This is a genomic window from Actinomadura sp. BRA 177, from assembly GCF_013372625.1.
GTDB lineage: Bacteria > Actinomycetota > Actinomycetes > Streptosporangiales > Streptosporangiaceae > Spirillospora.
Genome location: NZ_JABXFD010000306.1, coordinates 1 through 50,817 on the forward strand (window position 1 = coordinate 1; position 50,817 = coordinate 50,817).

The following is a 50,817-nucleotide window of genomic DNA, read 5'->3' on the forward strand; positions in this document are numbered from 1 at the left end:
CCTCCCACCCGCCTGGCCCGGCCCAGCCCTGCGCACCCTCTACAAGTCGTTCGAAAAGGACTTCGAACAACTCCTGACAACCCAGGTACTGACCTGAGCACCCGAACACCGCCTTAGCCCGACCGGTCCCCAACCTCTAGCCTGACAATCCGTCGGACGGGCGGTGCGATGGACCGAGCAGAACAAGCGGCTTCCCTGTTACCGCGCGTCAAATGATTAGCCGAAGAACACGGCCCTGCCCTCAAACGCGCCCTCGCACTGCTCGTCGATGGAGCCCTGGTCGGCCCCGCCGCCGGCCGCCTCCAGAAGACCCTCGCAAACCAGCACGATGACGTCCGCGCGGCCTTCTACGCCGCGTTCGACGCCGTCCGGCACTCGGCCGCCGGCACCGGCCCCCGGGTCCACGATCCCTACATCCCGAGCGCACCCCGAGGCGGCCGCCCACCTCGGCCGTCCGCAGCGGCTCACCGGAGAAACTCGACCAACTCAGCGCGGAACTGACCCGGGCCTCGAATACCTGGCAGGACGCCGCCCAAGCCCTCTCCGAAATCCTCGCCAACCTCGGCCTCACCACAGCCCCCGCACGGACGATCTCCCAGGCCGCCCGTACGGTCTCCCAGCAGAAAGCGGAAGTACGCCGAAGCCGCGACGAACTCCTCAAGACCGACCGCCAACCGGTCGTCCAGCCCGCCAAGGCCGGCAATGTGTTCCACGACGGCTGGAATGCCTACGCCCACCACTACCTTCCCGGCCGGCAATCCGATGACCGCCCCCTTCTACATAGCGGTCAAACCGAAGAGCTGGCTGGAGCGGGGCCCGCAGGCCAGATCCAGGGCCTCGCCCAGGGCGTCCAACACCCGGTCGCCTTCGCCAAGGCCGCCATCAACTGGGAGGAATGGAAGCGCGACCCCATCCGTGCCTTCGGCGGTCCATATCCGCCGGAGTTGTCCATCAGCGACCCTCTGTCAAAGCTTTCTACTGACGAATTCGCAGACCTGAACCAGGACGAGGACACTTTCTTCACGCGGCTCGACCGTCTCTGGGCACAAGGCGAACTGCCTCAGCAGGTGACACGGAAATAAGAGAGGCCGCCCAGCCCGTTCACGCCCCACTCCTTCGGCTGCCCGTGGGGCGGCGGAGCGGGGTGTGCGTCCGCCGCCCGAGGTGGCGTCAGGCGGGGGTTTCGGCGGTTGTGGTCAGGACGGCGCGGGCGGGGATGTCGGCGAGCGCCCAGTGTGCCGGACGAGGGGGAGTATTACAGCGGCGCGTGGGCCGGGCCGAGGTCCAGCGCACCCTGCTGGAGGGCTGCGGCAATCCCGTCCTGCTGGAGACCTTCGACCGGCTGTGGACGGCGAGCGAACTGGTTCGCCGCTGGGCGGCGCATCGCAACCCCGGCCGTGACCCCATCGCGGAGCACCGTCAGCTAGAGGAGGCGGCGCAGGGGACCTGACGGCACCCCGCCTGGTCACGTGTAGGAGCCGGTGCGGATGTCGTCCAGGAGGGACGGCCCCGCCGGGCGCCAGTTGTACTGGGTTTCCGCGCGGGACGGGTCCAGCGGGGACGAGCGGGTCAGGACGTCGGCGAAGGGGCCCAGGAGTTCGCGGGCCTCGGCGCGGGTGAGGGAGATCGCCTGGGCGCCGGCCGTCTCGGCGACGGCGGTCGCGATGTCGCGCATCGGGGTGCGGGTCCGGGTCGCCGCGTTGACGACCGTCCGGCCGGACGGGTCGGCCACCGCGGCGGTGTAGAGGGCCGCCAGGTCATCGACGTGGACGGACGACCACTCGTTGGCGCCGTCCTCGACGTAGGCGGTCACGCCGTTCTGCCGGGCGGACGCGAACATGCCCTCCAGGAGGCCGGAGCCGCCCCGGCCGTACACCAGTGCGGCGCGGATCACGGTCGCGTCCTCCGCCTGCAGGGCTTGGCGTTCGCCCAGCACCTTCCACGGCTGCGGGGACGACTCCGGGTCGATCGGGGTGCCCTTGGTGACCGGTTCCCCGGTGGTGTCCGGGTAGACCAGGCCGGTGCTCGTGTAGACGAGCGGCCTGCCGGCGGAAAGGAACGCGTCCAGGGCCGCCTCTTCGATCTCGCGCATGCGCGGGTCGGCGTAGTCCACAGCGATGTGGACGACCGTGTCGGACGAGGCGGCCGCCTCCCGCAGGACGTCCGCGGAAGACAGATCGCCGCCGACCGCCTTCGCTCCCAGGGCGGTCACGCGCGCCTCCAAGGCGGCCGAGCGGGCCAGCGCGGAGACCTCGTGCCCCGCTTTGATCAAGTGTTCGGCGACCACGCCGCCCAGATAGCCGCTGGCGCCCGTCATGAAGATGTGCATCGCTCTTCCTCTCAGTGCTCGACGTCCACGCTGCCTTCGCGGGCGGGAAGCGGCCAGGGACTGAGAGTGCCAGGCTCGGCGGGAAGAACCGCCGTACCGTGGACGGCATGGACAAGCGCGCGTTGGCGGAGTTCCTGCGGGCCAGGCGGGAGCGGATCCGGCCCGAGGACGCCGGGCTGCCGCACGGGCCGCGGCGCCGGACGCCCGGGCTGCGCCGCGAGGAGGTGGCGCAGCTCGCGCACATCTCCGTCGACCACTACAGCCGGCTGGAGCAGGGGCGGGGGCGCAACCCGTCCCGGCAGGTGCTGTACGGGATCGCGCGGGCGCTGCGGCTGTCCGCGCAGGAGCGGACCCACCTGTTCGAGCTCGCCGGGGAGCGCGAGCGGGACCGGGTGGACGGGCCGTCCCGCGAGGTGGCGCCGGGCACGCTGAGCCTGCTCGACCGGCTCACCGACGCGGCCGCCATCATCGTGGACGACACGTGCCGCGTGCTCGCCTGGAATCCGCTCGCCGCCGCCCTGTTCGGGGACTTCGCCGAGAAGTCCGGGCCGGACCGGAACCTGCTGCGCCGCCACTTCCTCGAACCCGGCGGCCTCGGGGCCGAGCACCTGGAGTTCGTGGTCACGTCCGTCGGCTACCTGCGGGTGGCGATGGCCCGGTATCCCCGGAACGCGGAGATCCGGGCGCTGGTGGACGAGCTGACGGCGGCGAGCCCGGAGTTCGCGCGGCTCTGGGAGTCGCAGGAGCTGCGGATCGAGCACCACGCGCGGGAGCGGTTCGCGCATCCGCGGGTGGGCGAGGTCGAGCTCGACTTCGACATCCTCACCGTCCCCGGCCAGGACCAGCAGCTGATCGTCTTCACCGCCGAGCCGGGGTCGCGGGCGTACGAGACGCTGCGGCTGCTGCGGGTCGTCGGGACGCAGCGGATGGACGTCCCCACCTGATCAGAAGGTGATCACCTGGCGGACGGCCTTGGCGGTGTGCAGGTCGTCGAAGCCCGCGTTGATGTCGTCCAGGGGGAGGCGGCCGGAGAGCAGGGCGTCTACCGGGAGCGTGCCGTTGCGGTACATGGCGATGAAGCGGGGGACGTCGCGGCGGGGGACGCAGGAGCCCAGGTAGCTGCCCCGGAGGGTCTTCTCCTCGGCGACGAGGCTCAACGCGGGGAGGCTGAGCGGGGTGCCTGGGGCCGGGAGGCCGACGGTGACCGTTGTGCCGCCGGCGCGGGTGGCGGCGTAAGCCTGCTCCAGGACGGGGGCCACGCCCGTTGTGTCGATGACCTTTTCCGCGCCGCCTGAGGTGAGGTCGCGGAGAGCCTCGGTGGCGTCCGGGCCGCCTTCGATGGGGTGCGCGCCCAGTTTCTCCGCGAGGACCCGTTTGTCCGGGACGAGGTCGATCGCGTAGACCGTCGCGGCGCCGGCGGCCTTCGCGGCGAGGACGGCGGAGAGGCCGACGCCGCCCAGGCCGAAGACGGCGACGGTGTCGCCGGGGGTCACGGCTGCGCTGTAGAGGGCGGCGCCGGCGCCGGTCAGCACGGCGCAGCCGAACAGCGCGGCGATGTCGAGGGGCAGGTCGGGGTCGATCTTCACGGCGGAGCGGGACGAGACGACGGTGTACTCGGAGAACGCCGAAACGCCCAGGTGGTGGTTGGGGCGGGTGCCGTCCGGGGCGAGGAAGCGCTTGCCGCCGGAGAGGAGGGTGCCCGCGCCGTTGGCCTGGGCGCCGGGCCCGCAGAGGGCGGGACGTCCGGCCACGCAGCGTTCGCAATGGCCGCAGGCCGGGACGAACGCGAGCACGACGTGGTCGCCTGGGTTGAACTCGGTTCCAGGCCCGGTTTCCACCACTTCGCCGCCGCCTCGTGGCCGAGGGCCATCGGGAGCGGACGAGGGCGGGAGCCGTTGATGACGGAGAGGTCGGAGTGGCAGAGCCCGGCCGCGCCGATCTTGACCAGCAGTTCGCCGGGGCCGGGACCGTCCAAGCTCAGGTCGGTGATCTCCAGCGGGCGGGACGAGGCGTAGGGGGTGGAACGTCCCGATTCGACCAGGACGGCGGCGCGGGTCTCGATCATGGGGTGAGCAGCTTCTCCATCTCGGCGCGGACGGGGCCCGTGATCTCGACCGGGCGGCGGGTGTGCCGGTCGACGAAGACGTGCACGAAGTGGCCCTCGGCGATGAGCGCCCCGTCGGACGCGCGGAACATGCCGATCTCCCAGCGGACGCTGGAGCGGCCCAGCCTGCCGATGCGCAGGCCGACTCTGATCGCGTCCGGGAACGACACCTCGGCCTTGTACTCGCAGTGCGACTCGACGCAGAGGCCGATGGGGGCGGACGTCGCGGGGTCGAAACCGGCCGTCCGGATCATCCACTCGTTGATGACGGTGTCCATGAGCGAGTAGTGGACGACGTTGTTGACGTGCCCGTAGACGTCGTTGTCCTTCCACCGCGTCGGGACGTTCTCCCAGTGCTGATACTCGCCGGTCATGAAGGGCAGCCTATGGTCGTCCCGGCGGCGTCGCGGCATCGGCCCGGCAGGACGGTGACCACGCCAAACGGCGTCCGGCCGCGGCGGTGCGCACGCCCAATGAGGAAGCGGCGTTCACCAGGCCGCGAGGAAAGGTTCTGAGCACGATCCCGGCCAGGTGAACGCCGCCCCCCTGAGCGGCGCTCCGCGTGCGCCGCCCGTCTATGCGGACGCGCGGGCCGCGTCGAAGCGCGCCTGCACGTCCGTCCAGTTCACCAACGTCCAGAGCCGCTCCACGTAATCCGGGCGGACGTTGCGGTACTGCAGGTAGTACGCGTGCTCCCAGGCGTCGAAGACCAGCAGCGGCGTGGTGTTCATGCCGACGTTGCCGTGGTGGTCGTAGATCTGCTCGACGACGAGCCGCCGGCCGAGCGGCTCCCACGCGAGGACGCCCCAGCCAGAGCCCTGCACGGTGGACGTCGCCGTGGTGAGCTGCTTCTGGAATGCCTCGAACGTCCCGAAGTGCTCGTCGATCGCCGAGGCGAACTCGCCGTCGGGACGGTCGCCGCCGTCCGGCGACAGGTTGTCCCAGAAGATCGAGTGCAGGACATGCCCGGAGAGGTTGAACGCGAAGGTCTTCTCCAGGCCGACCAGTCCGCCGTACTGCTCCTTGTCGCGCGCCTCGGCGAGCCTCTCCAGCGTGTCGTTGGCGCCCTTGACGTAGGCGGCGTGGTGCTTGGCGTGGTGCAACTCCAGGATCTCACCGGTGATCGCCGGCTCCAGGGCGGCGTAGTCGTAGGGCAGGTCGGGCAGCGTGTAGTCGGCCATACGGCCACTATTGCAAATGAGTTGCAGTTACGTCCAGCACGCAAAAAGCCCGCCCCGGGTGGGACGGGCCTTGTGCGCGGACGTCAGTGGCGGCGGCCACCGCCTCTGAGGCGGGCGAGCAGGCCGCGCACCTTGGCCTGCGTGCGGGGGTCGCGGGCGTAGCGCTCGGCTTTCGCCCGCATCTTGCGGCCCTGCGGGCCCTTGGCGTATCTCATGATCCGGTCGACGACAGAAGGCATGTTCGTCCTCCTCGGCCTAGGTCTCCGTACAACGAGTGCCCGGTCGCAGAAGTTCAGAACGCCTCGTCCAGGGTGACGCTCCCCTCGACGCCGATCTGGTAGGCCGAAACGCGCCGCTCGAAGAAGTTGGACAGCTCCTGGACGTCCTGCAGCTCCATGAACGCGAACGGGTTCGCGGTGCCGTAGCGGGCCGGGAGGCCGAGCCGGACGAGCCGCTGGTCCGCCACGTATTCGAGGTAGTCGCGCATGTCGTCGGCGCTCATGCCGGGCAGGCCGTCGCCGCACAGGTCGCGGGCGAACTCCAGTTCCGCTTCGACGGCCTCGTCCAGCATGGTCGTGACCTGGGCCGTCAGGTCCGCGTCGAACAGCTCCGGTTCTTCGGCCCGAACGGTGTCCACCACGGAGAACGCGAACTCCATGTGCATCGACTCGTCCCGGAACACCCAGTTCGTGCCGGAGGCCAGTCCGTTCAGCAGGCCGCGCGAGCGCAGCCAGTACACGTACGCGAAGGCGCCGTAGAAGAACAGCCCCTCGATGCAGGCCGCGAAGCAGATGAGGTTGAGCAGGAACGCCCGGCGGTCGGCGGCGGTGCGGAGCTCGTCCAGGGAGCCGAGCGAGTCGATCCAGCGGAAGCAGAACTCCGCCTTCGCCCGGATGGACGGGATGTGCTCGATCGCCGCGAACGCCCGCGCGCGCTCGTCCTGATCGGGCAGATAGGTGTCCAGGAGGGTCAGGTAAAACTGTACGTGGACGGCCTCCTCATATAGCTGCCGCGACAGGTAGAGCCGGGCCTCCGGGGCGTTCACGTGCTTGTAGAGGTTCAGCACCAGGTTGTTCGCCACGATCGAGTCGCCGGTGGCGAAGAACGCGACGAGCCGGTTGACGAGGTGCAGTTCGGCGGGCGTGAGCCGGGCCAGATCGGCTAGGTCGGACGCGAGGTCCACCTCCTCGACCGTCCACGTGTTGCGGATCGCGGCCCGGTACCGCTCGTAGAAGTCGGGGTAGCGCATGGGACGCAGGGTCAGGTCCATGCCGGCGTCGAGCAGCATTATTGGCAGGCCTCGCAGGTCTCGGGGTTCTCCAGGGAGCAGACGGCCGCGGCGACCGTCGTCTGCGCGATCCGCGTCGCCGGACGCGACCGCAGGTAGTACGTCGTCTTGAGGCCGGCGCGCCACGCGTAGGCGTACATCGAGGAGAGCTTGCCGATCGTCGGCGTCTCCATGAACAGGTTCAGCGAGTGGGCCTGGTCGATGTACGGGGTGCGGGCGGCGGCGAGGTCGATGAGCGCCTTCTGCGGCAGTTCCCAGGCCGTCCGGTAGAGGGTGCGCATCTCGTCCGGCAGGTCGACGAGGCCCTGGATCGAGCCGTTCGCCTTCTTAATCGCCTCGCGGACGGCGGGCGTCCACAGGCCGAGCGATTTGAGGTCGTCCACCAGGTAGCCGTTGATTTGCAGGAACTCGCCGGAGAGCGTCTCGCGCTTGAACAGGTTGGACACCTGCGGCTCGATGCACTCGTAGCAGCCCGCGATGGACGCGATCGTCGCGGTCGGCGCGATCGCGATGAGCAGCGAGTTGCGCAGACCGACCTCGGCTACGCGTGCGCGAAGCGCGTCCCAGGCGTCTGGACGGGTCGGCGTCGCGTCCGGGAAGTGGTCCAGGTGGAGTTGGCCGCGTGCGGTGCGCGTCATGTCGTAGGCGGGCAGCGGGCCGTGTGCGGCGGCCAGATCGGCGGACGCGTCGTAGGCGGCTAGGGCGATCTCCTCGGCGATGCGTGTGGAGAGGGCACGGGCCTCGTCCGAGTCGAACGGTAGGCGGAGCGTGAAGAAGACGTCCGCGAGGCCCATCACGCCTAGGCCGACCGGTCGCCACTTGCGGTTCGCCTTCTCCGCTTCTGGCGTGGGGTAGAAGCCCCTGTCGATCGTGCGGTCCAAGAACCGTACGGCGGTGCGGACCGTTGAACGAAGCCGCTCCCAGTCGACCCCTGCGGACGTGACGTGCGCGGCCAGAGTCACCGATCCGAGGTTGCAGACGGCCGCTTCACTATCGCCCGTCACTTCCAGGATCTCGGTGCAGAGGTTCGACAGGTGGACGGTGTGGCCTGGCTCGGCGGTCTGGTTGCAGGCGCGGTTGGCGGCGTCCTTGAACGTCATCCAGCCGTTGCCCGTTTCGGCGAGCGTCCGCATCATGCGCCCGTACAGCTTGCGGGCCGGTACCTGCCGGACGAACCGTCCCTCCTTCTCCGCCGCCCGGTACGCCTCGTCGAACGCGTCGCCCCACAGGTCGGCCAGCTCGGGAACTTCCTTCGGGTCGAACAGCGACCACGTCGCGTCGTCCTCGACGCGGCGCATGAACTCGTCCGGGATCCAGTTGGCGAGGTTGAGGTTGTGGGTGCGGCGCGCGTCCTCGCCGGTGTTGTCGCGCAGTTCGAGGAACTCCTCGACGTCGGCGTGCCACGGCTCCAGGTACACGCAGGCCGCGCCCTTGCGGCGCCCGCCCTGGTTGACGGCGGCGACGGACGCGTCCAGGGTGCGCAGCCACGGGACGATGCCGTTCGAGTGGCCGTTGGTGCCGCGGATCAGCGAGCCCCGCGACCGGACCTTCGTCCACGAGATCCCGATGCCGCCCGCGTACTTGCTGAGCCGCGCGACCTGACCGTACCGCTCGTAGATCGACTCCAGCTCGTCGCGCGGCGAGTCGAGCAGGAAGCAGGACGACAGCTGCGGGCGGCGCGCGGCCGAGTTGAACAGCGTCGGCGAGCTGGGCAGGTACGACAGCGTGCTGAGCAGCCCGTACAGCTCGGCCGCCTCGGCCACGCTCTCCGCCAGCCCGCACGCCACGCGGAGCAGGAAGTGCTGCGGACGCTCCAGGACGAGCCGCGACTGCGGATGCCTCAGCAGATACCGGTCATACAACGTCCGAAGCCCGAAGTACTCGAAGCGGTCGTCGGCTTCGTCGTCGATGAGGGCGTTCAGGGCGGTTGCGCTGGCGGCGACGAACGCGGCCGGGGCGTCCGCCAGCAGGCCCTCGCGATGCGCGGCGGCGACCGACTCGGCGAACGTCGCGCCGCCGGCGGACGCCGCCTCGTCCCGGATCCGGGCACCCAGCAGCCGCGCGGCGACCTTGGCGTATCCGGGCTCGGCGGGCACCAGGGCGGCGGCCTCGCCGATCACGAGATCCCGCAGCGCCGCCGCGTCGGCGCCCGGCCGGAGGGCGGCGAGCAGCCGGCCCGGCTCGGCGTCCGGTATGCCGGCGCAGGCGGCCTCGACCTCCGCGCCGATCCCCCGCAAAGACGATGCGGTTTCCGGTGGCGCGGCCAGAGCCTGTGTCACGTGCGTCTCCCCTCGCAAGCCGCCTCGCGGAGGCATGCGAACGGGACGCGACGGCACGCCGCGGCTCCGCCCGTCGGCCCACCCGCGAGGCCTGGACGTGTCGTGTTGGCAGGTCTTCGGACTCGCGGGCGTCGCCTCTACGAGGAGGCGTCCTACTGGCCGTCGCTTCCCAGGCCGCGTGGCCCAGTGCTCGTTGACGGCGGTCGTTCCCGCTCACCGCTGCGGGGCAGTCCCGGATTCGCACCGGGTTCCCTCTTACGACGCCCCCGCCGCGAACGGCGGGGGCGTACCAGCACGGGATTGAACCCTACATGTAGTCGGCGATCTTTGTGCAACCCCAAGATGTTGGGCGTGTCGGCGGGGTTGCCGGGGTCGGCTGCAGGACTGCCGGCGGTGGTGGCACGATGGGTGCCGTCATGTCCGAGCGTCCCCCGCAGCCCCTGTTCCGGACCGCACGCGCGGTGGTCTTCGCCACCGCGTGCGTCGCGCTGGCCGTCCTCGGGCACGTCCTCGCAGGCGGGGACCGGGTTCCGCTGTGGGCGGCGACGGTGGGATTCGGCGCGGTCCTCGGCGTGACGCTGATGCTGGCGGGTCACGAGCGTTCCCTCGCCACGATCCTGGGCGGCCTGCTCGGCGGGCAGTTCGCGCTGCACGCGCTGTTCACCAACGCGTCCGCACACCACGCGCCCGCGATGGCGCACCACACGCCCGCCATGCACGCGGCCATGCCGAGCACCGCGGACACCGTGGCGGCGTCGGCCGCGCAAGGCGGCAACGGGCTGGTCATGACGCTCGCGCACTGCGTGGCCGCGCTGGTCGCCGCGTGGTGGCTGCGGCGCGGCGAGCGCGCGGCGTGGGCAATGGTCCGCTGGGTCGCCGCCGCGGCCGACCGTCCCGTCCGGCTGCTGCCGGCCCTGCTGACCATCGAGGCGGCGGTTCCGCCGCGGCCGGTCCCGGTGGTCCCGGCGGCGGACGCCGGCACGGCCATCGGCCGGGTGCTGCGGCACCAGGTCGTCCGGCGGGGTCCCCCGCCGCGTTCGAGGGCGCTCGCGCACTTCTGAGGCGAGCGCCGTACGTCACCGGACGCCGATCGGCGTCCGGGTTCTTCCCGTACGACTCGAACGGAGTTCCCTCATGTCCTTCCTCTCGCACGCGCGCCGGGTCGGCGCCGTCGCGTCCCTCGGCGCGATGTCCGTGGCGGCCCTGGCGACCGCCGCGTCCGCGCACGTCACCGCCAACCCGAAGACCGCCGAGCAGGGCTCGTACGCCAAGGTGTCGTTCCGCGTGCCGAACGAGCGCGACGACGCCGCCACCACGAAGCTGGTGGTGCACCTGCCGGTCGACCACCCGCTGGCGTCGGTGTCGGTCCGTCCCACCCCCGGCTGGACGGTGAAGGCGGAGAAGTCCAAGCTGCCGAAGCCGATCAAGTCCCACGGCGGCGAGCTGACCGAGGCCGTCACCACGATCACCTGGTCGGGCGGCAAGATCGAGCCGGGCCAGTTCCAGGAGTTCGACGTGTCGATGGGCCCGCTCCCGGACGACACCGACCAGCTGATGTTCAAGGCCGACCAGACCTACTCGGGCGGCGAGGTCGTCAAGTGGGAGGAGGCGCCGGCCGAGGGCGCGGCGGAGCCGGAGCACCCGGCGCCGACGCTCAAGCTCACCCCCAAGGGTGGCGACGCGGCCACGGCCGGCCTGACCGCCGAGAAGAAGCCCGCCGACACGGCTTCGGCGTCGACCGATGACGGGACGGCGCGGCTGCTCGGCGGCATCGGCATCGCGGTCGGCGTGATCGGCCTCGGCCTCGGCGGCTACGGCCTGAGCCGCGCGCGGAGCCGGGCATGATCCGGCGGCTCGCGGCGGGCGCCCTGGCCGTCGGGACGGTCATCGCGCTGACGGCGGCCCCGGCCTCCGCCCACACGTCGCTGACGGCGGCGAACCCCGCGAAGGACGCGACGGTCTCATCGCCGTCCCAGATCGTGCTGACCTACGCGGACCCGGTCCGGCTGCCGCGCGTGATCCTGATGGACGCGTCCAAGAAGCAGTACCAGTCGGGGTCCGCTCAGGCGGTCGACAACAAGGTCACCCAGGCGGTCAACGGCGCGCTGCCGAACGGGAAGTACACGGTCGGCTGGCGCGTCGTGGCCTCGGACGGGCATCCGGTCGAGGGCACCTACACCTTCACGGTGAGCGGTTCCTCCGCCGCCGAGCCCGCGGCCGCGGCACCGTCCACGCCCGCCGCGACGACCGCCGAGGATTCGGGCGGCTCGTCCGGCTGGCTGTGGATCGGTCTGATCGTGCTGGTCATCGCGCTGGCCGCCGGAGCGGTCGGCTGGTCCCGCCGCTCCTCGTCCGCCCAGGATTGATCATCAGGCTTCCGGTCGGGTGATTACAGCATTACAGTAATTACCCGACCGGTCGCACCTGGGGGCTTCATGATCGTCGAGTACATCCGCTACCGCATCGATCCGCAACGGGCCGAGGAGTTCGAAGCCGCCTACGCGCGCGCGTCCGTCCCGCTCGCCGCCGCGCCGCAGTGCGTGGACTACGAGCTGTCCCGGTGCGTCGAGGAGCCGTCGTCCTACATCCTGCGCATCGGCTGGACGTCCGCCGACGATCACATGAAGGGGTTCCGGGGCGGCGAGCACTTCCCCGCCTTCTTCGCCGAGATCAAGCCGTACGTGCAGCAGATCGAGGAGATGCGGCACTACGAGCGGACGCCCGTGCGCGGCGCCGGCTCGTCCGTCCCGACGATGTACGACTGGGCGGGCGGCGGCGAGGCGTTCGAACGGCTCACCGAGGTCTTCTACGCGAACGTCCTCAAGGACGACCTGCTCTTCCCGCTGTTCGAGCACATGGCGCCGGACCACCCGAAGTGGGTCGCGATCTGGCTGAGCGAGGTCTTCCGCGGCCCCGAGCGCTACAGCGGGGAACGCGGCGGCTACCACCACATGGTCCGGCAGCACCTGCGCCGCGGCATCAGCGAGGCGCAGCGCCGCCGCTGGGTCGCCCTCCTGATGGACGCGGCGGACGAGGTCGGCCTCCCCGACGATCCCGAGTTCCGCGCCGCGTTCGCGTCCTACATCGAGTGGGGCACGCGCATAGCCCTCTCCAACTCCCAGCCCGGCGCGAAGCCGCCCCTAGAGGCACCCATGCCGCACTGGGGCTGGGGCGTGGCCCCGCCTTACATCCCGTCCAAGTAGCGACCACCCGAACGTGGTTCAGGGGGCGAAGGCGCGGAGGGTGATCTCCACGAGTGCGTCGGCGTACTGGGGGGTCAGCGGGCCGGATCGGTGGAGCCAGCGCTGGTAGAGCGGGGCGTAGAGCACCTCTAGCACCAGGTCGAGGTCCGCGTCGGCGGCGAGCTGGCCGGCCTGCTGGGCGCTGCGCAACCGTTCCTTCTTGGCCTCGTCGACGGGGCCGGCCAGCTTTTCGCGGTACGCGTCCGCGAGCGCGGGATCGGCGATGATCTCCAGGTTGAGCGCTCTGATGGGCGCTTCGAAGGCCGGGTCGGCGAACTCGGCGACGGTGGCCCGCATGACGGTCCTGAGGTCGGCCCCGAGGTCGCCGGTGTCGGGCAGCCGCACCCCCTCGGCGCCCTCGCTGAGCTCCAGGAACGCGTCGAAGATCACCGCGCCCTTGGACGGCCACCAGCGGTAGATCGTCTGCTTGCCCACGCCCGCGCGTGACGCGATGGCCTCGATCGACACCTTGGCGTATCCGACCTCGGAGACCAACTCGCGTGCGGCGCCGAGGACGGCCCGCCGCGACCGCTCACTGCGCCGGGCTGGGTCGGGCTTTCTGGGTGGGGACACGTCGGGCAGCGTACCACTTAGACGAGACGAGACGGTCCGTCTTGACTTGGCCGCCACTCCATCCCATACTCGAGTCAACGAGACGGACCGTCTCGTCTTTCCGAAATCCCGGCAACGCACAGAGAAGGAGGCAGAGCCTTTGCGCACTGTGGCCCAACTGGCGCTCATCGGCGTCACCAAGCGCTACGGCGAACGTGTTGTGCTGGATCGCGTGTCGCTCACCGTGAAACCCGGCGAGCGGATCGGGGTGATCGGCGACAACGGCTCGGGCAAGTCCACGCTGCTCAAGTTGATGGCGGGCGCCGAGCAGCCGGACAACGGCGAACTCGTCACGGCCGCTCCCGGCGGCGTCGGACACCTCCCGCAGTCGCTCGCGCTCCCGCCGCACGCGACGGTGTCCGACGCCATCGACCTGGCGCTCGCAGACCTGCGCGACCTGGAAGCCCGCATCCGAACGGCCGAACACCGCCTCGACGACGCGGGCCTGGACGCCTACGCGCGCCTGGTCGCGGAGTTCGAGGCACGGGGCGGCTACGAGGCCGACGCCCGGGTGGACGCCGCGCTGCACGGGCTCGGGCTGCCCGGACTCGACCGGCGCCGGCCGCTGGGCACGCTCTCCGGCGGCGAACGCTCGCGGCTCGCCCTGGCCGCCGTGCTGGCGTCCGCCCCCGAACTGCTGCTGCTCGACGAACCGACGAACGACCTGGACGACCGGGCCGTGACCTGGCTCGAACAGCGCCTCCGCACCCACCGGGGCACGGTCGTCGCGATCACCCATGACCGGACGTTCCTGGACCGGGTGACCACCGCCGTCCTGGAGGTCGGCGATGGGCAGGTGCGCCGCTATGGCAACGGATACAGCGGATACCTCGCCGCGAAGGCCGCCGAACGAGCCGCCCAGGCGCGGGCCCACGAGGAGTGGAAGGCCGAGCGCCACCGGCACGCCGCACTGGTCGCGGCCAACGCGGGACGACTCGCGGACATCCCACGCAAGACGGCCAAGGCGGGCATGGGTACCGGGGCGTGGCGCGCACGCTCCCGCACCCACGGCGCGGCCGGACGCATCCGGCAGTCGCAGCAGCGGCTGCGGTGGCTCACCGACCACCCGGCGCCGCCACCACCCGAGCCGCTGCGCTTCACGCCCGCCCTCACCACGGCCGACGCCGCCGAAGCCGAGGTCGCCGCGCTCGCCGGAGTGGTGGTCACGGGAAGGCTCCGGCTCGACTCCCTGACCGTCCGCGCCGGCGAACGGCTGCTGATCACCGGCCCGAACGGGTCAGGAAAAACGACACTAATGCGGGTGCTCGCCGGCGAACTCCGTCCAGAGGCGGGCGAAGTACATCGGACCGGCCGTGTCGGCTACTTCCGCCAGGACGAACCGGACATCGCCGGGGCGCCGCACCAGACCGTCCTCCAGGCTTACGCGCACAAGCGACCGGGAAGCCCGGACGACCACGCCGACGCACTGCTCGCCTTGGGCCTGTTCCGGCCGTCCGACCTGGGCCTGCGCGTGGGGCAACTCTCCTACGGGCAGCGGCGCCGCATCGAACTGGCCCGGCTGGTGGCCGAGCCCGTCGACCTGCTGCTGCTGGACGAGCCGACCAACCACCTGTCCCCGATGCTCGTAGAACAGCTGGAGGAGGCACTGACCTCGTACCAGGGCGCCCTGGTGATCGTCACCCACGACCGCCGCCCTCGCGCCACCTTCACCGGCACCCACCTGGAACTGAACAGAGACGACATACCGTCCCGGGCGGGTCGGGCACGTTCTGGGGCTGGACGCGCCTCTCACCCGGGCTGATGCGGCCGGCAGAAAAATCTTGAAGAAAAATCGGGGGGAATGTCGATCCAGAGCGGGGTCGTGCGACGCGTCAGTGAAAGGCCGATGAGACGCACCGCACGAGAGGACCACCACCATGACCGCCCAGACCGCTCACACCGCCCCGTCCACCACCACCGACCACGGCACCCGGCGCAAGGTGCTGTGGGGCGCGCAGATCCTGCTGGCCGCGTTCCTGCTGATCGCCTCGGGACTCCCCAAGCTGGTCGGCCAGGCCGATGCCGTCGAGACCTTCACCCAGATCGGCTGGGGCCAGTGGTTCCGCTACGTGACCGGCATCGTCGAAGTCGCCGGCGCGATCGGGCTGCTGATCCCCCGCCTGGCCGGGCTCGCCGCGACCGGGCTGATCGGCCTGATGGCCGGCGCGATCCTCACCCAGATCCTGGTGCTGGAGCCGGCGTGGAGCGCGATGCCCGCCGCCTTCGCGGTCGTGTTCGCCACCATCGCCTGGGACCGACGCAACGAAACCCGCGAACTGCTGCACTCGCTCAAGCACTGACCGCGCACACTCCCCAAGCGGACGACCCGAGGCCCCGGCCTTGGGTCGTCCGCCGTTTCAGCGTGCGGAGCGAAGGCGCAGTACGAGCAGGGTCGTCAGGGCGGTGGCCGCGGACAAGGCGAAGGCAGCGCGTAGGCCCGCGAGAGTGTAGTCCGAGAAGGCCCATGTGGTCGTCGCCAAGGCGGGTCCCGGGGAGAGGCTTGGACACGCCAAGAGTCCGGTGCCCGCGCCGACGACGGTCAGGCGCCAGCTCAGGTCGGACGGGTGCCAGTCGGCGTCGGCCGTGACCGCCGCTCCGAAGACGGCTGCCTGGCACGTCCCCCGGCGATCGCCCAGGACGCCGCCGGCCGGTCCCGCAGCGACCATCGCTACGGGAAGGGCCAGGATCGCCGCCGCGGTGCCGACCGGGGAGAGGCCCAGCGTCCGCTGGAGCTAGAAGGGCGCGAGGGACTCGACGAGGGAGATGACCAGGGCGTTCAGCATGATGGCCGCGACAGGCGCTGTTGCTGTGGGCACACGTGGGAGGGCGCGGACCGGGGCGCTCGGGCTCGTCCGTCCCCACAGGTACAGGGGCGGGACGGCGGCGACAGCCAGCGCCGACCATCTGAGTCCGTGGCCGACGGAGAGGGAGAGTGCGAGGAGCAGGGCCGCCGCGGCGGCACCCAGCAGGACCGTCTCGGTCGGGAACGTCCGGTCGGGGAGGCGCAGGGTGTCGGGGCGCAGGGTGGCCAGCGCGATCGCGGTGACCAGGACGCCGACCGGGATGTTGATGTAGATGCGGCGGGGCGGTCACGGGCTGCCGTGACCGCCCCGCCGGACACGATCACATCGGCAACGCGGGATCAGTCATCAAGTCAGCAGCTCCTTGACAACTGCAATCACAGCCACCCCAGCGTCTCCGGCCACTGCCGCCACCCCTGCGATCCTCTTCAGGAGCGAGTTGAAGCGCTCCTCAGAAGGGCTCGAGTCGATCTCATGGACAGCGGCATCGATTTCCGCTCGATCGCTATCACCCAGGTACTGCTTCAGCTCTGCGAGCTCCACCCGGAGGTCATCGATTGTGAGCTGTTTCGACTCCGAGCCTGCGCCGCGCGTTCCTCCCGCCGTGATATCTCCGGTGCGGGTTACCGCCTTGCCGACGTTGCCGTCACCGCGTTGCTCGATGCGGTCGCCCATCACCGCCCCCGAACGTTGCCGGTGCGCGTTTCCGCCTTGCCGATGTTGCCGTCACCGTACTGCTGAATGAGGTCACCTTGTACCGCGTGCTGGACGTTGAAGGTCATCTGCGCCAAGTCAGGCTGGCTGATCGCTTCGGTGACTTTGAGGACAAGCGCCTTGATTTCACTCGCCTTCGTGCTCCACACCGCATCTCGTTGCGTGCCTGCGGTGTTGAGGACCAAGCCGTATACCGGCGGTATGCCGATGGTCGACGTAAGGCGCCAGATGGACACTGCCAGCACGACGAGCACGATTAGCACCCCGACCGCTTTGGATCCGAGCGCCACGATTACGCCGAAGACCAGGCCGAGCAGGACGCGCTTGATGAATCTTCTCCAAGCGGCACCTTTGTCGACTTCCAGCGCGCGTTGCCCGACATGGCTGATGTTGCGCAGCGGATATGCCTCGTCGTCAATCCACAGCACCCCCTGCCCGACTCGTACCTGAACCGCGGCGTGTTCGATCCCCACGGTGCGCCCCCTGACTCGTAGCCACTTTCGACGATGCCCAGCATAGGCAGCCAGCAAATCAATCAGTCGAGATTTCCCACAATTTTCCATGATCTCAAAATCTGAACCTTTTCGGTCTCCTCGTTCGAAGGTTTCGACATGACCTTGATTGCGGCACCGACGTCGCTATACGGCATAGATATCCCATTTTTGATTAATTTGTCCGTTGCAAGCGAGAGCTGCCGGCACATGGCGCGATTACCGCGTCGCCGTTCGCTGCGGCGGGTAGAACGACCCGACTACCCCCGTTCGGGGGTGGCGCAGGTCACGTGGATGGCGAACGATCCTGGTGACCGGGTGTCCGTGCGGCTACGAGGAGAGACCATGCCCGCAGTCGAGTTCCGCGCGGCGCGCGACTTCCTGCTCGCGCATCGCGACGACTACGCGACCGCGTACGAGAAGTTCCGCTGGCCGGTGCTGACCGGTTTCAACTGGGCGCTGGACTGGTTCGACAAGATCGCCGAGGGCAACGACTCGCCCGCGCTGTGGATCGTCGAGGAGGACGGCTCGGAGGCGAAGTACTCGTTCCTGCAGCTGTCGCGGCGGTCCAACCAGGTCGCGAATCTGCTGCGCCGGGCGGGCGTGCGGCGCGGCGACCGGGTGATCCTGATGCTCGGCAACCAGGTCGAGCTGTGGGAGACCGTGCTGGCGACGATGAAGATCGGCGCCATCATGATCCCGTGCACGCCGCTGCTCGGTACCGCGGATCTGCAGGACCGGGTGAACCGGGGCAAGGCGCGCCATGTGGTCGTCACGTCGGCCGATACCGGGAAGTTCGACGGGGTCGAGGGCGACTACACGAAGATCGCCGTGGGCGAGCCCGTGGAGGGGTGGGTCCACTACGGGGACGCCTATGAGGAGGGTGAGGCGTTCACCCCGTACGGGCTGACCATGTCGCGGGACACGCTGCTGCTCTACTTCACGTCCGGGACGACGGCGCAGCCGAAGCTGGTCGAGCACACGCACGCGTCCTACCCGGCCGGGCATCTGTCCACGATGTACTGGATCGGGCTGCGGCCCGGGGACGTCCATCTGAACATCTCGTCGCCGGGATGGGCGAAGCACGCGTGGAGCAACATCTTCGCGCCGTGGGACGCCGAGGCGTGCGTGTTCATCTTCAACTACACGCGCTTCGACCCCGACCGGCTCCTCGACACGCTGGAGCGGTGCGGCGTGAGCAGCTTCTGCGCGCCGCCGACCGTGTGGCGGATGCTGATCCAGGCCGATCTCGGCCGGCTCGCCACCCCGCCGCGCGAGGTCGTCGCGGCCGGTGAGCCGCTGAACCCCGAGGTCATCGAGCGGGTCAAGGACGCCTGGGGCCGGACGATCCGGGACGGCTTCGGGCAGACCGAGACGACCGCCCAGATCGCCAACACGCCCGGCCAGCCGGTCAAACCGGGGTCGATGGGACGTCCGCTGCCCGGCTACGAGGTCGCGCTGATCGACCCGCTGACCGGGGAGGCGGGGACCGAGGGCGAGATCTGCCTCGAACTGGAGGACCGCCCGCTCGGGCTGATGACCGGGTACCACGGCGACGAGGCGCGCACGGACGAGGCGATGGCCGGCGGCTTCTACCACACCGGCGACATCGGCTCCCGCGACGAAGACGGATACATCACCTATGTCGGACGCGCCGACGACGTGTTCAAGGCATCCGACTACAAGATCTCGCCGTTCGAGCTGGAGAGCGTGCTGATCGAGCACGAGGCGGTCGCCGAGGCCGCCGTCGTGCCGTCGCCGGACCCGGTCCGGGCGGCCGTCCCGAAGGCGTACGTGACGCTGGCGAACGGCTGGGAGCCGACCGCCGAGACCGCGAAGGCGATCTTCGCGCACAGCCGGGAGCAGCTGTCCCCGTACAAGCGGATCCGGCTGCTGGAGTTCGCCGAGCTGCCGAAGACGATCTCCGGCAAGATCCGCCGGGTCGAGCTGCGGACCAGCGAGATCGACAAGCACCCCGGCGCGGGCGACCGCCCGGACGGCGAGTTCCGCGAGGAGGACCTGCGATGACGCTCTCCTACGCATCCGGCATATCGAGCACTCCGCTGCTCGGTGACACCATCGGGGCGAACCTCGACAAGACGGTCGCCGCCTACTCCGAACGCGATGCGCTCGTCGACAGGACGTCCGGCCAGCGCTGGACGTACGAGCAGTTCGCCGACGACGTGGAAGCGGTCGCGCTTGGCCTGCGCGACCTCGGCGTCGTGAAAGGCGACCGCGTCGGGATCTGGGCGCCGAACTGTGCTGAGTGGATGCTCGTCCAGTACGCGACGGCGAAACTGGGCGCGATCCTGGTCAACATCAACCCCGCCTACCGGGTGCATGAGCTTGAGTTCGTCCTCAACCAGGCGGGCATCCGGACGCTGGTGTCGGCGTCCACGTTCAAGACGTCCGACTACGCGGCGATGGTGTACGAGGTCAGGCCGAAGTGCGCCGCCCTACGCGACGTCATCCTCATCGGCACGCCCGACTGGGACGCCCTCATGGAGGCGGGGCGAACCGCCGATCCGGCCGTCCTGAACGACATCGCCCGGACGCTCACCGCCGATGACCCCATCAACATCCAGTACACGTCCGGAACGACGGGCTTCCCCAAGGGCGCGACGCTCTCGCACCACAACATCCTGAACAACGGCTACTTCGTCGGCGAGCTGTGCGGCTACGACGAAGAAGACCGCGTGTGCGTGCCCGTGCCCTTCTATCACTGCTTCGGCATGGTCATGGGCAATCTCGCGGCGACCAGCCACGGCGCGTGCGTCGTCATCCCGGCGCCGGCGTTCGACCCGAAGGCGACCCTCGAAGCGGTCGCGGCCGAGCGCTGCACGTCGCTGTACGGCGTGCCGACGATGTTCATCGCCGTCCTGAACGAGCCCTCGGTGGACGGCCTCGACCTCTCCACGCTCCGCACCGGGATCATGGCGGGGTCGCCGTGCCCGGTCGAGGTGATGAAGCAGGTCATCGACCGGCTCGGGATGAGCGAGGTCGCGATCTGCTACGGCATGACGGAAACGTCCCCCGTGTCGACGCAGACCCGGGCGGGCGACTCGCTCGACCGGCGCGTGTCCACGGTCGGCACCGTCCTGCCGCACCTGGAGATCAAGATCCGCGACCCGGAGACCGGGGTGACCGTCCCGCGCGGCACGCCCGGCGAGTTCTGCACGCGCGGCTACTCGGTGATGCTCGGCTACTGGGAGGAACCGGACAAGACGGCCGAGGCCATCGACGCGGCCCGCTGGATGCACACCGGCGACCTCGCCGTGATGGACGGCGACGGCTACGTCAACATCACCGGCCGCATCAAGGACATGGTGATCCGCGGCGGCGAGAACATCTATCCGCGCGAGATCGAGGAGTTCCTCTACACCCACCCCGACATCGTGGACGCGCAGGTCGTCGGCGTCCCCGACGAGAAGTACGGCGAGGAGCTGATGGCGTGGGTGCGGCTCCGCGAGGGCGTGCCGGGCCTGACCGCCGGGGAGCTGCGCGCGTTCTGCGAGGGCAAGCTCGCCCACTACAAGATCCCGCGCTACGTGCACGTCGTGGACGAGTTCCCCATGACGGTCACCGGGAAGATCCGCAAGGTGCAGATGCGCGCGGAGGCCATCGACATCCTGGGCCTGGACGACGCCGCCACCACCAGGCACGCGTGAGTTTCTGAGCGTGTGACCTTTCGTGGGCGGGCCGGCGCAAGGCATGCTCGGAGCATGGGCGATGACTCGGGAGCCGTCCGGGCCGGGGTGCTGACGCTGCAGCGCACGACCGGGCTGCCCATGGTGTTCGGCGGCGCGCTCAGCGGCCACGACAGGCTGCTCATCACCGAGCTCGTCGGGAACACGACCGACTCGCTGAGCGGCCTGGTCGTGCGGCAGGGCAACGGGCTCGGCGGCAAGGCGATGGCCATGGGACGCCCCGCCTGGGTCAGCAACTACCCGTGCGCGGCGACGATCAGCCACGACTACGACAAGCCGGTCGGACGCGAGGGGCTGCTGTCGATCGTCGCCGTCCCGATCGTCGTGCGCCGCCGCGTCCGGGGCGTCATCTACGGCGCGCTTCGGGAGCCGCTGGGTCTCGCCGACCGGGTCGTGGGCGCGGCCGTCCAGGTGGCCCGCGACGTCGAACAGGACCTCGCCGTCCGGGACCGCGCGGACGACGCCCTCGCGCAACTGCCGCCCGACACGTCGCCCGACACGTCGGCCGCGCGCTGGGAGGAGGTGCGGGCCGTCCACGCCGAGTTGCGGGCGCTGGCCGAGGAGGTGCACGACCTGCCGACCCGCGACCGGCTCCGCCGGGCGTCGCTGCGCCTCGCCGCCGCCGGGCTGGACGAGTCGGGCGCCTCGCCGCGCCCGGTGCTGTCGCCGCGCGAGCTGGACGTCCTGTCGTATGTGGCGATCGGCTGCACGAACGCGGAGGCCGCCGGACACCTCGGCCTGCTGCCGGAGACGGTGAAGAGCTACCTGCGCTCCGCGATGCGCAAGCTCGACAGCCACACCCGCCTGGAGGCCGTGACCGCCGCCCGCCGCGCCGGTCTCCTGCCCTGACGCGCGCGCCGCGCGCAAGGCCGGGTGGAGACCGCGGGGCCGCGCGGTGTTCCTGCGGCCGGGGTGCGTCGATCGGGCCCGGCGACGGGGTCAGCGCCGTGCCGTGGACGTCGTCCAGTGCAGATCGGCCCCCGTGGCGCACTGCCTGGAACGGAACGCTCACCACACGCCGGCTGCGCCGGGCCGTGATCGCTCGGCCGTCCCGCCTGTCCCGGCGGGGACGTCCGGCCCCCGGTTGCACAGAGAACCGTAACACCTCGGCGAACACGTTTGTTCGCAGTAAACGGATTTCCTCGGGAAACCCGAACTCGTTGGTAGCTTGTGCGGGTGGAGTCCGACGGCCATCCCCCGCTGCCGCGCGGCCGCCATCACCTGACCCGCGCGCAGGTGTCGGCGTCCCAGCGCGCACGGCTGCTGCGGGGCATGACGCAGGCGGTCGGCGAGAAGGGGTACGCCCGGACGTCCGTCGCGGACGTGCTGAAGCGGGCGCACGTGTCGCGGGAGACGTTCTACGAGCATTTCGCCGACAAGCAGGCGTGCTTCCTCGCGGCGTACGAGGAGGCGGCGACCCGGATCATGGGCGTCGTCAACGACGCGCTGGCGGTGCGCGGCGAGCCGGTGATGCAGCGGCTGGAGCGGGCGCTGCACGCGTACCTGCGGGAGCTGGCGGCGGACACCGGGGCCGCCCGCACGTTCCTGCTGGAGATCTACGCGGCGGGTCCGGCCGCGGCGGCGCTGCGGTACCGGATGCAGCGTGGCTTCATGGAGATCATCGACGCGCTGCTGACGGAGGACGAGCGGTTCCGCGCGCTCCCCGACCCCGATTTCGCGTGCCGGATGCTGGTCGGCGGCGTCGCGTCGCTCGTCACCGGCAAGGTCGCGCTGGGCGAGATCGCCACGCTGCCGAAGCTGTGCGCGCCGATCCTGGCGCATGTGAGTGCGCTGCTCGAACGTTAGAAGAACGTCCGGACGTAGTCGACGACCCGGGGGCGGCGGGCGTCGGCATCGTCCACGACCGGGATCATCGTCCACTTGTCGAGCGCGGTGCAGGGATGGGAGAGGCCGAGCCTGACCACGTCGCCTTCCTCGGCGGACGAGTCGCGGAGGTAGGCGTGCTGGTCGTTGAGCGCGGTGATGCGGGCGCCGTCCAGTGGGCCCTTGCCTCGGACCAATTGCGGCTCCGGTAGGCCCTCGTCGAACGGAACATCGCGTTTGCCTACGTCCAGGAGCGCGAGCGCGGGTTCTGGACGGGAAACGACGCGTCCCCAGGCGTGCATGGCCGAACGCAGCGGAGAGCCGACGCCGCGCGAGAACGGTGAGATGTCCCTGTAGAAGCCGTCGTCGTGGATGATGTACGCGCCCGAACGGAGCACGACCTTCCCGCCGAGGCCGCCGAGCACGTGCGCGACCTGGTCGAAGAACGCGCTGCCGCCGGCGGTCACCATGGGTTCGTCCACTTCGTACTTCAGCCCCCGGTACAGGTTCGCGAGCCTGCGCAGGTAGGCGTCCACGGAGACGCGGCCAGGCTCGGACGCGTCGTGCGCGAGGGCGCCCTCGTACCCGCCGATCCCGACGAGCCGGAGCTTCAGGGCCTTCCGGACGGCGGCGGCGACCTCCCGCGCATCGCCGTCGTCCCGGACGCCCGTGCGCCCGTGCGGCCCGCCCAGCTCGACGCACACGTCCACCGGGCGCTGGCTCCGCACCAGCCGCAGCGCCTCGTCCATCAGCTCCACGGAACGCACCGAGTCGACCCAGGAGACGAACTCGAAGTCCAGGTTGTCGTCCAGCTCCCCGGCCAGCCACGCGAGGCCGGGCGGGTCGAGCAGCGTGCTCGCGTACACGACGCGCCGCACCCCGAACGCGCGGGCGACCCGGAGCTGCGGCAGGTTCGCGACCGTGATCCCCCACGCTCCGGCGTCCAGCTGCCGCCGCCACAGCGCCGGGGCCATCGTCGTCTTCCCGTGCGGGGCGAGGAGCAGGCCGGCCTCGTCCGCCCAGTCCGCCATCGCCCGGACGTTGTGGTCGAGCGCACCGGCGTCGAGGGTCAGCAGCGGCGTCCCGAAACCGTCCAGCGGCAGCCGGGCCTCGCGCGCCGCGTCGACCGTCATCCCCTGCGCGGACGCGGGAATCGCCTTGAACCGCCAGTCGAGCACCTCGTCGCCGAGCGCGTCCAACGCCTGGGCGTCCATTCACAACCTCCTGTACGAGCCGGCGCGGTCGATGCGGCCCCTGGCCACCAGTTCCAGTGTGATGAGAACCGCGACGGACTCAATGGCCAGCAGCCCGATGAGGACGAGGAGCTGCACCGCGCCCGCCTCGACCGGGTCGGCGCCGCCGAGCAGGACGCCGACGAACGCGCCCGGCAGCGTGACCAGCCCGACCGTGCGGGTCTGGTCGAGGACGGGGAACAGCGCGAGCGCGGCCGACGACCGGCACACCTCCAGCGCCGCGTCCCTGGGCAGCAGGCCGAGCGCGAGGCCGCCCTCGTACTCGCCGCGCCGCGCCGTCAGCTCGTCCAGCGCGCGGCGCCCGGTGAGCCCGGTCGCCGACATGGCGCCGCCGATGAAGATCCCCGCGATCGGCAGCACCGACACCGTCCGGGCCGGGACCAGGGCGGACGCCAGCAGCAGCCCCAGCACCGGGGCGACTCCGGCGACGATCGGCAGCGCCGTCCACCACCCGGACCCGCGCAGCGACCCGGTGATGCGGCGCCCCGCCGTCACGACCGCGATCACGACCATGCCCGCGATGAACGCGGCCGTCAGGCCCGCGCTCCGCAGCACCGCCGCGATCAGCAGCGACACGACGGTGAGCTGCACGGCGGCCCGCACCGAGACGACGAGCATGTCCCGTCCAAGGCCCAGCCCGCCGAGCCGCGCGAGCACCGCGGCGACCACCGCGAGCGAGCCCAGCACGAGGGCCAGCAGCGGCCCGACCTGGGGCGCCGCGCTCACCCGCCGCCCAAAAGGCCCGATTGTGATCCCATAGCGCTCTCCTACCCGGTTAAAACCTCGATAGCGTGGGACTTGTGGAGGTTGAGGAGTCAGGTGGGACATCCCGCCGCAAAGCGCTCTGGCTGCTCGGTGCGGCCGCCGGGATCACCGCGCTCGGCGCGGACGCCGCCCGTCCCTCGGGCGGTTCCTCCGCCGTGGCCTCGCCGGCGGCGACGCCCCGCGCGAGACCGGTGATCCATCCGACGCCGACTCCGACGCCCACCCCGACACCGCGCGCCGCGTCGTGGACGCCCGGCAAGCTCATCGCCCTGGACAAGCCCGTCCGCGAACTCTCGGAACTGGCCCCGCCGGCGCCGCCGAACTCGATCGCCCTCACCATCGACGACGGCCCGAACCCGACGTGGACGCCGAAGATGCTCGACCTGCTGGCCGAGCACGACGTCCACGCGACGTTCTTCATCATCGGTGAGCAGGTGAAGGAGTTCCCGAAGCTCACCCGCCGCATCGCCGACGCCGGCCACCAGATCTGCAACCACACCGAGACGCACCCCATCTCCATCGCGCACATGTCGAAGAAGAAGGTCCGCAAGGAGATCGTCGAGGCGCACGACCGGATCGCGGACGTCACCGGCGTCGTCCCGCAGTTCTTCCGCTCCCCCGGCGGCGCGTGGTCGAAGACCGTCCTGGAACTCGTCGCCGAGCACGACATGCTGCCCATCGACTGGGCCGTCGACCCCCGCGACTGGGCCCGCCCCGGCGTGGGCCACATCCGCCGCGCCATGCTGAAGGGCAAGGAGAACAACATCATCCTCTGCCACGACGGCGGCGGCGACCGCTCCCAGACCCTCAAGGCCCTGAAAACGGTCATCCCCAAGCTGCAGAAGCGCGGCCTGACCTTCGTCGCTCTCTGACTGATGAGCAGGCTCCGCGGTCGACCGCGGAGCCTGCTCGTCAGTGATCTACGGGGTCGGCATCAGGTTCTTCGGGACGGTGCTCGCGTACGGCTGAGGCGGCGCTTCGCTGTGGGAGATGCGGGGGAGCCAGCTCAGCCAGCGGGGCAGGTACCAGTTCCGCTGGCCCAGGAGGGTCATGACGGCCGGCAGGAGGACGACCCGGACGATCGTCGCGTCGATCAGGACCGCCACCGCCAAGCCGACGCCGAGCTGCTTGAAGTCCTGCATGGAGAGCGTGCCGAAGATGCCGAACGTCGCGATCATGATGACGGCGGCGCTGGTGACGACGCCGGCCGTGGCGCGGATGCCCTCGCTCACGGCGCGGGTGGTGTCGAGGCCGCGGTCGTAGGCCTCGCGAATCCGGGAGACCACGAACACGTGGTAGTCCATCGACAAGCCGAAGAGGACGACGAAGACGAACAGCGGGATCCAGGATTCGAGCGCGCCGGCGCCCTTCGTCCCCACCAGGGAGTCGCCCCAGCCGTGCTGGAAGACCGCGACCATCACCCCATAGGCGGCGCCGACCGAGAGCAGGTTGAGGACGATGGCGCTGACCGCGATCAGGAGTGAGCGGAAGAAGATCAGCATCAGCAGGAACGTGATGCCCATGACGAACAGGAAGATGGGCGCGATACTCGACCTCAGCTGGTCGTTGTAGTCGACGGACCAGGCGAGCTGGCCGGTCACCGGCGCCTCGCCGACCTTGCCGACGGTCTGCGGGACGACCTGCTCGCGCAGGGTCTCCAGCGCGTGCTTCGAGGTCGCGTCCGAGCCGGTTCCGGCGAGGGGCACTTCGATTTCCGCGACGTTCGCCCGGGTGTGCACGGTCACGTCGATCGGCTCGTTCATCTCGCCCGACGCGACGGCCCGCCGTTCGAGATCCGAGATGGCGCCCTTGACCTGCGGTGCGTTGATGTCGCGGGCCTTCAGCACGACCACCGCGGGCTCGGGATTGCCGGGGAACGCCTCGTTCAGGCGGGTGTAGGTCTGCGCGATCTCCTCGCCAGGCGGGATCTGCTGGTCGATGCTGAGCTTCTCGGTCTTCATGCCGAGCGCGGGCGCGGCCAGTGCCAGCAGGAGGCCGGCGGACAGCAGCGCGGCGATGCCGGGACGAGCCAGGACGGGCTTGAGCAGGGTTCCGACCAGTCCGGCGCGCCCCTCGCGGTGCCGGGGCAGGCGGACGCGGCCGAAGTCGACCTTGTCGCCGAGCAGGGACAGCAGCGCGGGCAGGACGGTCACCGAGCCGAGCATCGCGATGCAGACGACGAGGATCGTCGCGATCGCGAAGCCCTTGAAGAGGAGGAGACCGGACAGGAACATCCCGGACATCGCGACCATCACGGTGATGCCGGAGACCAGGACGGAGCGGCCCGAGGTGGCGGCGGCGATCGCCAGGGCGGTCTCGCGGTCGCGGCCCTTGCGGCGCTCCTCGCGCTCGCGCTGCAGGTAGAACAGGCAGTAGTCGACGCCGACGGCCAGGCCCATCAGGAGCATCACGGAGTTCGTCGTCTGGTCGACGTGCAGCGCCTGGCTGACCACCGCCAGGACGCCGCCGGCGGCGAGGAACGCGGTGAACGCCAGGACGACCGGCAGCAGCGCCGCGAGCAGCGCGCCGAACGCGACCAGCAGGATGCCCAAGGCGAGCGGCACGGCCGTCATCTCGGCACGCTTGAAGTCGCTGCCCAGGGCGTTGTCGAACCACGCGTCGGCCGTAGCGCCGCCAAACTCCCCCATCTGGACGGACGGATTAGCGCGCTCGGCATCGCTCACGGCCCGCTGGATCGCAGGCAGCGGGTCGTCCGATTCCTTCAGCGTGAACTGGACGATCACGTGGCGGCCGTCCTTGGCGACCACGTCCGGGCGCAGGTTCGTGATCTCACCTGTGGCCTGGACGTTCGCCCGGACGTCCGCCACCGCCCGCGTCATCTCCGGCGAGTTCGCAGCGGCACCCCACAGCAGCACCGTCTCCTGGTCGGGGTCGTCGACGCCGGCCTCGGCGATGATCTGCGCGGCCCGCGCCGACTGCCCGGTGCCCTGCTCGTGGTCGGCCATCGTGACCTGGCCGGCCGCGCCGCCGAGCACCGTGGCCAGGACGACGAACAGCAGCCAGCCGAGGATGGCCGTCATGCGGTGCCGCGCGCTCCAGCCCCCGAGCGTCGCGGCGAGATTCCGTTTCATTGGGGTCCCCTGGTGTAGTCGTCTGCGGGGTGACACCCAATGACGCTAGGAAGCGCGCACCCGGGCCGACATGGCCCTAAACGGCGTCCCGGGGTGCACGTAAGTACACCCCCGGTTCGGGTTGCGGGCACACTGTGTTCTTGGGGGTGCGCCAGAAGACTGGACTCCAGACAGCGGGAGAACCACGGAGGATCCAGTGAGCGGTGGATTGGTGAAAGAGAAGGCAAGGGCGCGGCGGCACGCCGTCGCCGCATGGCGCGGGCTCGCGTTCATGTTCCTGGCCGTCCCGGCGACGCTCGTGGGCCTGTGGTTCATCACGGTCATCTCGATGATCACGAGTTTCGTCGGGGTGCTGCTGTTCCCGTCCGCGACGATGCTGCTGCGCACCCAGCTCGACGCCTACCGCGAGCGCATCAACAAGTGGACGGACGTCGAGATCCAGCGGCCGTACCTGCCCGAGCCCGAGGAGGAGCCGGGCCTGCACGGCTACTTCAAGCGGTTCATCGCGCTGATCTCCGACCCGGCGACCTGGCGCGACTACCTGTGGGTGGTGGTCGACCCCTTCGTGGCGATCTTCACGGCCGCGCTGCCCGGCCTGCTCATCCTGTACGGGCTGTGGGGGTACGTCCTCGCCGCGTTCGCCGGCGACCTGATCGGCCACTACGGCGGCAGCGACTGGTACACCTACGTCCACGTCACCGAGGGGTACGGCCGCGACACGGGACGCGTCGTGTCGACCCTGGTCGTCGCCACGGCCTTCGTCGCCATCGGGTACGCGATCGCGCCGAAGATGCTGAACGTGTACGGGCGCTGGGGCCGGACGATCCTCGGGCCGACGCAGAAGTCGCAGCTCGCGCTGCGCGTCCAGCGCCTCACCGAGACCCGGTCGGAGGCCGTGGACGCGTCCGCCGCCGAGCTGCGCCGCATCGAGCGCGACCTGCACGACGGCGCGCAGGCCCGGCTCGTCGCGATGGGCATGACGCTCGGCGCGATCGAGCACCTGCTCGACAAGGACCCGGAGAAGGCGCGGCTGCTGCTCGCCGAGACCCGCGCGTCGTCGGCGCGGGCGCTGCACGAGCTGCGCGACCTGGTCCGCGGCATCCACCCGCCGGTGCTCGCCGACCGCGGGCTCGGCGACGCGGTGAAGGCGCTCGCGCTCGACAACCCGATGCGCGTCGAGGTGACCGCCGACGTGCCCGGACGGGCCGAGCCGCCGGTCGAGTCCGCCGCCTACTTCGCGGTGTCGGAGATCCTCACCAACGCGGCCAAGCACTCCGGGGCGTCCCGCGTGTGGATCGACATGGGGTACGAGAACGGCATGCTGCGCGTCACGGTCACCGACGACGGGCGCGGCGGCGCCACCCTCGACGGGGGGACGGGGCTGCGCGGCATCGAGCGCAGGATCGGTACATTCGACGGCGTCCTCGCCCTCAGCTCGCCGGTGGGCGGCCCGACGATGGTGACCCTGGAGCTGCCGTGCGCGTTGTCCTCGCCGAAGACCTCGCCCTCCTGAGAGAGGGCCTGGTCAGCCTCCTGGAGTCGCACGACTTCGAGATCGCGGCGGCCGTCGACAACGGCCCCTCGCTGCTGAAGGCACTGCTCGACCACCGCCCGGACGTGGCGGTGGTCGACGTGCGCCTGCCGCCGTCCTTCACCGACGAGGGCCTGCAGGCGGCACTTGAGGCCCGCCGCCAGGTCCCCGGCATGCCGGTTCTCGTGCTGTCGCAGTACGTGGAGCAGCTCTACGCCCGGGAACTGCTCGCGGACGGCACCGGAGCCGTCGGCTACCTGCTGAAGGACCGGGTATTCGACGCGGGCCAGTTCGTGGACGCGGTCCGGCGGGTCGCGGCGGGCGGCACCGCGATGGACCCCGAGGTCATCTCCCGGCTCGTCGCCGGCAACACCCGCGACACCCCGCTGAGCAGGCTCACCCCGCGCGAGACCGAGGTCCTGGAGCTGATGGCGCAGGGACGGTCCAACGCGGCGATCGCCGAGCGGCTGGTCGTCACCGAGCGGGCCGTCACCAAGCACACCGCCAACATCTTCACCAAGCTCGACCTGCCGGTGACCGGCGACGACAACCGCCGCGTCCTCGCCGTCCTCGCCTACCTGAACGGCCAGCTGTAGCCGCGCCGTTCATGGAGCCGTACCGGGTGGCATAGTTTGCTCCGCGAGACGGCCCCGGGAGGGCGCGATGACGGTGGTTCTGGTCCTGCTGTGCCTGGCGATCGCCGGCCGGGAGCTGTACCTGGCGTTCGAGCGCCGGCGCTCCCCGGGCGCGCCGGAGATCGCCGACATCCGCACCCAGCTCCGCGCGCTCAAGGGCACCCGGGACGAGCTGGAGGGCTTCCGCGCGTCCCAGCGGGAGCGGCTCGACCGGCTCGCCGACGAGCAGCGGCGCGACCGGGAGGCGATCGGCGCCGCCGACGCGCGGATCCGGTCGCTGATCACGCAGATCAACGACCGGCTGCTGCCGGACGTCGGCGGCCGGCTCAAGCAGCAGCGGGAGGCCGCCGGTGAGCAGCGCGAGGCCCTCGACCGGCTGGCCGCCGAGGTCGCCGTGCTCCGCGCGCACCTGCTCGGGCGGCTGGACCAGGCCGTCGCGGCGTCCCTCGGGGCCGAGCCCGCCGAGTTGGTCGCCGGGTTCTTGGCCGCCGCCCCGGCCGCCGCGCGGCCCGCGCTGGCCGGGCCCTACGAGCGGCTCGCCCAGCACCACGGGATGTGTGTCGAGCTGACCGAACGGGACCGGTACTACCTGTCCGGACGCAGCCCGCGCGCCCTGGAGCGCGACTTCGTCGAGCTGGTCGGCGCGCTGCGCGCGGACTGCCGGGAGACCACCGGCAAGGCCCGGAACCTGCTGGGCGCGCTGCGCGACATCGAAAGGGGCGGCGCGCAGATCGGGCCGCTCCTCATCGTCCGGACGCCGGAGTCGCTGGTGTGCGGGGTGCTGCCGCTCGCCGAGCTGCGCCGGCCGGCGAGCCTGCTGGACGATCCGGCCGCCGCGGCGCAACGCCTGCACCGGCTTCCAGAAAGCCGGTTCTGCGACGTGTCGGGCTGGCCCGCCGTCAGCGCGTAGGGGACGTCCAGGTGAAGGCGGGTGCGCGGCGTTCCAGGAACGCGGCGATGCCCTCTTCGACCTCGCCGCTCGCGGCGACCTCCGCCTGCCAGCGGGCGGTGCTCTGCTCGACCGGGCCGGCGGCGGCGATGGCGTCCACGATGTCCTTGGTCGCCTGCTGGGTGAGCAGGGAGCGGGACGCGAGGGTCTCGGTGAACGCGGCGACCCGGTCGCGCAGGCCGCCCGCCGGGACGACCTCGTCCAGCAGGCCGATCCGGAGGGCGTGGCCCGCGTCGACCAGGTCCGCGGAGAACAGCAGGTACTTCGCGGCGGACGGCCCGACGAGCCGGACGAGGCGGGTCGTCGCGGCGGCCGGGTAGACGATGCCGAGCTTCGCCGGGGTGATCCCGAACCGGGCGTCCGCGGCGGCGAAGCGCAGGTCGCAGGCCGCCGCGAGCTGGCAGCCGCCGCCCACGCAGTACCCCTCGATCGCGGCGAGCGTCGGCTTCGGGAACGCGGCGAGCGCCCGCTCGGCGACCGTCGACAGGTGCGAGTCGTCGTCGCGGTGGATGTCGCCCAGCTCGGCGATGTCGGCGCCCGCGCAGAAGTTGCCGCCCGCGCCCGTCAGCACCACGACCCGCACGGCCGGATCCTTCGCCAGGGCGTCCAGGATGCCGGGCAGCGCCCGCCACATGTCCGCCGACATGGCGTTCCGCTTGGCCGGCCGGTCGATGGTGATCGTCCCGACGCCCTCGGCGACCTCGTAACAAAGCCCGGCGGCCCTGCTCATCCTGGGGTCCTCCTTCTGCTCGGCGACGCGGCTCATGCTACGGAGCGCGTTTCCCGAGGCCGTTCCCGGGGCACCTGCATTCATCGGAACCCGGACGTCGGTCGCGGAGTCATAACAGGCATTGGGACGGCGGCGCGTGTCGGGGGACACGCGCCGGCGACACTCCGCCGCGTCACGTCGTCACAGGGGGATCGACCTGCATGGATGCAATCTGCGGCCGCCGGGGAATGCACAACGGGCTTGCGGTGCTGTACTGTCGAGGCATCGTCTTCGGATTTCCGCGAATCGCTTCGAGGGCGTTCCTTCCCCGCCCGGGCCATCTGAGCGCCCGGTGATCCTCCCGGTTCGGCACGTGCGGTTCGGCGTTCCGGACCGCCGCACAAGGGAGCCGACGTCAGCCCGGTGAACCGAGCTGCATTTCTCGCATTCCTCTCGCGTACGCGCCGCGGGTTCCGCCGCCGTACCCGGGAATCGACTCCAGGCGGCGCGGGCCTTTCCGCGCGAGCCTGAGAAAGGACCCACGTGTCCACTTCCACCCTCACCACCGAACGCCCCGCCACCGGTCGCAAGGCGCAGGGGCACACCGTGCCCGCGCAGAGCGCCCGGAAGGGCGGCCAGCAGGGACGGCGTCCCGCCGACGAGGCGCCGGCCGTCCCGTTCCACGGCATCCTCGCCGTCCAGGACAAGCACGCCTTCATCCGCACCTCCGGCTACCTGGCCGGGCCGGACGACGTGCACGTCTCCCTCGCCCAGGTCAGGGCGAACCACCTGCGTCCCGGCGACGCCATCGAGGGCACCGCGAAGGCGCCCAGGTCGAGCCGGGAGAAGTTCGCCGCGCTCGCCCGCGTCGACACCGTGAACGGCCTCCCGGCGGCGGAGGCCGCGAACCGCCCCGAGTTCGGCAAGCTGACCCCGCTGTTCCCGGACGAGCGGCTGCGCCTCGACACCGGCCCGCTCGCCACCCGCGTCATCGACCTGGTCGCGCCGATCGGCAAGGGCCAGCGCGGGCTCATCGTGTCGCCGCCCAAGGTCGGCAAGACGATGGTCCTGCAGGCGGTCGCGAACGCGATCGCGCAGAACAACCCCGAAGTCCACCTCATGGTCGTGCTCATCGACGAGCGGCCCGAGGAGGTCACCGACCTGCAGCGCTCCGTGCGCGGCGAGGTCGTCCACTCGACGTTCGACCGCCCCGCGCAGGACCACACCGCGCTCGCCGAGCTCACCGTGGAGCGCGCCAAGCGCCTCGTCGAGCAGGGCCACGACGTGGTCATGCTGCTCGACTCGATCACCCGGCTCGGCCGCGCCTACAACCTCGCGGCGCCGTCCAGCAGCCGCATCCTCGCCGGCGGTGTCGCGACGACCGCGATCTACCCGCCGAAGAAGTTCTTCGGCGCCGCCCGCAACATCGAGAACGGCGGCTCGCTGACCATCCTCGCCACCGCCCTCGTCGAGACCGGGTCCCGCATGGACGACGTCTTCTTCGAGGAGTACAAGGGCACCGGCAACATGGAGCTGAAGCTCGACCGCGGCCTCGCCGACCGCCGCGTCTTCCCCGCCGTCGACATCGAGGCGTCCGGCACCCGCCGCGACGAACTCCTCATGTCCCCCGAGGAACTCGCCCTCTCCTGGCGCCTCCGCCGCGCCCTCCAGGGCCTGGAGAAGCAGCAGGCCGTGGAGCAGCTCCTGGAGAAGATGAAGGGCACCACCTCCAACGCCGAATTCCTCCTCCGCCTCCAGCAGACCACCTGACCCCCCTCACGCAGGGGGCCGTCGCTGAGACCTCTGACAGCGGACCGCTGCAGAAGGACGACGCCAGGTCGGCGGTCGTTTTCCAGAGGACGACCCTGAGGTTTCCGGTCAGTCGGTGTTCTCGGGTCTGAAGGACTTGAGGATCTTGTCGTAGAGGCGCTGGCCCGGAGTCCAGTCGGGATCGGGTGCGTAGAAGCAGAACTCGTAGCCGGCCGCGCGGCTGCACAGTACGTGTCTGACGCCGTCCTCGTCGCCGGCGTGCCGGCCGTCCCGCCAGGTGAACTCCCATTCGGCGGCGCCTTCGCTCATTTCGGGGACGGGCTCCAGCCGCAGCCGGTGGTAGCCCGGGAAACGGTGCTCCCGCGCCGCCTGGTGCTCCTCGGCGCGCAGCCCGCCCAGCGGGTCACCCGGGGCCGGGGCGATGCGCAGGCCCCGCTCGGACGACGCGTCCTCCCAGGTCATGACCGCACCCTGCCGCTCGGCCTGCCACCCCGCCGGCACGCGCACCGAGTAGGCGCCCGCCTCGCGGTACTTCGCCGTCTTGGCCGTCACGCCCGCCGCCGGACGCAGCGCGACCGCGTCGCTCTTGCCGATCGACGTCCAGCGCGCGGCCCAGGTGCCGGCGCCCGCCGCGAGCACGGCGAGCAGCGCGACGCTGGCGATCGCTCCCGGCCGGACCCGCCGCCCTTTGAACGGCCGCCGCGCACCCAGGGCGCGGGGCGTCCAGGCGTCGCGGTGCCGCCACCAGCCGCGGGCGCGCGGGGAACCGCACGGCGGCGCCCCACCCGATCGCAGCGTCCACGGGACGCGCGGGCCGCGGACGACGCGGTGCGCGGCGCGTTCTTCTTTCGGGAGCGCCGCGCGTGTGATGCCCGGTTCCGGGAGGGAGCCGACGACGTCCCGCAGCAGGTCGGCCGTGGCCTCGGCCGTCAGGCGGTCCTCCGGGCGCTGGCGCAGCAGCCCCTCGATGACGGGGGTCAGCGGGCCCGCCCGCACCGGACGCGCATAGTCGCCCAGCAGCACCGCCATCATGGACGCGAGCGCGTGGCAGCGCAGGAACGGCGAAAAGCCCTCGACCGCCGTGTAGAGCGTCGCGCCTAGTGCCCACAGGTCGGACGCCTCCACGCTCGGCTGCCCGTCCACGCGTTCCGGCGGAAGGTAGGCGGGAGATCCTTCAATACCGGCGGGCATCGTGTCGGCCATCTCCCGGCCATTGCTCATGTGGACGGCGAGCCCGAAGTCGCTGAGCAGAATGCGCCCGTCGTCGCAGACGAGGACATTGCTGGGTTTGACGTCGCGGTGCAGGATGCCGGACGCGTGGGACGCGCGGAGCACCGAAAGGACCGCCGCGCCGATCTCCGCCGTCCGCCGCACGCCGAGCGGGCCGTCCTCGGTGACCAGGCGGTTCAGCGAGGACGACTCCAGGAACTCCATGACGATCCACGGGCGGCCGTCCTCGATGATCAGGTCGTGGACGGCGACGACGCCGGGATGCCGCAGCGCGGCGGTGGCCCGCGCCTCCGCCAGCAGCCGCCGGCACATCACCCTGCGCTCGCTCTGCGTGGTGCGCGGCGGCAGATGGACCTCCTTGACCGCGACGTCCCGGTCGAGCATCTCGTCGTAAGCCCGCCAGACGGTGCCCATGCCGCCCCTGCCGACCACAGAGAGCAGGCGATACCGTCGCACGAGCGGTATCAACCGATCCCCATTCATGCAGGGGATAATCGCCGGAACGCGCCCAAGACACGCCCCTTCGGCATCAATTGATTTTTGACCGCCGCCCAGCGGGAAATGCGTGCGCAGCCGTGGTATAACCGCGCGCGGCGCATTTACTCGAGGACGGTCCTCGCCCACTTGTAGTCGGACTTGCCGACGGCCGTGCGCTGCGCCTCGTCCACCATCGTGATCTGCCGCGGCAGTTTGTAGCCGGCGAGCCGGCCCCGGCAGTGCTCGGTGAGTTGCTCCAGCGTGACGGACGTGCCGGGACGGGGGGCGACGACGGCGGCGACGCGCTGCCCGAACCGCTCGTCCGGGAGGCCGACGACGACCGCGTCGTACACGTCGGGGTGGTCCTTGAGCGCGACCTCGACCTCCTCCGGGTAGACCTTCTCGCCGCCCGTGTTGATCACGAGGGAGCCGCGGCCGAGGAGGGTGATCGTGCCGTCCTCTTCCAGGCTCGCGAAGTCGCCGGGGATCGACCAGCGCGTCCCGGCGGCGTCGGTGAAGAACGTCGACGCCGTCTTCTCGGGGTCGTTGTAGTAACCGAGCGGAATGTGGCCGCTGCGGGCGAGCCTGCCGATCTCGCCGGGCTTCACCACGTTCAGGTCGTCGTCCAGGACGGTGATGCCCGGCTTCATCATGAACCGGGCCGTGCCCTCCTTGGCGCCGACGGACGGGCCGCACGCGCCGGTCTCGGAGGCGCCGTAGTTGTCGAGGAACATGATGTTCGGGAGGTGCTCCTGGAGCGCCTGCTTGGCGCCCTCGGTGAGCGGCGCGCCGCCCGACGCGACCGCGATCAGCGGGGACGTGTCGTATCCGCCGCTCGCCAGCGCCTTCGCGACCGGTCGCGCCATGACGTCCCCGACCAGCATCAGCACGTTCGCCTTCTCTTCGGCGAGCAGCTTCAGCGCCTTGTCGGCGTCGAACGCGTGGTCGGTGTAGAGGACGACCTTGGCGCCGCTGAACAGGCCCATGTACGCGACCCACTGGCCGGCGCCGTGCATGACGGGCGCGCAGTCGAGGACGGCCATGCCTGGCTGGTCGGCGTTGGCGGCCAGTTCCTCGGGGCTGCCGATCGGGTCGCCGAGGACGTTCCCGCCGCCGAGCGCGCCGAAGAAGATGTCCTCGCAGCGCCATTCGACGCCCTTGGGGTAGCCGGTGGTGCCGCCCGTGTACATGATGTAGCGGTCGTCGCTGGAGCGTGCCGGGAAGTCGTCGCTCGGATCGGCGTCCGCGAGGGCCTTCTCGTACTCGATGGCGCCTGGAATGGCGTCCGATGAGCCGTCCTCCAGGACGACGATGTGCCGCAGCTTGGGCAGTTCGCCGCGGATCTCCTCCACCTTCGCCAAGAGCGAACACTCGCCGATCAGCGCGACGGAGTCCGAGTCGGCGAGCACGTGCCGCAGCTCGGCGGCGACGTAGCGGAAGTTCACCGGGATCGGCACGGCGCGGATCTTGAAGACGCCGAGCATCGCCTCGATCCACTCGGCGCGGTTGTAGGCGAGGATCGCGACGTGCTCGCCGGGCCGTACCCCGGCGTCCGCCAGATGGTGGCCGACGCGGCTCGCGCGCTCGCTGAGCTGCCGGTACGTCCGCCGCTCGTCCCCCGCGACCAGCGCGGGACGGTCCGGCCCGGCCGCGGCCAGGATCTCGATCAGGTCGGCCAGGTTGTAGCTTCGCGCCATGCCACGTCCTCGCGGGTGTCGGGGGATCTGCTTCCGATCCTGCTGGTGGACGGCGGGCGAACTCAATGCTTATTGGCAGCCAGTCCAATGAGATGAGTCACATGCCACATCGCCTCATCCGGCCACGCCCACGGTCCTTACACGGCTCTTATCTGGGTACCGGCATGCTTGGCCGTAACGATTCAGTATCAGACGGGGGTAGTGGTGAGCGCAGGCGCGATGGCGTGGACCCCGCCGACGTGGGAGGAGATCGTCAGCGAGCACTCGACCAGGGTGTTCCGGCTGGCGTACCGGCTGACCGGCAACCGGCACGACGCCGAGGACCTGACACAGGACGTCTTCATCCGGGTCTTCCGGTCGCTGTCGTCCTACAGCCCCGGCACGTTCGAGGGCTGGCTGCACCGGATCACGACGAACCTTTTCCTCGACCGTGCCCGCCGCAAGCAGCGCATCCGGTTCGACTCCCTCGGCGACGACGCCGCCGAGCGGCTGCAGGGCCGCGAGCCGACGCCGGCGCAGGCCTACGACGACCGGCACCTGGACGCCGACATCCAGAAGGCGCTGGACGCGCTCGCTCCCGAGTACCGCGCCGCCGTCGTCCTGTGCGACATCGAAGGGCTCTCCTACGAGGAGATCGCGGCGACCCTCAACGTGAAGCTGGGCACCGTCCGCTCCCGCATCCACCGGGGCCGCGCCCAGCTGCGCAACGCCCTGGAGCACCGCCGCCCGGCCGAATGCACGCAGTAGCGCCGGGCATGCAGTGATGAGCGTCACTAGTGACCGCTGAGTAACTTCCGGCCTACCCTTCGGCCGTGGACATCGTCTTCGACCGCCGCGGCGACGGGCCGCCCCTCGTCCTGCTGCACGGCATCGGCCACCGCCGCCAGGGCTGGACGCCCGTCATGGAGCTGCTCGCCGCGGAACGCGACGTCATCGCCGTCGACCTGCCCGGCTTCGGCGACTCCCCGCCGCTCCCGCCCGGCACCCCCTACACGCTCGACACCGTCATCTCGATCCTCGCCGGCTCCCTCGCCGAACTCGGCCTGGACCGTCCGCACATCGCGGGCAATTCGCTCGGCGGCCTGTTCGCGCTCGAAGCCGCCGACCGCGGCCTCGCCAGTTCGGCGACGGGCCTGTCCCCGGCCGGCTTCTTCAACGCGGCCGAACTGCGCTACGCCGCGTCCGTGCTGCGCGCGTCCCGGCTCGGCGCCCGCGTGCCCGACCACGTCCTGGCCCGCCTCGCCCGCTCCCCGCGCCGCCGCGCCGCGATGTTCGGCATGATCTACGGCCGTCCCGACCTGATGGACCTGGAGGCCCTCACCGGCGACGCCCGCGCCATGCGCGACGCGCCGGGCTTCGAGCCCACCCTGCGCGCCGGGCGCGCCACCCGCTTCCTCGGCTCCTGCGCGGACGTCCCCGTCACGATCGCCTGGGGCACCAAGGACCGCCTCCTCCTGCGCAGCCAGGCCATCCGCGCCCAGCGGAAGCTGCCCAACGCCCGCTTCGTCTGGCTGGAGGGCTGCGGCCACGTCCCCATGGCGGACGACCCGGCGCTTGTGGCGGAGGTCCTCCTGGCCGGCAGCGCCCACCCACTGAAAACCCAGACCGCCGCCTGACCCATTACCTCCAGCGGGCGATCAGGGGACGCATCCAGCGTCTGCTTGCGGCCGACCGCCACGTCCATCAACTCGCCGCGGCCGGCCAGCACCTTGGCCCCAGCGCGCGTCAGGGGGCGGGGACGGCGCCGATCTTGTCGACCCAGCCCTGGCGTTCGACGGCGAGGTACTCGCCGCGGCCGGTGCGGCCACCGTGGAGCCGCTCGAAGTCGAGGATCTGCGCGGTCGCCGGGTCCACCGTCAGCCGCGCGCCGCCCGCGCCGATGGCGACGCCGGACCTGCCCATCCGGTCCTTGATCCGTCCGGTGGCGTGGAGGGACGGGCAGTCCGCGAGGACCCGGTAGAGGGCGGCACGGGTGCCCGGGGTCGTGGGGGTCATGAACAGGTGCCAGGCGTTGAAGAAGACGTACTGACAGAAATCAGCAGGGGCGGTGTAGTAGCCTTTCGTGCCGCCCTTGCGGTCCTGCCGCCACAGTTTCCGCAGGTAGTCTTCCAGGCCATTCTTGGTCGCGGGCAGTTTCGCGATGGGCTTCCACTCGATCTCGTGGGAGCCGATGACGGGATTCACCGGATGCGAACCCTTGTCGTACGTCGTGGTGGACGGTTTCGATTCCGTCGTGCCACCGTTCACGTGCAGCGCCGGAGAGCCCGCCGCACGCCAGGCCGCCTCATCCTTCTTGGTAGGGAAGTCGGCCCGGGCGTCCAGGGGACCGTGCAAACGGAACCGCATGCCGCTGCCGCCCGGCAGGGTGCACTTCCAGTGCTCGAAACTGCCGGCGGTTCGCACCTGGAATGTCCGGCGCTTGCCCTGGGGGGTCGGGACGCCGGGTCCGGGCTTGAATGGCATTAGCAGGTCCTGCGACATGCGGGTCCGGGTGTACCAGCAGGCCCCATGGCCGGCGGGCTGCTTAGCGGCCGTTACCGCACTGGCCAGCAGGAACGCACGCGTATTGAGCGCCTCATTCCCTCCGGTGCCGCCCCCGCGGCCGCCTTGCCCGCCCCCGGAGAGCGTCACGGTGGCCACCACCACTGCGGCAGCCGCCACCGTTGCCGTACCGGCGACGATGACCGGCCGCCACTTGCGGACGGCACGCGGACTCGGAGCGGACGCGCCGGCCCGCGCACGGACGGCCGCCACGTCGGGACGCCGTTCATAGGCCGCGTCGGCGAGTTCGTCGATCACCGGCTTCAGACTGTCGATCACGCTGTTGACTTCGTCGTTCTTCACGGCTTCTCCGTGGTGACTCGGGGGTACGGAGCAGGTTCGGGCGTCCGCGCGCCGGTGTCGTCGAGCGCGCCGGCCAGCCGCCGCCGTCCCCGGTGCAGCCGGACGAGGAAGGCGGCGCGGGAGCAACCGGCGACGCGGGCCGCCTCGGCGGGCGCCAGCCCATGCCACGCGGTCAGGGTGACCGCCTCCACCTCCTTGGCGGACAGGGTGCGCAGCGCGGCAAGCGCCTGGTCGCGGGCTATGACGCGGTCGGCGGCGTCCCGCTCGGCGTCGGTCCTGAGGTCGGCCAGCCGGTCGACCAGGCGGCGCGCCCGGCCGGTGGCGCCGTGCGACTGGCGGGCCAGGTTCCGGGCCACGCCCAGCAGCCAGGGCAGTGCCCGCTCCGGCACCTCGTCGATCTTCCGCCACGCGGTCGCGAACACCTCACCGGTGACGTCCTCGGCGGCCTGGGGCGCCACCCGCAGCACGACGTAGCCGAAGACGCTGCGGTAGTGCGTCTCGTAGAGGCGGGTGAATCGGGCTTCTCGCTCGTCCACACCACCTCCTCTCTTCTCGGGTCTGTAACGACAAGAAGTCGCGGAAAGCGCCACCGGATTACATGACAGGCCGAAACTTTTCGTACCTGCCGCGTGATTGGCGCGGACGAACGACCGGGTTAGCATCCGATCCATGGGCTCTGGCTATCGGGTTCTCAGCGAAGAGCAGGTAGCGCACTTCCTTGACCGGGGATACGTCGTCATCAATGGCTGCTTCACCCCGGAGGCCGCCGAAGAGTACACGAGGACCATCTGGAAACGCCTCGGCTACGACCCCGCCAACCCGTCGACCTGGACAGAATCCGGAACCCACCTGCCCGTCCACCGGGAGATGGACATCAAGGAGTTCGCGCCCAAGGCATGGGACGCCGTATGCGACCTGGTCGGCGGCGAAGACCGCATCAAGCAGCCCTACAACTGGGGCGACGGCTTCGTCGTCAACCTCTCGCCGGGCTCAGAAGAGCCATGGTCGCCGCCATCGTCCCGATCCCCCGGCTGGCCCCTACGCGAACCTGGTCGGCCAATGCACGGAATTCGTAGAGGCCACCGGCCGCATAGGCGACGTGTACCTCCTGCACCCTTACATCCTCCACGCCAAAGCACAAAACCTGCTCCGCCGACCGCGCTTCATCACCAACCCACCGGTCACCCTGGCCGAACCAATGAATTTCAACCGCCCGAACCCCGCCGACTTCTCCCTGGTAGAACGAACGATCCTCCGAGCCCTAGCCGTAGACCATTACGACTTCACACCCACTGCTCCGCGAGAAGAAGTCGTCCCCGAACGCGTCCTACGCCAGGCCCGCATGAAGACCGAAGAAGAAGCCCGCCTAGCCGCGGAGCCCCGTTAACCGACAGGACTATCCGGCGAATCCAGCCACACCCGCTGCCCCTCCGCCGAAACCGTCACCCCATACCGACACGCCTCCGGCTCACCGGCCGCCGTCCACCGCTCCTCGGTCTCATGGAGCACAGTTTGCGGTAGGCGCTGGCCACGCAGCGGCATGAAACGCACCGGTGCGGTGAACCTCCCTTCGGCACTCCCGTCCTCGCGGACGACCAGCACGGCCAGGGGGCCCGCCGGATGAAAGGTAGCCGCCCAGGGCACCACGACCAGGCCACCGGCCCTCGTCTGCTCAACCCACGCATACGGAACGGTGTGAGCCGCCGCAGTGGCCAGCACTCGATCGAACGGCGCGTATTGGGGGGCGCCGACCTCCCCGTCCCCAGCGATGACGGTCACACTCGGCTGACCGGCGACGCGCAATGCCCGGCGGGCATGCTCGGCTACTTCATGATCGATCTCAACCGACACCACCTCGGCCCCGAGCGCCGTCAGGCAGGCCGCGTTGTAGCCGGTGCCGGTACCGATCTCCAGCACGCGCATGCCTGGCTCAAGCTGCAAGGACTCGATCATTTGAGCCATCACCGATGGAGCGGACGAGGACGAGACCGGCCACATCCCGTCCTTCACCTGCGTGGCGATCGCCCCGTCCGACGTCACCAACCGCTCCCACTCGTCCGGCGCATGCGCCCGCGACAACTCCACGAACCGGCCGTCCTCGATCACCCAGACCGTCTCCGGGACGAACAGCTGCCGATCGACGTCCGGTAGTCCGGGAAAGCCACTCATCCTTCCCCAGTCCCGTTACACGCGTTGTAAGTGATCTTCTGTTCCTTGTTGTCAAGATTGACCTTCACCCACGCTTTCCCGCCGCACGAGCCACATGACTGCTTCTTGCCATGCTTTCCCATCTCGCCCTCCTTGCGACGTCCCGGCCGTCTCACAGTGGCAGGGCGACGACAATCCCTCAATCACTAAAAGGATACATTCAACTACACAGTGCATTGGGGTTGCGGGTCACCGAAGACCACCGGCAGACGTCATCCGGGTGATGTCGGAACAGGGTGAACGAGCCGGCGGTTATGTCAGGTCGTAGCGTCCCGTGAGGACGTCCGCATGGAAGGCCCGCCACGACGCGGCACTGAACGCCAGCTTCGGCCCGCCCGGGTCCTTACTGTCCCGGACGGCCGTCCCACAACAGTCGCAGGCCCCGACCTCGACACAGTCGACCCCACCGTTGCCGCTGTGGCTGCTCACCTTCCAGGAAGCCACTTCGACACACGCAGCGTTGTTTGCACTGCGACTGCTCTTACACCACGTGAGTTCGCTGTTAAGATCCATTGCGCGATCTCTTTCAGGGTAGGCTATTGACTGCTTCCTTGATCAACGAACGCGATTCATCGGGCCCGAGGGCCCGTGCCCGCAACTGATCGAACAAGATGGAGTAGGTCTCGATCTCGGCTGGCTGTTCCAGGTAGAGGCCATTTAGCCGTAGCTCAAGGTAGACGACATCCGGGTCCACCGGCTCAGGGAAGCCGAGAATGCTGAATCCACCGCCAGCGAATGCTGGATGCGCTCCAGCATCGAAGGGAAGGATCTGAAGATCCACGCTTTCGCACCGAGAAACGGTCACCAAGTGGTCCAGCTGCTCACGCATCACCTTTGAGCCCCCAACCTTCCTCCGGATCACGTCCTCGTTGAGGATGAACCAGCTCTTCAGAGGATTCTCCCCGGAGAGCCGCTCCTGACGTTTCATGCGAACGGTGACCATCCTGTCGATCTCTTCTTCAGAATAGGTCCGAAGTTCCGCTCCGGCCATGGCTCGGATGTAGGCATCGGTCTGAAGGAGTCCGGGGAGCACGTCCACGCTGTACTGCTGGAGGGTGCTGGCCTCTTCTTCCAGGCCGGTGTATGCGCTGACGAACTCCGGTAGGTCGTACTTCTGCCACCAGCCCTTGATGCGGCACTGGCGGGCCAGGGTCACCAGTTCGTCGGTCTCTTGGGCGCCCAGGCCGTAGAGCTTGCACAGCATGGCGATGTCGCCGGGCTTGGGGTTGTGCGTCGCCGCCTCGATGCGGCTGATCGTGACCGGGCTGATGCCGGCGAACGTCGCCGCCTCTTCGCGGGTCTTCCGCGTGTCCTTGCGGAACTGCCGCATGATCGCGGCCAGCCGTCGGCGGCGGACGGTGGGGCTCGTCCGTCTCGTGGTCATCGTCACCTCACGGGAAGTTTGTCCACAGAGTGACCATAGATTTTTTGACCCAGGTCACTTGAATCGCTTGCCATCACATTCATGGTCAGCTCACACTCGGAGCGTAACGACCCGTGACGCGACGTGTCCGGATCTTCGGCTTATTCGGCCGAGCACGTCCACCTGGGATGAGGGGGCTGACCTGATGGGGTTCGGTGGCTGGGGCAGGCGTCTTGTGGCCCGGGAGAGCGGGGCGCGTCGCTGCGGAGGTCGGGGAGGCAGTGCCGGTGGTGGAGATGCTTCCGCTGGTGGCCGAGGTGGGGAGTGTGGCGGTGGGGCGGCGGTGGTTGCGGGACGTCCTTGAACCGGAGTTCGGTGAGGGGCATCCCAAGGTGGACGACACTCTGCAGGCGCTCTCGGAGGTCCTTACCAATGCCGTCCTCTATGGGACGGGGCGGCACGTCCGGGTGACTTGCACGGTGGACGGCGATGGCGCGGAGGTCGCCGTCCACAACGATGGGCGAGCGGGCGGGATGCGGCCGCAGCGGCAGAACGCGGCGCCGGATGCCGAAGGCGGGCGGGGGCTGGACCTCGTGGCGGCGTTCAGCGATCAGTGGGGGATCAAGCTGATACCCCCGGACGAAGTCAAGGTGTGGTTCCGGGTGAGGTTCGCGTGAACGGGCATGCGCACCGGCCTCGCGCCAGGCACCGCGGGGCGTCCGACCGGTATGCCCTGGGCATGGTGCACGGCGCGATCGTCGGGACGGGGATGGGGCTGATCCTGGTCGGGCTGGTGCTGGCGGCCTTGCTGCGGTGAGTCAGGCGGCCAGGATCGTGCCGAGGATGAGCACGGCGAGGCTGAGGAGGCCGATCGAGGCGCGTAGGAGGCCGGCGCTGCGGGCTCCGCGGCGTACGCGGGCGGCCAGTTGCGCGTCGTCGGGGCTGGCCAGGGCGTCGCGGCGGAGGCGGGTCATGCGGCGCGCCTGGAGGACGCCGAAGGCGAGGGCGGCGACCAGCGCGGCGGTCAGCACGACCGTCGCGGTGAGGGTGCCGTCCCAGGGGCGGCCGGCGACCAGCGCGGCGCCGGTGCCGATGGCCACCACAAGTGCGGCGGTACCCACGATCCCGTACATCCGGCCGAGGGCGCGGAAGAACGCGACGCGGTCGCCGGGGCCGAGCGTCCGGAAGGTGACCCGGGCGACCACGCCGATCGCGACGAACCCGCCGAACCACACGGACGTGGCGATGAGAAGGACGCAGGCGAGCGCGACCTCGACCCCATGAGACATGTGCACCCACTCGGCTTCCCGGTAATCCGTTCGCCTATTTTTTACAAGATTGCTTGTGTAAATACAAGGCGACGTCGTGTGATGTGCGTCCGAGACCCGGTGGCGGCGGTCAGGGCTTGCGGCCGACGGCGCCGAAGGCGTCCACCACGGGTTCGCGGATCTCGGGGACGGGGCGCCAGCGGGAGCACGAGACCACGCCCGGCTCCTCGATGTCGAGGCCGTCGAAGTACGCGGCGATCTCGTCAGGGGTGCGCAGGGTGACGGTGGGCCTGCCGCCCGACTCGTTCCACTTGCGGGCGCTCTGCTCGGAGCGTTCGCCGTGGACGACGCTGGTCGGGTGGTTGATGACCAGGCGGCTTCCGGACGGCATGGCCGACATCAGCCGGTGCACGATCGCGTGGGACTCCTCCACGCCCTCGACGTGGTGCAGGATCCCGACCAGCATGACGGCGATCGGCTGGGTGAAGTCCAGCAGGTTCCGGGCCTGCGCGAGGATCTCGTCCGGTTCGTACAGGTCGGCGTCGATGTAGTGGCACTCGCCTTCGGGACTGCTGGTCAGCAGGGCGCGCGCGTGGACCAGCACCAGCGGGTCGTGGTCGACGTAGACGATCCGGCATTCCGGCGCGGCGCGCTGCGCGACCTGGTGCGTGTTGTCCGCGGTGGGCAGGCCGGTGCCGATGTCGAGGAACTGCCGGATGCCCTCCGCGACGAGATGGCGGACGGCGCGGCCGAGGAACGCGCGGTCGGCGCGAGCCTGCTCCAGCATGTCGGGCTTCACGCTGATGGAGTGCTCGGCGGCCTGCCGGTCGGCCTCGAAGTTGTCCTTGCCGCCCAGGAGGTAGTTCCAGACCCGGGCGGAACGGGGGATGTGCGACTTGAGCGCGTCCCCGGCCGGCTGGACGGTTCCGGGGCCTTCTCCCTGCTCGCCCATCGGACGCTCCCTCTCTCGCCGGCGGTGAACGCGATTCTAGGGCGCCGGGCCGTCCGGGGGGCGGGGTCCGGGAACAAGGCCGGGTTGACAAGTGTTTGAACACTCAACTAACCTTCGACACGTTGTTGAAGTTTCAAGGACCTACCAGAGGGAGTCACCATGAGCATCGCCGCCGTCGCCCCCGAGCTGACCGCCGGGACCTGGAACATCGACCCCGGGCACTCCGAGGTCACCTTCGTGATCCGGCACCTGATGACCAAGGTGCGCGGCACGTTCACCGAGTTCACCGGGTCCGTGCAGATCGCCGAGGAGCTGGCGGAGTCGACCGCGACGGCCGAGATCCAGGTGGCCTCGATCGACACCCGCAACCCCGACCGGGACGCGCACGTGCGCACCTCCGACGTCCTCGACGTCGAGAAGTTCCCGACCATGACCTTCGCGACCACGGGCGTGCGCGCCGAGGACGGCGAGTACCTGCTGGACGGCGAGCTGACGATCAAGGACGTCACCCGCCCGCTCACGCTCGCGCTGGAGTACAACGGCGTCGGCCAGGACCCCTGGGGCGGGACGCGCGCCGGGTTCTCCGCCGCCGCCACGATCAACCGCAAGGACTGGGGCGTCGAGTTCAACATCCCGCTGGGCGGCGAGAAGGCCCTGCTCAGCGACAAGGTCGACATCCAGCTGGAGATCCAGGCCGTCCGCACCTGAGCGGTAAAATCTTCGTCAAGAGGGGCTGTCCGGTTTCGGGCGGCCCTTCTCGCGTCCAGGCGGGACGAGCGGCAGCCGGAGTGCGAAACGGGCGCCGGACGGGTGGTCCTCGACCCGGAGCGTCCCGCCGTGCGCCCGCGCGATCTCGCGGGCGATCGCCAGGCCGAGCCCGGTGCCTCCGGCGGCGCGGCTGCGCGCGCTGTCGAGGCGGGTGAAGCGCTCGAAGACGCGTTCCCGGTCGGCGGGCGCTATTCCGACCCCGTCGTCGGTGACGGTGAGCAGCGCCAGGCCGTCCTCCCCGGCCACCTCCACGGTGATGGACGAGTCGGCGTAGCGGTCGGCGTTGTCCAGCAGGTTGCCGAGCAGCCGGACGAGCTGCATGCGCACCCCGCGAATCATCGTGGCCGGAGCGAACTCGGTGGCGATCTCCCGTGCGGACGCGCGGCGGCGGATCTCGGCCGCCGCCAGCTCGGACAGGTCGATCGGCTCCTGCACAGCCGTCCCGCCGGTGCCGATGCGGGCGAGCAGCAGCAGGTCGGTGACGATCGACTCCAGCCGGTCGGTGTCGTGGAGCGCCGACCGGATCACCTCGCGCAGGTCGTTGTCCTCGGGGTGCGCCGTGGCGTCCTCCAGGTTCGCGCGGAGCCCGGCGAGCGGGCTGCGCAGCTCGTGGGACGCGTCGGAGGCGAACTGCCGCTGCCGCCCGACCGCGCGCTCCAGCCGGTCCAGCGTCGCGTTCGCGGTGCGGGCGAGCTGCGCGATCTCGTCCTCGCCGGGCGGCTCGGGGACGCGGCGGCTCAGGTCGGTGGCGCTGATCTCGGCGAGCTGGGCGCGGATCGCCTCGACCGGGCCGAGGGTGCGGCCGACGACCCGCCACGTGATCGACGCGACCGTCCCGGCCAGCAGCAGGACGCCGGCGGCGAGCACCGCCTCCAGCAACCCGTTCACCAGATACGACGGCAGCCGCTCGGACGCGTAGACGACGACGGAGTCGGCGGCGGTGCTGACCCGGATGGCCTCCACGACGAAGCATTCGCGGTCCGGCCAGGAGCCGTGGCATTCGGTGAAGTCGCGGACGCGCAGGTTGCTCGACGGCCATAGTCTGCTCACCGGCGGACGGCCTGAGGCGGCGGCCGTGGCGTTCGTCACCCGGCCGCCGGGCTCGACCACCTGGGCGAGGATGCGGCCCCGGGTGAGGTCCGGGATCGCCCCCTCCAGCGACCCGTCGCGCACCGCGCCGCTCACCCGGCGGGCGTCCACCTGGGTCTGCCGGAGGTGATCGGCCCTGACCTCCGCGCGCACGGCGATGTCGACGCCGGCCGCCGTGGCGCCGAAGACCAGCGCCGCGATCACGGCGGCGACGAGCGTGTCCCTGGCCCGGATGGACCGGGGGCGCATGCGCATGGTCCCTCCCGGGCACACGTTATCCGCCGATCACCGATCGGGGAGCCCGAAAAGGGATGCCGGGTTTTCACCTTCCCTCACCGGGACATCCCGTTTTATGACGGTTCCTCCGAAGCACAGGGACGGACACATGGGCAGGGACGTGGCTTCGGTCACCATCAGCGGCGAGGACAGGCGGCGGTATCGCGAGAAGGTGCGCAGATGCCTGGACGTGCTGGCCCGCATGCTGGGCGAATCCCAGTTCGACTTCGAGCGCCCCCATATCGGCCTGGAGATCGAGCTCAACCTGATCGACTCCATCGGCGATCCGCTGATGCGCAACGCGGACGTCCTGAAGGCGATCGCCGACCCGGCCTGGGCAACGGAGCTCGGCCAGTTCAACCTGGAGATCAACATTCCGCCCCGCGAACTCGGCGGGGAGGGCACCGGCGAGCTGGAGGCCGAGGTCCGCGACCATCTCCAGCACGCCGACGGCCGCGCCAACGAGGTCGGCGGCCGGCTCCTCATGATCGGCATCCTGCCGACGCTGCGGCGCAGCGACATCGGCGAGGAGACCCTCTCGGCCAACGCCCGCTACAAGATGCTGAACGACCAGATCTTCGCCGCGCGCGGCGAGGAGATGCGCATCGACATCGACGGGCGCGACCCGCTGCGCATGCACGCCGACACGATCATCCCGGAGGCCGCCTGCACGAGCGTCCAGTTCCACCTCCAGGTCAGCCCCGACCAGTTCGGCGCCTACTGGAACGCCGCCCAGGCCGTCGCCGGCCCCCAGGTCGCGATGGGCGCGAACTCCCCGTTCCTGTTCGGGCACCGGCTCTGGCAGGAGACCCGGATCACGCTGTTCGAGCAGGCCACCGACACCCGCCCGGACGAGCTGAAGACCCAGGGCGTCCGGCCCCGCGTCTGGTTCGGCGAGCGCTGGATCACCTCCGTCTTCGACCTGTTCGAGGAGAACACCCGCTACTTCCCGTCCCTGCTGCCGCTCTGCGACGAGGAGGACCCCCGCGAGGTCCTGGACGAGGGCGGCATCCCCGAACTCGGCGAGCTCACCCTCCACAACGGGACGGTCTACCGCTGGAACCGGCCCATCTACGCGGTCGTGAAAGGCCGCCCCCACCTGCGCGTCGAGAACCGCGTCCTGCCCGCCGGGCCGACCGTCGCCGACGTCGTCGCCAACGGCGCCTTCTACTACGGCGTCGTCCGGATGCTCGCCGAGGCCGACCGCCCCGTCTGGACCCGCATGTCCTTCGCCACCGCCGAGGAGAACCTGCACCGCGCCGCCCGCGACGGCCTCGACGCCACCCTCTACTGGCCCGGCATGGGCGAGGTCCCCGCCGCCGAACTCGTCCTCCGCAAACTGCTGCCCCTGGCCCACGAGGGCCTCGACCGCTGGGGCGTCGACCCGGCCCGCCGCGACCGCCTCCTCGGCATCATCGAACGCCGCTGCGTCACCGGCCAGACCGGCGCCGCCTGGCAGATCGCCACGGTCGACGCCATCGAGGAGTCCTACGGCACCCCCCGCCACGACGCCCTCCGCATGATGACCCGCTCCTACGCCGAACACATGCGCGACAACACCCCCGTCCACCTATGGCCCATCGGCCCCTGATCTTCACGAGTCCTGCACAAATCGTGACCGGGGCGCGCATAACGGGCTTCTAGAGTCTGGCGCGTGACTGGGAACGAGACTCGGGTTCTTGTCGTCGAGGACGAGCCGACGATCGCGCGGGCCGTCGCCGACCGGCTGGTGGCCGAAGGGTTCGGCGTCGAGGTGGCCGGGGACGGGCCGTCGGCGGTCGAGCGGGCGCGGGCGTACGAGCCGCACCTCATCGTGCTGGACGTCATGCTGCCCGGATTCGACGGGCTTGAGGTGTGCCGGCGCGTCCAGGCGGAACGTTTCGTGCCGGTGCTGATGCTGACGGCGCGGGACGACGAGACCGATCTGCTCGTGGGGCTCGGCGTCGGCGCCGACGACTACGTGACCAAGCCGTTCAGCATGCGGGAGCTGGTCGCGCGCATCCGGGCGGTGCTGCGCCGGGTCGGGCGGCCCGCGATGGACGCGGCGGACGGCGGCGCGGTGCGGGTCGGGGAGGTGGAGGTCGATGAGCGGGCCCGGCGCGTCCGGCGGGACGGCAGCGAGGTCCACCTCACCCCGACCGAGTTCGACCTGCTCGCGTGCCTGTTGCGCAACCAGGGGACGGTGCTGACCCGCGCCGTCCTGCTGGAGCAGGTGTGGGACTGGGCGGACGCGTCCGGAACCCGGGTTGTGGACAGCCACGTGAAGGCGCTGCGGCGCAAGCTCGGGCAGGAGCTGATCCGCACCGTGCACGGGGTCGGCTACAGCCTGGAGGTCGCGTCGTGAGCGCCGTCGTCCACCGGCTGTGGGCGCGGCTGCCCCGGCCGCTGGACCCGCTCCGGTCGATCAAGGTGAAGTTCGGCGTGGTGGTCGTCGTGACCGCGTGCGTCGCCGTGCTGATCGTCCTGTGGGGCTACCCGATGGGGTTCCGCGCGCGGCAGACGATGCCGGTCGGCGTGCTGATCTCGCTGGGCGTGATCCAGCTGCTCGCGCACGGGATGACCGCGCCGCTGCGGGAGATGACGGCGGCGGCGCGGGCGATGGCGCGCGGCGACTACAGCCGCCGGGTGCGGGCCACGTCGCGGGACGAGGTCGGCGAGCTGGCCCAGGCGTTCAACCGGATGGCCGCCGACCTCGCCGAGGTGGAGCGGCAGCGCCGCGAGTTCGTCGCCAACGTGTCGCACGAGCTGCGCACGCCGATCAGCGCGCTGCGCGCCGTCCTGGAGAACGTCGCGGACGGGGTGACGCCCGCGACGCCGGACGTCCTCGAATCGGCGCTCGACCAGACCGAGCGGCTCGGGCGCCTCGTCACCCAGCTCCTCGACCTGTCGCGGGCGGACGCCGGGGCCGCGGTCCTCGACCTCGCCGACATCGACGTCGCCGCCTTCGTGGACGACGTCACGGCCGAGGCGCGGGCCAGTCACCCGGAGGCCGTGTTCGAGACCGGCGTCGCACCCGATCTGCACGCCGTCGCCGACCGCGACCGGCTGCACCAGGTCGTCGCGAACCTGCTCGACAACGCCGCCCGGCACGGCCCGGACGGCCGTCCCATCACCGTCACCGCCCGCGCGAACCAACCCGGCGGACTGATCATCGAAGTAGCCGATGAGGGGCCCGGCATACCGCCCGCGGAGCGCGCCCGCGTGTTCGAGCGCTTCTCGCGCGGCTCGGTGTCCGGCCCCGGGACGCCCGGCGGCGGCACCGGCCTCGGCCTCGCCATCGCGAGCTGGGCCACCGACCTGCACGGCGGCGACATCACCGTCCTGGACACCCCGCGCGGCTGCCGCGTCCGCGTCACGATCCCCCCGAAC

At 70.6% G+C, this 50,817-nt stretch carries 50 protein-coding genes, 2 pseudogenes and 1 riboswitch; of the genes and pseudogenes, 26 read left to right on the forward strand and 26 right to left on the reverse strand.

Annotated elements, in window-relative coordinates:
* Positions 1–216: 216 nt before the first annotated feature.
* Positions 217–405: a hypothetical protein gene (locus tag HUX53_RS14945; RefSeq protein WP_176403792.1), complete on the reverse strand. Its 189-nt coding sequence runs from the start codon at positions 403–405 to the stop codon at positions 217–219.
* Positions 406–704: 299 nt separating this feature from the next.
* On the opposite strand from HUX53_RS14945, the gene HUX53_RS14950 reads away from it, so the two are divergent.
* Both HUX53_RS14950 and HUX53_RS14955 read left to right on the forward strand, forming a co-directional pair.
* Positions 705–1,082: a hypothetical protein gene (locus HUX53_RS14950; RefSeq protein ID WP_176403793.1), complete on the forward strand. Its 378-nt coding sequence runs from the start codon at positions 705–707 to the stop codon at positions 1,080–1,082.
* Between the two features lie 185 nt (positions 1,083–1,267).
* Positions 1,268–1,450 carry an FCD domain-containing protein gene (locus HUX53_RS14955; RefSeq protein ID WP_369009202.1) on the forward strand — a complete coding sequence of 61 codons (183 nt, stop codon included), beginning with the start codon at positions 1,268–1,270 and terminating at the stop codon, positions 1,448–1,450.
* Between the two features lie 15 nt (positions 1,451–1,465).
* Here the strand turns inward: HUX53_RS14955 and HUX53_RS14960 are convergent, their stop codons facing one another.
* The gene (locus tag HUX53_RS14960; RefSeq protein WP_176403794.1) at positions 1,466–2,329 is read right to left on the reverse strand and encodes an NAD-dependent epimerase/dehydratase family protein; all 864 of its coding nucleotides are present in this window, start codon (positions 2,327–2,329) and stop codon (positions 1,466–1,468) included.
* Between the two features lie 107 nt (positions 2,330–2,436).
* Here HUX53_RS14960 and HUX53_RS14965 point away from each other — a divergent pair, with 107 nt between their 5' ends.
* Entirely contained in the window at positions 2,437–3,273 is an 837-nt protein-coding gene (locus HUX53_RS14965; protein ID WP_176403795.1) for a helix-turn-helix domain-containing protein, read from the forward strand.
* Here HUX53_RS14965 and HUX53_RS14970 read toward each other — a convergent pair whose 3' ends face one another.
* From HUX53_RS14970 to HUX53_RS14995, 7 genes and pseudogenes are all read right to left on the reverse strand, one after another.
* The gene (locus HUX53_RS14970) at positions 3,274–3,915 is read right to left on the reverse strand and encodes a zinc-binding dehydrogenase (RefSeq protein WP_369009203.1); all 642 of its coding nucleotides are present in this window, start codon (positions 3,913–3,915) and stop codon (positions 3,274–3,276) included.
* A 57-nt stretch (positions 3,916–3,972) separates the two neighbouring features.
* Positions 3,973–4,280: pseudogene (locus HUX53_RS43035) on the reverse strand (alcohol dehydrogenase catalytic domain-containing protein); the annotation flags it as partial.
* Positions 4,281–4,390: 110 nt separating this feature from the next.
* Positions 4,391–4,807 (reverse strand): thioesterase family protein, encoded by a 417-nt coding sequence (locus tag HUX53_RS14975; RefSeq protein ID WP_176403796.1) that lies wholly within the window; start codon positions 4,805–4,807, stop codon positions 4,391–4,393.
* A gap of 201 nt (positions 4,808–5,008) precedes the next feature.
* The gene (locus HUX53_RS14980) at positions 5,009–5,614 is read right to left on the reverse strand and encodes a superoxide dismutase (protein ID WP_176403797.1); all 606 of its coding nucleotides are present in this window, start codon (positions 5,612–5,614) and stop codon (positions 5,009–5,011) included.
* A gap of 83 nt (positions 5,615–5,697) precedes the next feature.
* Complete coding sequence (locus tag HUX53_RS14985; protein WP_176403798.1) at positions 5,698–5,853, reverse strand: hypothetical protein; 156 nt, start codon at positions 5,851–5,853, stop codon at positions 5,698–5,700.
* 53 nt (positions 5,854–5,906) lie between these two features.
* The gene (locus HUX53_RS14990; RefSeq protein ID WP_176403799.1) at positions 5,907–6,902 is read right to left on the reverse strand and encodes a ribonucleotide-diphosphate reductase subunit beta; all 996 of its coding nucleotides are present in this window, start codon (positions 6,900–6,902) and stop codon (positions 5,907–5,909) included.
* Positions 6,902–9,181 carry a ribonucleoside-diphosphate reductase subunit alpha gene (locus HUX53_RS14995; protein WP_309237232.1) on the reverse strand — a complete coding sequence of 760 codons (2,280 nt, stop codon included), beginning with the start codon at positions 9,179–9,181 and terminating at the stop codon, positions 6,902–6,904. The genes HUX53_RS14990 and HUX53_RS14995 overlap by 1 nt, the downstream gene beginning before the upstream one ends.
* Before the next feature lie 89 nt (positions 9,182–9,270).
* Positions 9,271–9,490, reverse strand: a riboswitch (cobalamin riboswitch).
* 107 nt (positions 9,491–9,597) lie between these two features.
* Between HUX53_RS14995 and HUX53_RS15000 the strand changes: the two genes are divergently transcribed.
* From HUX53_RS15000 to HUX53_RS15015, 4 genes are all read left to right on the forward strand, one after another.
* Positions 9,598–10,242 (forward strand): hypothetical protein, encoded by a 645-nt coding sequence (locus HUX53_RS15000; protein ID WP_176403801.1) that lies wholly within the window; start codon positions 9,598–9,600, stop codon positions 10,240–10,242.
* Between the two features lie 73 nt (positions 10,243–10,315).
* A complete protein-coding gene (locus HUX53_RS15005) occupies positions 10,316–11,026 on the forward strand; it encodes a YcnI family protein (protein WP_176403802.1) in 711 nt (236 codons plus the stop codon).
* Positions 11,023–11,547, forward strand: coding sequence for a copper resistance CopC family protein (locus tag HUX53_RS15010; RefSeq protein ID WP_217919449.1), 525 nt, complete (start codon positions 11,023–11,025; stop codon positions 11,545–11,547). Before HUX53_RS15005 ends, HUX53_RS15010 begins: the two co-directional genes overlap by 4 nt.
* 69 nt (positions 11,548–11,616) lie before the next feature.
* Positions 11,617–12,384, forward strand: coding sequence for a group II truncated hemoglobin (locus HUX53_RS15015; protein ID WP_176403803.1), 768 nt, complete (start codon positions 11,617–11,619; stop codon positions 12,382–12,384).
* 18 nt (positions 12,385–12,402) lie between these two features.
* Here HUX53_RS15015 and HUX53_RS15020 read toward each other — a convergent pair whose 3' ends face one another.
* Positions 12,403–12,996, reverse strand: coding sequence for a TetR/AcrR family transcriptional regulator (locus HUX53_RS15020; protein WP_176403804.1), 594 nt, complete (start codon positions 12,994–12,996; stop codon positions 12,403–12,405).
* A gap of 139 nt (positions 12,997–13,135) precedes the next feature.
* On the opposite strand from HUX53_RS15020, the gene abc-f reads away from it, so the two are divergent.
* Together abc-f and HUX53_RS15030 are read left to right on the forward strand one after the other, a co-directional pair.
* Entirely contained in the window at positions 13,136–14,797 is a 1,662-nt protein-coding gene (gene abc-f, locus HUX53_RS15025) for a ribosomal protection-like ABC-F family protein (RefSeq protein ID WP_176403805.1), read from the forward strand.
* Positions 14,798–14,912: 115 nt separating this feature from the next.
* Positions 14,913–15,335, forward strand: coding sequence for a DoxX family protein (locus HUX53_RS15030; RefSeq protein ID WP_176403806.1), 423 nt, complete (start codon positions 14,913–14,915; stop codon positions 15,333–15,335).
* 849 nt (positions 15,336–16,184) lie between these two features.
* On the opposite strand, the gene HUX53_RS15035 is transcribed toward HUX53_RS15030, so the two are convergent.
* Both HUX53_RS15035 and HUX53_RS15040 read right to left on the reverse strand, forming a co-directional pair.
* Positions 16,185–16,511, reverse strand: a complete 327-nt coding sequence (locus HUX53_RS15035; RefSeq protein WP_176403807.1) for a hypothetical protein — start codon at positions 16,509–16,511, stop codon at positions 16,185–16,187.
* Positions 16,511–17,023 carry a DUF6232 family protein gene (locus HUX53_RS15040; RefSeq protein WP_217919451.1) on the reverse strand — a complete coding sequence of 171 codons (513 nt, stop codon included), beginning with the start codon at positions 17,021–17,023 and terminating at the stop codon, positions 16,511–16,513. The genes HUX53_RS15035 and HUX53_RS15040 overlap by 1 nt, the downstream gene beginning before the upstream one ends.
* A 363-nt stretch (positions 17,024–17,386) precedes the next feature.
* Here HUX53_RS15040 and HUX53_RS15045 point away from each other — a divergent pair, with 363 nt between their 5' ends.
* The 4 genes from HUX53_RS15045 (at position 17,387) to HUX53_RS15060 (ending at position 22,554) form a co-directional block, all read left to right on the forward strand.
* On the forward strand, positions 17,387–19,069 hold the full coding sequence (locus HUX53_RS15045) for an AMP-binding protein (RefSeq protein WP_176403808.1): 1,683 nt from the start codon (positions 17,387–17,389) through the stop codon (positions 19,067–19,069).
* Positions 19,066–20,709, forward strand: a complete 1,644-nt coding sequence (locus tag HUX53_RS15050) for an AMP-binding protein (protein ID WP_176403809.1) — start codon at positions 19,066–19,068, stop codon at positions 20,707–20,709. Before HUX53_RS15045 ends, HUX53_RS15050 begins: the two co-directional genes overlap by 4 nt.
* A gap of 54 nt (positions 20,710–20,763) precedes the next feature.
* Complete coding sequence (locus tag HUX53_RS15055; RefSeq protein WP_176403810.1) at positions 20,764–21,597, forward strand: LuxR C-terminal-related transcriptional regulator; 834 nt, start codon at positions 20,764–20,766, stop codon at positions 21,595–21,597.
* A gap of 327 nt (positions 21,598–21,924) precedes the next feature.
* A complete protein-coding gene (locus HUX53_RS15060; protein WP_176403811.1) occupies positions 21,925–22,554 on the forward strand; it encodes a TetR/AcrR family transcriptional regulator in 630 nt (209 codons plus the stop codon).
* Here HUX53_RS15060 and HUX53_RS15065 read toward each other — a convergent pair.
* Positions 22,551–23,786, reverse strand: coding sequence for an alanine racemase (locus tag HUX53_RS15065; protein ID WP_176403812.1), 1,236 nt, complete (start codon positions 23,784–23,786; stop codon positions 22,551–22,553). The genes HUX53_RS15060 and HUX53_RS15065 overlap by 4 nt on opposite strands.
* Positions 23,787–24,551, reverse strand: coding sequence for an ABC transporter permease (locus HUX53_RS15070; RefSeq protein WP_309237233.1), 765 nt, complete (start codon positions 24,549–24,551; stop codon positions 23,787–23,789).
* Positions 24,552–24,625: 74 nt separating this feature from the next.
* On the opposite strand from HUX53_RS15070, the gene HUX53_RS15075 reads away from it, so the two are divergent.
* Positions 24,626–25,462, forward strand: a complete 837-nt coding sequence (locus HUX53_RS15075) for a polysaccharide deacetylase family protein (RefSeq protein WP_176403814.1) — start codon at positions 24,626–24,628, stop codon at positions 25,460–25,462.
* Positions 25,463–25,510: 48 nt separating this feature from the next.
* Here the strand turns inward: HUX53_RS15075 and HUX53_RS15080 are convergent, their stop codons facing one another.
* The gene (locus tag HUX53_RS15080; protein WP_176403815.1) at positions 25,511–27,682 is read right to left on the reverse strand and encodes an MMPL family transporter; all 2,172 of its coding nucleotides are present in this window, start codon (positions 27,680–27,682) and stop codon (positions 25,511–25,513) included.
* 196 nt (positions 27,683–27,878) lie between these two features.
* Here HUX53_RS15080 and HUX53_RS15085 point away from each other — a divergent pair, with 196 nt between their 5' ends.
* The 3 genes from HUX53_RS15085 to HUX53_RS15095 all read left to right on the forward strand — a co-directional run bounded on the left by HUX53_RS15085 (position 27,879) and on the right by HUX53_RS15095 (position 30,758).
* Positions 27,879–29,195 carry a sensor histidine kinase gene (locus HUX53_RS15085; protein ID WP_309237234.1) on the forward strand — a complete coding sequence of 439 codons (1,317 nt, stop codon included), beginning with the start codon at positions 27,879–27,881 and terminating at the stop codon, positions 29,193–29,195.
* Entirely contained in the window at positions 29,159–29,809 is a 651-nt protein-coding gene (locus HUX53_RS15090) for a response regulator transcription factor (RefSeq protein WP_176403816.1), read from the forward strand. Before HUX53_RS15085 ends, HUX53_RS15090 begins: the two co-directional genes overlap by 37 nt.
* A gap of 67 nt (positions 29,810–29,876) precedes the next feature.
* Positions 29,877–30,758, forward strand: coding sequence for a hypothetical protein (locus HUX53_RS15095; RefSeq protein ID WP_176403817.1), 882 nt, complete (start codon positions 29,877–29,879; stop codon positions 30,756–30,758).
* On the opposite strand, the gene HUX53_RS15100 is transcribed toward HUX53_RS15095, so the two are convergent.
* Complete coding sequence (locus HUX53_RS15100; RefSeq protein WP_309237235.1) at positions 30,748–31,563, reverse strand: enoyl-CoA hydratase-related protein; 816 nt, start codon at positions 31,561–31,563, stop codon at positions 30,748–30,750. The genes HUX53_RS15095 and HUX53_RS15100 overlap by 11 nt on opposite strands.
* 597 nt (positions 31,564–32,160) lie before the next feature.
* On the opposite strand from HUX53_RS15100, the pseudogene rho reads away from it, so the two are divergent.
* A pseudogene (rho, locus tag HUX53_RS15105) lies at positions 32,161–33,276 on the forward strand (transcription termination factor Rho); the annotation flags it as partial.
* A 108-nt stretch (positions 33,277–33,384) separates the two neighbouring features.
* On the opposite strand, the gene HUX53_RS15110 reads toward rho, so the two are convergent.
* Positions 33,385–34,989 (reverse strand): serine/threonine-protein kinase, encoded by a 1,605-nt coding sequence (locus HUX53_RS15110; protein ID WP_255205270.1) that lies wholly within the window; start codon positions 34,987–34,989, stop codon positions 33,385–33,387.
* Between the two features lie 116 nt (positions 34,990–35,105).
* On the reverse strand, positions 35,106–36,680 hold the full coding sequence (locus tag HUX53_RS15115; protein ID WP_176403819.1) for an acyl-CoA synthetase: 1,575 nt from the start codon (positions 36,678–36,680) through the stop codon (positions 35,106–35,108).
* A 219-nt stretch (positions 36,681–36,899) separates the two neighbouring features.
* Here HUX53_RS15115 and sigE point away from each other — a divergent pair, with 219 nt between their 5' ends.
* Entirely contained in the window at positions 36,900–37,427 is a 528-nt protein-coding gene (sigE, locus tag HUX53_RS15120) for an RNA polymerase sigma factor SigE (protein WP_176403839.1), read from the forward strand.
* A 65-nt stretch (positions 37,428–37,492) separates the two neighbouring features.
* Positions 37,493–38,296, forward strand: a complete 804-nt coding sequence (locus tag HUX53_RS15125) for an alpha/beta fold hydrolase (protein WP_176403820.1) — start codon at positions 37,493–37,495, stop codon at positions 38,294–38,296.
* Positions 38,297–38,405: 109 nt separating this feature from the next.
* On the opposite strand, the gene HUX53_RS15130 is transcribed toward HUX53_RS15125, so the two are convergent.
* The 5 genes from HUX53_RS15130 to HUX53_RS15150 all read right to left on the reverse strand — a co-directional run bounded on the left by HUX53_RS15130 (position 38,406) and on the right by HUX53_RS15150 (position 43,116).
* Positions 38,406–39,524 (reverse strand): hypothetical protein, encoded by a 1,119-nt coding sequence (locus tag HUX53_RS15130; protein WP_176403821.1) that lies wholly within the window; start codon positions 39,522–39,524, stop codon positions 38,406–38,408.
* Positions 39,521–40,060, reverse strand: a complete 540-nt coding sequence (locus HUX53_RS15135) for an RNA polymerase sigma factor (RefSeq protein WP_176403822.1) — start codon at positions 40,058–40,060, stop codon at positions 39,521–39,523. The genes HUX53_RS15130 and HUX53_RS15135 overlap by 4 nt, the downstream gene beginning before the upstream one ends.
* 847 nt (positions 40,061–40,907) lie before the next feature.
* Positions 40,908–41,693, reverse strand: a complete 786-nt coding sequence (locus HUX53_RS15140; RefSeq protein ID WP_176403823.1) for a protein-L-isoaspartate O-methyltransferase — start codon at positions 41,691–41,693, stop codon at positions 40,908–40,910.
* A gap of 291 nt (positions 41,694–41,984) precedes the next feature.
* Positions 41,985–42,245, reverse strand: coding sequence for a DUF397 domain-containing protein (locus HUX53_RS15145; RefSeq protein WP_176403824.1), 261 nt, complete (start codon positions 42,243–42,245; stop codon positions 41,985–41,987).
* Between the two features lie 13 nt (positions 42,246–42,258).
* A complete protein-coding gene (locus tag HUX53_RS15150; RefSeq protein ID WP_176403825.1) occupies positions 42,259–43,116 on the reverse strand; it encodes a helix-turn-helix transcriptional regulator in 858 nt (285 codons plus the stop codon).
* A 275-nt stretch (positions 43,117–43,391) separates the two neighbouring features.
* On the opposite strand from HUX53_RS15150, the gene HUX53_RS15155 reads away from it, so the two are divergent.
* Both HUX53_RS15155 and HUX53_RS15160 read left to right on the forward strand, forming a co-directional pair.
* Positions 43,392–43,772: an ATP-binding protein gene (locus HUX53_RS15155; protein ID WP_255205277.1), complete on the forward strand. Its 381-nt coding sequence runs from the start codon at positions 43,392–43,394 to the stop codon at positions 43,770–43,772.
* On the forward strand, positions 43,769–43,912 hold the full coding sequence (locus tag HUX53_RS15160; RefSeq protein ID WP_176403827.1) for a hypothetical protein: 144 nt from the start codon (positions 43,769–43,771) through the stop codon (positions 43,910–43,912). Before HUX53_RS15155 ends, HUX53_RS15160 begins: the two co-directional genes overlap by 4 nt.
* 1 nt (position 43,913) lies before the next feature.
* On the opposite strand, the gene HUX53_RS15165 is transcribed toward HUX53_RS15160, so the two are convergent.
* Together HUX53_RS15165 and HUX53_RS15170 are read right to left on the reverse strand one after the other, a co-directional pair.
* Positions 43,914–44,384 (reverse strand): hypothetical protein, encoded by a 471-nt coding sequence (locus tag HUX53_RS15165; RefSeq protein WP_176403828.1) that lies wholly within the window; start codon positions 44,382–44,384, stop codon positions 43,914–43,916.
* 109 nt (positions 44,385–44,493) lie between these two features.
* On the reverse strand, positions 44,494–45,315 hold the full coding sequence (locus tag HUX53_RS15170) for an SAM-dependent methyltransferase (RefSeq protein WP_176403829.1): 822 nt from the start codon (positions 45,313–45,315) through the stop codon (positions 44,494–44,496).
* 159 nt (positions 45,316–45,474) lie between these two features.
* Between HUX53_RS15170 and HUX53_RS15175 the strand changes: the two genes are divergently transcribed.
* A complete protein-coding gene (locus HUX53_RS15175; RefSeq protein WP_176403830.1) occupies positions 45,475–46,023 on the forward strand; it encodes a YceI family protein in 549 nt (182 codons plus the stop codon).
* A gap of 15 nt (positions 46,024–46,038) precedes the next feature.
* On the opposite strand, the gene HUX53_RS15180 is transcribed toward HUX53_RS15175, so the two are convergent.
* A complete protein-coding gene (locus HUX53_RS15180) occupies positions 46,039–47,427 on the reverse strand; it encodes a cell wall metabolism sensor histidine kinase WalK (RefSeq protein WP_176403831.1) in 1,389 nt (462 codons plus the stop codon).
* A gap of 130 nt (positions 47,428–47,557) precedes the next feature.
* Between HUX53_RS15180 and HUX53_RS15185 the strand changes: the two genes are divergently transcribed.
* The 3 genes from HUX53_RS15185 to HUX53_RS15195 form a co-directional block, all read left to right on the forward strand.
* A complete protein-coding gene (locus HUX53_RS15185) occupies positions 47,558–49,039 on the forward strand; it encodes a glutamate--cysteine ligase (RefSeq protein WP_176403832.1) in 1,482 nt (493 codons plus the stop codon).
* A 63-nt stretch (positions 49,040–49,102) separates the two neighbouring features.
* Positions 49,103–49,792 carry a response regulator transcription factor gene (locus HUX53_RS42535; protein WP_176403833.1) on the forward strand — a complete coding sequence of 230 codons (690 nt, stop codon included), beginning with the start codon at positions 49,103–49,105 and terminating at the stop codon, positions 49,790–49,792.
* Positions 49,789–50,817 (forward strand): HAMP domain-containing sensor histidine kinase (locus HUX53_RS15195; protein WP_309237236.1); only part of this gene is annotated, 1,029 nt, incomplete at its 3' end. The genes HUX53_RS42535 and HUX53_RS15195, both read left to right, overlap by 4 nt.

Bases quoted from the DNA above. Each gene is read 5' to 3' on its own strand.
- HUX53_RS15180 (WP_176403831.1), bottom strand. From the start codon at position 47,427: ATGCGCATGCGCCCCCGGTCCATCCGGGCCAGGGACACGCTCGTCGCC.
- HUX53_RS15100 (WP_309237235.1), bottom strand. From the start codon at position 31,563: ATGAGCCGCGTCGCCGAGCAGAAGGAGGACCCCAGGATGAGCAGGGCC.
- HUX53_RS15165 (WP_176403828.1), bottom strand. From the start codon at position 44,384: ATGTCTCATGGGGTCGAGGTCGCGCTCGCCTGCGTCCTTCTCATCGCC.
- HUX53_RS15095 (WP_176403817.1), top strand. From the start codon at position 29,877: ATGACGGTGGTTCTGGTCCTGCTGTGCCTGGCGATCGCCGGCCGGGAG.
- HUX53_RS15145 (WP_176403824.1), bottom strand. From the start codon at position 42,245: ATGGATCTTAACAGCGAACTCACGTGGTGTAAGAGCAGTCGCAGTGCA.
- HUX53_RS15010 (WP_217919449.1), top strand. From the start codon at position 11,023: ATGATCCGGCGGCTCGCGGCGGGCGCCCTGGCCGTCGGGACGGTCATC.
- HUX53_RS15170 (WP_176403829.1), bottom strand. From the start codon at position 45,315: ATGGGCGAGCAGGGAGAAGGCCCCGGAACCGTCCAGCCGGCCGGGGAC.
- HUX53_RS15005 (WP_176403802.1), top strand. From the start codon at position 10,316: ATGTCCTTCCTCTCGCACGCGCGCCGGGTCGGCGCCGTCGCGTCCCTC.
- HUX53_RS15080 (WP_176403815.1), bottom strand. From the start codon at position 27,682: ATGAAACGGAATCTCGCCGCGACGCTCGGGGGCTGGAGCGCGCGGCAC.
- HUX53_RS14980 (WP_176403797.1), bottom strand. From the start codon at position 5,614: ATGGCCGACTACACGCTGCCCGACCTGCCCTACGACTACGCCGCCCTG.
- HUX53_RS15150 (WP_176403825.1), bottom strand. From the start codon at position 43,116: ATGACCACGAGACGGACGAGCCCCACCGTCCGCCGCCGACGGCTGGCC.
- HUX53_RS15035 (WP_176403807.1), bottom strand. From the start codon at position 16,511: ATGGGCGACCGCATCGAGCAACGCGGTGACGGCAACGTCGGCAAGGCG.
- HUX53_RS15000 (WP_176403801.1), top strand. From the start codon at position 9,598: ATGTCCGAGCGTCCCCCGCAGCCCCTGTTCCGGACCGCACGCGCGGTG.
- HUX53_RS15155 (WP_255205277.1), top strand. From the start codon at position 43,392: ATGCTTCCGCTGGTGGCCGAGGTGGGGAGTGTGGCGGTGGGGCGGCGG.
- HUX53_RS15030 (WP_176403806.1), top strand. From the start codon at position 14,913: ATGACCGCCCAGACCGCTCACACCGCCCCGTCCACCACCACCGACCAC.
- HUX53_RS15065 (WP_176403812.1), bottom strand. From the start codon at position 23,786: ATGGACGCCCAGGCGTTGGACGCGCTCGGCGACGAGGTGCTCGACTGG.
- HUX53_RS14965 (WP_176403795.1), top strand. From the start codon at position 2,437: ATGGACAAGCGCGCGTTGGCGGAGTTCCTGCGGGCCAGGCGGGAGCGG.
- HUX53_RS15050 (WP_176403809.1), top strand. From the start codon at position 19,066: ATGACGCTCTCCTACGCATCCGGCATATCGAGCACTCCGCTGCTCGGT.
- HUX53_RS14975 (WP_176403796.1), bottom strand. From the start codon at position 4,807: ATGACCGGCGAGTATCAGCACTGGGAGAACGTCCCGACGCGGTGGAAG.
- HUX53_RS14990 (WP_176403799.1), bottom strand. From the start codon at position 6,902: ATGCTGCTCGACGCCGGCATGGACCTGACCCTGCGTCCCATGCGCTAC.
- HUX53_RS15185 (WP_176403832.1), top strand. From the start codon at position 47,558: ATGGGCAGGGACGTGGCTTCGGTCACCATCAGCGGCGAGGACAGGCGG.
- sigE (WP_176403839.1), top strand. From the start codon at position 36,900: ATGGCGTGGACCCCGCCGACGTGGGAGGAGATCGTCAGCGAGCACTCG.
- HUX53_RS15110 (WP_255205270.1), bottom strand. From the start codon at position 34,989: ATGAATGGGGATCGGTTGATACCGCTCGTGCGACGGTATCGCCTGCTC.
- HUX53_RS14960 (WP_176403794.1), bottom strand. From the start codon at position 2,329: ATGCACATCTTCATGACGGGCGCCAGCGGCTATCTGGGCGGCGTGGTC.
- HUX53_RS15175 (WP_176403830.1), top strand. From the start codon at position 45,475: ATGAGCATCGCCGCCGTCGCCCCCGAGCTGACCGCCGGGACCTGGAAC.
- HUX53_RS14985 (WP_176403798.1), bottom strand. From the start codon at position 5,853: ATGCCTTCTGTCGTCGACCGGATCATGAGATACGCCAAGGGCCCGCAG.
- HUX53_RS15115 (WP_176403819.1), bottom strand. From the start codon at position 36,680: ATGGCGCGAAGCTACAACCTGGCCGACCTGATCGAGATCCTGGCCGCG.
- HUX53_RS15015 (WP_176403803.1), top strand. From the start codon at position 11,617: ATGATCGTCGAGTACATCCGCTACCGCATCGATCCGCAACGGGCCGAG.
- HUX53_RS15045 (WP_176403808.1), top strand. From the start codon at position 17,387: ATGCCCGCAGTCGAGTTCCGCGCGGCGCGCGACTTCCTGCTCGCGCAT.
- HUX53_RS15055 (WP_176403810.1), top strand. From the start codon at position 20,764: ATGGGCGATGACTCGGGAGCCGTCCGGGCCGGGGTGCTGACGCTGCAG.
- HUX53_RS15140 (WP_176403823.1), bottom strand. From the start codon at position 41,693: ATGAGTGGCTTTCCCGGACTACCGGACGTCGATCGGCAGCTGTTCGTC.